This window comes from Thermoplasmata archaeon (assembly GCA_035632695.1).
Taxonomy (GTDB): Archaea; Thermoplasmatota; Thermoplasmata; order RBG-16-68-12; family RBG-16-68-12; genus RBG-16-68-12.
The window spans coordinates 1-57010 of sequence record DASQGG010000167.1; the positions used below are offsets into that span (position 1 = coordinate 1).

Here is a 57010-nt window from a genome sequence, read left to right on the forward strand (position 1 = left end):
TGGCCCTCGGGCTGACCATGTGGAACCCCGTCGGCCTGTGGTACAACGCGCCGTGGTTCTTGTCGTTCATCACCGCGCCGTTCATCCTCTACCACTACTGCGGCCCCATGACGCGGCCCTTCCCGCCGCAGGGGGGCGAGAGGAAGGACCTGCTCGCGGATCCCCGGATCCGGACGAGTCGCGACTGGCTCGTGGCAGCGTCGTAAGCCGGGATCCCACCGCCCCCTAGCGGTACAGGCGCTTCCTCTGTCCGTTTCCGTGCATGCGTGCGCCTCCCCGAAGCCGCGGTCATCTTTGATATTCGGTGCGTTAGCCTTATCCGCCCGTACTCACGGTGAGGTTACGAATGCAGCGGATGCTACGCAAGGAGGACGAGGGTGTAGCCGCGGCCGTGGCTACGATGTTTGTCCTGCTCATCGTCCTCATCCTTCTCCAGGTCACCGTGATCGGCGCGGTGCCCGCCCAGCAGTACGATGCGGAGTACAGCACGACCAAGCACGACATCCAGCAGATGGACTTCCTCCGGTCCATGATCGTCGGTCCCGCGGTGGCGGGCGCGCAGGTCTCCGTGCCGTTCGCCCTCGGGACCCAGGCTGTCTCCCCGTTCGCGACCGCGAGCGCGGGGACGCTGAGCTACGCCGCGAGTGACACGGCGGGCGTGTCCGTCTCCTTCGCCTTCGTCCCCCAGTTCCGGCAGGCGTCGGTCAAGAAGATCGACCAGGATGTGATCCTGCTCATGGACGACTCGGGTTCCATGGCGCAGAACGACCCGCAGAACCTCCGGATCGTCGGCGCCCAGAACTACGTCGGGCGGCTCTCCGTCCCCGACTGCGTGGCGATCGTGGCCTTCAACGGCAACTCGTGGCTCACCCAGGCGAACATCGGCGGGGTCGCACACCACCTGTACTATCCGGGCATGTGCGGCAACCCGGACTACACGCAGCCCAAGGTGGACCTCGGCACGATCAGCGACATCGACAGCACGAACATCGGCCGCGCGATCATGACCGGGAACAACGAGCTCATCGCGAACGGCCACAAGGGCAAGGCGTGGGTCGAGATCCTCCTGACGGACGGACAGAACGAGTGCGGTGGCAGCGTGTCGCCGTGCGGCGACGCGTACACGGTCCAGCAGGCCCAGATCGCCAAGGCGAACAACATCACGATCTTCACGATCGGCCTGTGCAGCTCCGGGGACGGGCCGCTCCTGACCCAGATCGCCTCGATCACGGGCGGGACGTACTACGCCGCGCCCACGGCCGCCTCGATCAAGTGGATTTACTTCGAGATCAGCATGCACTATCAGAGCTCCGTGCAGTGCGGGAACGTGTACTCCGCGGAGGCGTACGGCGGTTCCCTCTCCTTGGACCTCAACAACATCTACTACCCCTCCCAGGCCCTCCGGTTCGAATCGGGGGGGCTGGCTGCCATTCAGCCGGACGGGGCCGTGATGCGGGCGGGATTCCCCCTGGAATACACGTCGTACGGTGACGGCTCCGGGAGTCTTCAAGTCGCTCTGGTCACGTTGACCGGGAGTTCGTTCCAGAGTTCGGGCGGTGGCACGCACGTTCTTGAAGCGAACGTCCTCGCAAGGCAGGTGGTCGACCAGAATCTCACCAAGGTGAACCTGGCCTCCGAGGCTCAGAACGTCGCCAACATCTCGTCGAACTTGGCATTCTGGGTGACCCAGGGCGCGGCGACTCCGGCAGGCGCCGCCGCCGTGAACCAGCCCCTCAACGCGTCCCAGGCGAACCTCCTGGCCGCCAACACGAACATGGTCGCGGGAGACCCGGTCAGCGCGCACTTCAACGTGGACCAGGCGACGACCAACCTCGCGATCGCGCTGAACGTGACGGAGACCCAGAAGAACAACAACAACATCCAGGGCTGGCTCGCGCAGACCACGGAGGACTCGATCCTCCTCGAGGAGTGCCGGGTGGGCCAGTGGGCCAACTGGTACACCGGGCTCACAATCACGATCATCACCTCCGCGCCGAGCGCCTGGGCGAGCTGGTTCAACACGACGATGCCCGAGTGGAAGATCCCCTTCGATCTCGGAATCTCCGGGAACACCGTGGTCGTCTCCCTGCACGCCCTGAACAGGATCATCACGGACCGCCGTGTCGTCTCCCTGTCCGCGATGTAGGCGTGCCCGTCCCGACCTGACCCTGGATGCGCGGATAATTCGCGACTGTGATAGTGGAGTCCATTTCCTTTTGAACTCGCGGTCGCAATGGTGGACGTGAGCGTGATGGATTCTCTCCGCGCGGTCCCTGCCGACTTCTTCGCGGACCTCGTCCCGAACGGTAGAATCGAGGCGGCCATGCTCCTCAAGCGGAACGGACGCATGCTCGCCGCCTGGGCGCGGGCCCCCGTGTCGTGGGAGATCGCCTCGATCATGGCGGCGACCGCGCTGGGATCGCTCGAGACCCTGCTGGAGACCCTTCGCTCCCCCTCGCCGCAAGTCCTCACGATTGCGGCCGCGGGCAGCCGCATCCACATCGAGAAGGTGGAGCCCCAAGGCCTCCTCGTGCTCGTGGCCAAGGAGGCCGTCCCGGAGGCCTACCTGCGTGAGATCGCAAGGCGGGTCGTCGCCAAGCTGCCTCCCCCGTCGAACGGCGAGCCCCCGCGCCAGGTGACCCTGGGCCCCAACTCCCACTGAGGATCGTCCACGCGGCGCCCTGGTTCGCCCGATTCTGAGCCTAGTCCAACGACGTGCCGTCCCGCGCCCTCGTTCCCCCGGGCGATAGCAACACAAGAATGCTTAAGCGGGGCACGGATTCATGCCTCCGTCCCCCATCCGCATCCCTGAGGCCTAGGACAATGGAGCGCGAGACCCTCAAGACCAAGGTCTGTCTTGTCGGAGACAACGGCGTCGGGAAGACGTCGCTGATCCGCCGCTACGTCCTCGACATGTACGAGGACCGGTACATCAGCACGCTAGGCACGAAGGTCTCCAAGAAGGAGATCCAGGTCTCGTTCCCCAAGGAGAACGTCACCGCGAGCATGGACATGCTCATCTGGGACATCATGGGTCAGCACGGGTTCCAGGAGCTCCTCAAGGAGGCCTACTTCTACGGGGCCCGGGGCATCCTGGCCGTCGTCGACCTGACGCGCCGCTCCACCCTGGACGGGCTCGACGACTGGATCGCGTGCGTCGAGGAGGTCGCGGGGCACCTGCCCGCCCTAATCGCCGTGAACAAGACGGACCTCGCGGACAAGGCCGAGTTCGGACTGCCCGAGATCACGGAGCGCTGCAACGCGCTCGGCTGCGGCTACTTCTGGACGAGCGCGAAGACGGGGGAGAACGTGGAAGCTTCCTTCCAGCGCCTCGCGACGATCGTCGCGGAACAGCAGATCTGGGGCGCCCAGTTCTGAGCGGCCGTCAATCCTAAGTGGCGGGACGCCGTGGCGGGGCCGGTGCGGACGACCGCCGCGGAACTCCGGAAGGTCCTGCTCCCTGCGGAGCTCGCGGAGACGGAGCTCTCGTCGAAGCCCGCGTCCGCGGTCCTCGTTCTCCTGCGGCCCAAGGGCGACGGCCTCGAGGTGCTCCTGGGCCGACGGGCGCGCCGCCAGGGAGACCCGTGGTCGGGGCAGATCTCGTTCCCCGGGGGGCACCGCCATCAGGAGGACGTCTCCCTCCTGGTCACCGCCCTGCGGGAGACCAACGAGGAGGTGAACCTGGACCTCACGGGACGAGCCGAGGTCCTGGGCCACCTTCCGCCGCGCTCGCCGGGGAACGTCCCCGAGATGCTCGTCGTGCCCTTCGTCGCCTATACGAACGCTCGGGTGGACCCGAAGCCGGGCCCCGAGATCGTGGAGACGTTCTGGGCGCCCCTCGCAGAGCTGCCGTCCTCCCGGTCCATGACCACGGTGGCCACGCGCTTCGGCGACCTCCGCGTCCCGGCCTACCTGTGGAAGGGCCTCGTGATCTGGGGCCTCACGTTCCGGATCCTCGAGGAGCTCCTCCTCCTCGTCGGCATGGGCCGGTGAGATGGGTTCCCTAGCTGGGGCCCTTGGGGCGCCGCTCGTCCGGGTCGCGGGGGCTGCGCGGGGAGTCCAGCTGCCTGAGAATCCGTTCGAACTCCTCCGGGGGGACCGGTGCATTCTCCACGTCTCCCAGGAGCCGGACTTCATCGGATCGGGGACCCGCGAGGTCCTTCCGGGACAGGCGGCGCGCGTCGTCGATGGCCTTGCGGAGCATGACCGCCGCCAGGACCTCCTTCTCCGTGGGCCGACGCGACGGGCGGATCCGGTAGTGCCGTGCCGTGTCCTTCAAGGTCTCCTCGAAGAGCGCGCGGCCGCAGGTCTCGCACACCGTCTTCACGGGCTCGGCCTGCGGGTAGTACAGGGTGGCCACGACGAAGATCAGCCGCAGGAACAGGTAGAGGATCGCGGTGACGAGGAGGAAGCCCTCCAGGGTGAGGGGCCGCGCCGCACTCCCGGGCTGCAGGTACAGGGACCCGTGGATGAAGAACAGGTACGCTCCTACGCCCGCCACGGCGAGGACCGCGAACTCCCTCGCGGTGGTCCGTGCAAACCGGCTTTCGCTCAAGTCCATGGTCGCGCACGTGGGACACGACGCCACGCCTTGCGGCGGGGTCCCCTCCTCCGTCACCTCGAACGCCCGCGGGACAAATAAAGTCTCGGTCCGCGCCCTCCGCCGGGCGGTACCAGTATCAAAAACGAGAAGGAGGGGAGATAGTATATCCGGCCCGACACAGGGTCGGTTTTCCAATGGTCTCCGAACGAGTCGCACGGCCGCGCACGCTGTCGGCCGTCTTTGGCGCGTACTTCCTCGTCATGGCGATCATCGCGTGGTATGGCGGGCAGACACTCGGTTACCACTACACCTCGGACATCACGCGGTTCAGCTTCATGATCTTCCTTCTCGCGGGAGCCATCTTCCTCGTCGGCGTGCTCGCCGCGGCCCTCCTGAGCGCACGATCCCTCGACGCCCGCATCGCGCGGCTCGAGGGCGCTTCGGCTTCTGACACCCTGGTCATGGAGGAAGTCGTCATCGAGGAGGAGCCCACGGACGACGTGCCTCCGCCCCTGGAGGAGACCCCTGCGCCCACGGGAGACCACGTGGACCGCGACATCGACGAGCTGCTTGTGAGCCTCCAGGAGATGGAGCAGGACGCGGGCACCACCGAGGAGGTCGAGACCGTCGAGGCTCCCGCGGAGAGTCGACAGTCGACACGCCCGCTCGAACCCCGGTCCATGCCGAACGCCGCGGACTCGAAGCGCCTTGCCGCCCTGCGGAAGAAGCGCGACGGGATCGTCGGGTACTTTGCGGGTCCCGCGCTCGCGGCCATCGGCGCCATCGGGATCAGCGCGGCCATGCTCCCGGGATCCGACGCGTTCCTCCAGACGTACTTCCAGCTCAACACGTCCTTGCTCCTCGGGCTCGCCTACACGTTCGGAGGGATCGCGGCCTACGTGGCCGCCTCAATCCTGCTCCTGGTCCGCAGCAAGTGAGCCGTTTCGAGGTGCCATTCTATGGAGGGACCGCCGAAATTGGTGTCCCGTTATCGAGGTCAAGGGCTTCACACGGTACCTTTATATCCTTGGAAGGTCCAATCCCCTTAGACAGGGGACCTGCGATGATCACCACCGTCGTCACGACCACATCGACTTTCTTGGCGGGCTCGTTCGGAGCCGCCGCGGTGGTCTCCCTGATCCTCCTGTTGATCATGCGGGAGCTGTCGAGCGCGCACGCGGAGGAGTCGGGTAGCCTGAGGTCCAAGATTCTCTCTCACACGCTCCTCATCCCGATTACGCCGCTTCTCGTGGTCTTCGCCTTCATCGTCGCGGTGAAGGTCCTCGAAGTCCTCTGAGCGCGCCTGAGTACCTGTTGCGTCCACGTACGAGCGGAGCGGCTCACGGGCGGAGTGGTGGAAGCCAGGACGCGAGTAGGAACGGCGCGATCAGGTATAGCACGACGTTGCCGAGGGTGTGGCTCATGATCGCGCCCCAGAGGCTCTTTGTCTTCACAACCACCAGGGCGAAGAACAGCCCGACGAAGAAGACGAACGTGAGGTCGTATCCGTTGAGGAAGAAGATGTGCATGGCGCTGAACACGAGGGTCACGAAGAGGATCCCCGTCCGATTGCCCAGCATCTCCATGGCCCGACGGAGCAGGATCCCACGGAAGATGACTTCCTCGGCGAGGCCTGTCGAGAAGAAGATCACGACGCCGCCCGCGAGGACGGGAACGATTGTATCACCCGAGATCCAAGGGTACTGCCTCAGAATCGTGTATTCGATGAGGCCGAGGGGGATCCCCGTGAGACCTATGGTGAACTGCAAGGCCATCTCCCGCCAGGACCGGAATCCCAACCCGAGGAGCCACGGGGGCAGCTGCTGCACGTAGGCGACCGCGCCCGCCGCGGTCAGGAGCGGGATGCCCACCACGGCGAGCCACGGAAGGGTATGGATCGGCTCCGCGCCCCAGAACCGCGGCATGGAGAGGGAGAAGATGCGGATCAGAGGAGCGAGGCTCAGGGCCATCAGGAACAAGGAGAGCTCCGTGTCCTTCTCTTGGATCGTCACGGAGTGGAAGAGGAGGGCGAAGACCAGGAGGATGTGGATCGTGAGCCCGTACTGCTGGTACGGGTACACGCCTGACTTGGACGGGTCGGGTACGGCGATTAGGATTTCCGCTAGGACGATCAGGCCGAGATAGATCGCGCCGATGGCCCATCGCGGCGGGGGGAGCGGCGGGGCGGCGTGGACGGTCTCCGTGGCCATGGGTCCTACCTCAGGGTTGGATCGGCGTCGTGTCAAGGGGCTCCTTGGGCTCTTGCTGGAACGACATGCGCGCGACGTACCAGTAGTACGGGAGCGGGGCGATGGAGCCCAGGACGGTCGCACTGGCTAGCCCGTTGATGCCCGAGCTCTGGAGCCACGCGTACCCGAGTCCGAGGTTGACCACCGTGGCGATTGACGAGCCCACGATCAGGGGCAGGCTGCGGCGGCGGATGCGCACGCGCGTGACGAGCACGTTGCCGAGCAGGCCCGGGATGGCGGCGAACACGAGGATCTGCAGCACGGCCGTGGCGTGGACCGAGTAGTCCGAGCTCCCTCCGAACAGGAACAGGAGGAACGGCGCAAAGACGAGCATGGCGACGATCGCGGGCGCGAGGAGCACGATGGCGAGGAGGAGCGCCCGCCGCTCGTCCCGATGGCGGTCCACTTTGTTGGACGCCTTTTGGCTCGCCTCCGCGAAGAACGAGGAAAAGGCGGCACCCGGGATCACGCTCAGGAGACCCGCTACCGCGCTCGCCGCGTAGAAGTAGGACACCGCCCCAGCTCCCTTGATGACGAGGATCATGGGCGTGAGGAGGGTCGCGCCCGCGGCGCCGACGACCGCCGCGGCGTAGTTCCCCGCGCTGAAATGGAACATCCTCCGGAGCGGGGAGAAGTGGAAGCGAGGCCGGACGCGGTACGCCGGGAGAACCCGCGGCAGGAGCCAGAGCCCCTCGATGAGTACACTCGCCCCCGTCGCGAGGACGAGCGCCAGGAAGACCCCGAGCCGCCCCACGCCGAAGGGTTGGCTGAGCGTGTACGCGATCCCGAGGGCGATCGGAATCTTCAGGAGGGCCATCGAGACGCCCCGCCACAGGCCCAGGTCCGCACGGCGCAGGGCCAGGACGACCGCGTCGTACACGGTCCCCATACCCACCCCAACGGCTCCGAGGACGATTCCCGCGATGTAGACGGGGTTCGCGAGCACGAAGGCGAGCCCGAGGTTGAACACCGCGATCACGAGGATGTACGCGAACCCCAGGAGGATGGCGAAGCTGCCCACCAACGTGAGCGACGCGTTGATTAGCCCCACCTGGTCCTCCGCCTCCGGCAGGTAGCGGACCAGGGACACGTTGTAGCCCAGCAGCGCGAGGGACGAGACGAAGGAGACCGTGGAGAACAGCGCGACGGCGAAGCCGATGTCGTTGAGGTCGTACACGCGGTACATGATGACCCAGAAGACGAACCCCAGCGCGCTGCCCGCCGCGCTGTTGATCATCAGGAACAGCGCGTTCCGGTAGAGCGGCGACTTCACCTCGCCCCAGATTCGCCCGATGGGTCGCTGGATGCCTCCGCGGTTGTTTCCCACATGCATGCGTCCTGGGGACGGTTGGGACGATGCAAGTTTCTCGGGATAGATTAAGGCTTCGACCCGAATCGCGACCTGAGGTCCGACGCTTCATTCCCTCCCGCGGAGGAGACCGTCCTCGAGCCGGAGCTGGGTCGTCGCGAGGGCCTCGACCGCGGAATCGTGGGTCGCGATCACCACCGCCGCGCCGAAGCTCGTCCGGGCCAGGCGAAGGGCGTCGAGGACCGCCGCGGTCCCCTTGGGATCCAGGGACGCCGTGGGCTCGTCCGCGAGCAAGAGCTTGGGCCCGTTCGCGAGGGCGCGGGCGACGGCGACGCGCTGCGACTCTCCCACGGAGATTTCGCCAGGGCGCCGCGAGCCCAGTTTTGTCAAACCGAATGCCTCAAGCAGCTCGTTCGTGCGGTCTCCTGCAGGCCGCCGCGCCAGTCGGCAAGGAAGCGCCAGGTTCTCCTCCACCGTGAGGTCCTCGACGAGCCGGTGCGTTTGGAACACGAAGCCGACCTCCAAGAGCCGGACGCGAGCGAGCTCGGCCTCCTTGAGATGGGTGATGTCCCGGTCGGACAGGAGCACGCTCCCGCGGTTGGGCATGTCGAGTCCTCCCAGTATGGAGAGGAGGGTGGTCTTGCCGCTGCCGTTCTCCCCCCAGACCATGACGGCCTCGCCGCGTCCCACCTGGAGATGGGCCCCCCGGAGCACGTCGGTCCGGCCGTCGTATGACTTCCAGAGATCGCGGGCGACCAGGAGCTCCGTCATTCGGCCGCGCAACGCTCCCAGCCCCGAAAAGGTTTCGCGCGACGCGCGCGCGTGTCGCGACGTGTCGCGCCTTGTCGAAAGGTTTAGAACCCCCGTGCGAGATGCGGCCCCCAGAAGAGGATGGGCCATGCACTCGAATCGTTCTCGGGTAGCGTTCGTGCTGACGCTGGTGCTCGCCATGGCGGCGTTATCGTTCGCCGTGGTCGTCGCACCGGCTCGCGCGAACCACGACACCGTGCACTGGAACTACAGCAACCCTGTGACGACGGACGCGAACGCACAAACAAGCTGGCCATGGGTATTGGACGACCAGGTGGGCCACTTCTACGTGTCGTACAACTACTACAACACGGGGACGCTCACGACCAACGTGAACCTGACCAAGTACATGGATTCCCAGCTCGGCCAGGCCCCAGTCAAGGTGTTCCAGTCGCGTGTGAACACGGTCGCCAATGTGGCGAGCAGCTGGGGCACCGCGATGGCCCTGGATCCGCTCGGGAACCTGTACGTGGCGTGGACCCGGACCGATCCCACGTACGGACTGAAGATCTTCATTAGCAAGTCCACGACCGGCGGCGCGAGCTTCGCGGCCGAGGTCCCGGCCACCGCTCCGAACACGTACGGCTCGGACTACTGGCCCAAGATCGCGTCGACGGCCGATGGGACCATCTACGTGGGTTGGATTCAGAGCTGGTCCGGCTCCAGCATCACCGTGTCCAAGAGCACGGACCACGGCGCCACGTTCGGATCCTGGACGAACGTGTCGACGCAATCCGCGAGCTTCACGCCATCCCGGTTCGCAATGACGGCCGACGCGCATGGCCGGGTCTACCTCGTCGTCGAAGGCTACTCGACCACGCTGGGGAGGCAAGCCGTGTACCTGTACCACTCGGACGACGGCGTGACCTGGACCGCCCCTACGTTGCTGAGCTCAGCCTCGGTCACGAGCCTGGGTCCGTCCGCGGCGATCGATAGCGCTGGGCGCGTCTACGTGACGTTCTTGGGCCTCTTCGGGTCGAGCTTCCGGGTCTACGTGACGACGTCGGACGACCGCGGGTTGACCTGGAGCACACCATTCCCGCTCACCCAGGGAACCTCCTCGGTCACTTACATCCCGACGATCGCGGTGAAGCACGACACGGCGATGGTTGTCTGGGGCGGATCCGAGGGATCCACGGCAGGCGTGGGGTTCGTCGTGAGCCCCGACCGCGGTGCGACGTGGTACCCCGAGGAGTTCTACGCGCCCGTGGGCGTTTCGCCGGGCTACTCGGTGGTCAACGCGGATGCGAACGGGACGTTCTACGCGGCCTACGAGACGGGCGCGAGCATGGTCCGCGTGTCCGCGTGGCACAGCCCGCCCTCGACGCCCGTGATCACGGAGGTCAGTTCCAGCCTTGCCAACGCGAACGTATCCTGGTCCGCGAACCCGGAGCCCGACGTCGTTGCCTACGAGCTCTTCCGGAGCGCGGACGGATCCAGCTACTCCTTCGTGGCGAACGTCGCGGCCGGCCAAACGTCCTACACGGACGTCGGCCTCGCGAACGGAACGTACTGGTACAGACTCATCGCCGTGGACAACCTGGGCGTCTTCAGCCATCCTTCGGCTCCCGCATCGGGAACGGTAGGGCCCACGACCCAGGCGCTCATTAACCAGCTGAGCGCCGAGATCGCGGCGCTCAAGGCGCAGCTGAACACCGCGAACACGAACCTGGCGGCTGCCCAGAGCCAGCTCACCGCGATCCAGAACCAGCTCGCCGCGATCAAGGGCAACACGACCGCGCTCCAGAACCAGATCAACAACCTGCAGAACCAGCTGAACAACCTGCAGGCCCAGCAGGCGACCCAGACGATCTCCTACGCGAACCTCGCGTTCGAGGTCATCGTGGTGGTCCTCCTGGTCGTGCTGCTCCTGAACCAGATGCGGAGGCCCAAGGCCCCGCAGATGATGATGGCGCAGCCGGGTCAGGCGGAACCGAAGAAGCCGGAAGACGAGCTCTAAGGAATGCAATCACGGAGGGCCGCGAAGGCCCTCCCCTTTCTCCGTTTTCGAACCCTCAGGCCACGCTCGCGAGCGCCCGATGGTACGCGAGCGTCCGCTCGAGCCCCTCGCGTAGCGACGTCTTCGGCGTGAAGCCGAGTCGGTCCATGGCCTTCGAGATGTCGGCCCGCGAGTGGCGCACATCCCCTGGGCGGATTTCCTTCCGGGCGGCCTTGATCGGGTTCCCGATGATCTCGGACAGGAGCCGAGCGACCTCCGTGACCGTGGTCGCGGAGCCCGAGCCGACGTTGAACACCTGCCCCGCCACGGGACGCTCCCCGGCGAGTTCCATGGCCTCCGCCGCGTCCGCGGCGTAGAGGAAGTCCCGGGTCTGGTCCCCGTCCCCGTAGATCTCGATTCCCTTGCCGCGGGCGACCGCGGAGGAGAACTTGGCGATCACGCCCGCGTAGGGCGCGTTCGGGTCCTGCCGCGGGCCATACGCGTTGAACAGGCGGAGCACCACGGTCTCGATGGGCTTGAGCTGGGGGATCTCCTCGCACGCGAACTCCCCGACCATCTTCGTGGTCGCGTACGGGGAGGCGGGCTCGGGCCGCATGGTCTCCACCTTCGGGACGACCTCGGACGAGCCGTAGACCGCGGCGCTCGAGATGAACACGACGCGCTTCGCGCCCGCGTCCACGGACGCCTTGAGGGCGTTCAGCGTGCCCTCCACGTTCGTGCGCCAGTACTCGTCCGGCTTGGCCACGCTCTCGGGCACCGAGGTCTTTGCGGCCAGGTGGTAGACCAGGTCGTGCCCCTCGAGGGCCTTCGCGAGCTGCTTGGGCTGGAGGATCGAGGCGCGATGGAGGCGGACCTCCTCCTTGGCCCCCTGGAGGTTCCGCAGGGAGCCCGTGGACAGGTCGTCGAACACGGTGACCTCGTTTCGAGCGCTCAAGCGCTCGACCAGGTGCGAGCCGATGAACCCGGCTCCCCCCGTGACGAGGATCTTCCTGTCCTGCATCGGCCCGCGGTCGACACGCTCGTAGGTCCATAAGTGTTGTGGTGCAACTTGAACGGCTGCGGCGTCGGGAGGCTCAGGCACCCGCTCGTCCCTAGGACATGTTTGCGTCGGGGAGATTGTTCCCGACGGCTTTATAGGCGGGAGGACCGAACCCGCACGCATGTCTGCGCCCGCGGCTCCCCTTCCGTCGAACCGCCGGCTCATTCTGTACTTCGTACTCCTGGCGGCCCTCTTGCCCGAGGCGATCACCGGTTCGACGCCGCCCCAGGCGTGGCTCAACCCGATTCAGGCCCTCCTCAACTTCTGGCTTTACGGGAGCGGCGTCCTCGTGGTCCGCGAGGTCGCCCGCCGATGGAAATCGGGGTGGCCGGGGATCCTGCTCCTCGGCGCCGCGTACGGGATCGTCGAGGAAGGCCTCGCGGTGACCACGTTCTTCAACCCCACGTTGCCCCAGCTGGGCACCCTGGGCTGGTACGGGCGTGACTTCGGCGTGAACTGGCTATGGGCGGTCTGGCTCAGTGAGTTCCATGCCCTCGTGTCCATCGCGATCCCCATCTTGCTCCTGGAGTGGCATTGGCCCGCGCTCAAGGAGAAGCGACTCTTGTCGGATCGCGGTCTCTACGTCGCGCTCGCCCTCCTCGCCCTCGCGGCCGTCACGATCAACGTGATGGTCCACCTCGCCAGCCCGTACCGGGAGGCGGGGCCCGAGTACCTCGCCGCCCTTGCGGCGATCGCCCTCCTCGCGTACGCCGCACGTCGATGGTCCACCACGTGGTGGCGTCATCTGCCGGCGACCGGGAGGCCGCTGACCGCGCGCGGGCACTTCCTTCTGGGGTTCACGTTCATCGGTGGGTCTTTCCTTCTGTACGCGGGCGGACCGTTCTTCGGCCGCCAGCCGCTGATCTCGCTGGCCGAAGGCCTCGCGCTGCTGGGCGTCACGCTCCTGCTCGTCCGTCGGTCGGCAGGCCGTGCGGACGGGGAGGTCCTCGGGTTCGCGTTCGCGGCGGGTGTCACCGGTTTCTTCTGCGTGTTCGACCTCGCTCTGGTCCCGGGCAATCCCCTGATGGTCCTTCCGGCGACCGGCTTCGGGTACCTGGTCCTCAGGTTGTGGCGAGAACGTCCTATCTCGCCTACGGCTCTCCCGGTGGCCCGCGCTTAGGCACCAACCGGGGCCACGCGCGAACCTCCACGCCGCGCCGAACCGTGTCCTCGATTGACCCTAGCGGTCCGAGGAGAAGCCTTAATCCGGCCCCGCGATACAGCGGAGGAGGGACGCATGGGACGGCCGGTTCTCCGCCTCGCCACGCGCATCAGCCGCCGCACGCGCTGGACGGCGTGGGCCATCGCGTTTGCGTGCATGGTCCTCGTGGGCTCCCTGAGTCTCGCGGACGGCCTCGGCGCGGGCGTCGACGCCGTGACCGCGCGTTTCTCCAGCGGCGCCACGGTGTACCTCCGCGGCAGCGATCTCCTGGGAAGCGCGATCGACGCGAGCGCGCTCGCCGCGATTCCCACGGACTACGCGGTCCTTCGAGCGCACCTTGGCGCCCTGAGCATCAACGGACTGTCGCGGACTGCCGTGGTCGCATCCTGGACCGTGTATCATGGCGGCAACGCCACGGTCCCGTTCCCCGCGGCGTCGCTGGATGTCGCCATCGATTCCGGGCTGCGTTCGCAGATCGAGAACGCGAGCGGACACCCGCTCGGGACGACCGCGAACGTGAGCCTCTTCGGTCTCGCCTCGAAGCCGCTCGCCGTGACCGCTGCGCCCGCGTCCAGGCCCAGCATGCTCCCGGACACCTGGGCGTGGGTCCGCCCAGACCTCTTCCTCTCCCTGAGTGCGTCCGAAGGAGGGCCTGCGCAAGCCGTGATCACGCCCGTGCCCCTGGACGCCGGCATGGCGACGTGGCTGGGCCTCACCCCGCTTCAGACCGTCGGTGCGATCGGGTTCACCGAGGCGAGCATCGCCGAGGCGCAGTCCGTGCTCCTCGGCCTCGCGGGCGTGCTCGCCGTGGTCATCGGGCTCCTTGCGTACAACGCGATCGGGCTCGAGGTCCACCTCCGGCAGGACGAGATCCGCACCCTCTGCAGCCTCGGCGCCTCGCCTCGGACGATCGCCGCCGTCTACGAGGCGAAGGCCCTCGTGATCGCGCTCCTGGGGGCCACCGTGGGTTCCGCGCTGGGGATCGTCGTGGCCCACGGGATCGTGTCCTTCGCTCCCTTGCTCGGGTTGCCGAACCTCCTCCTGCTTCCCTTGCCCGTGGTGCCGGTGGCCCTGGCGTACGGTCTGGCCGTAGGTGCCGCAGCGCTGGGCGGGCTCCTCCCCGCTGCCCATGCGGTCCGCCTCCTGCGTCGCCCGACGGGGGCGAGACCATCCTGACGAGCCGTCGCGCGTTCGCGGGCCTGCTCCTCTGCGCCCTGCTCCTGGGCTTCACGTGGCCGCTCCTGTCCGCGGTCCCGGGGCTGCCGTCCCAGATCCTCGCGGGCGACGTATACGTGCTCACGCCGGGCACGGGTCCTTACTCGATTAACGAGAGCCTCGTGCAGAACCTCACCGCGCAGCCGTGGGCCCAGGCCGTGAGCCCCGAGATCTTCTCCCTAGGCACGCTAGGCGGCGCCCCCGCCGTCATCCGCGGCGTCGATCCCGCCACGTTCCTGCGGATCGAGGGCGCCTCCTCCGGGCCGCCCTCCAACCTGACGCCGCCGTGGGCCCTCGCGGGGTCGGGCCTCGCGTCGCGCCTCGCGCTCGTCCCCGGGCAGGAACTCACCCTGGTCGGCTCGTCCATCCCGCGCCTGGATGTCGTGCCCCTGGCCGGCACGTTCCGGACGTCCACGGCGGCGGACGACGAGCTCCTCGTCGACTACGCCACGGCGCGCTTCCTCACGGGTGTGGGACTCGGCGTGTACCACTCGATCCGCGTTGAGACCTCCGAGCCCACCCGACTCGTCGCCTTCCTCGCAGCGCGGACCGCGAGCGTCCATGTCGCAGGCCCCGGCGGGAACGTCGGCGGCGTGAACAGCGCCCCGCTGCCCGCGGACCCGCGCGTGATCAACCTCTTCCTGCGCTACGGCCTCGGCCCCCTCCCCCTCGACTACGTGGCCGAGGGCGTCACCGAGGCCGCGAACTCCGTGCAGGTCGTGGCCTGGGGCCTCGAGACGTTCATGCTCCTCCTGGTCGCGTGCGGGATCCACGCCGTGCAGGCGCGCGCCTTCGCGGACCGGCGGCCCACCGTGGGCGTACTCCGTGCCCTTGGCGCCCCGGGCACCTGGCTCCGGCTGCAGGCGCTGCGGGAGCTGCTGCCCCTCGCCGCTGCGGCCGGGGCTCTCGGCGCGGTCCTGGGTGCCGTGGGAGCCACGCTCCTCACGCCCAGCGCCGCGATCGTCGCGTTCGGCCACGAAGTCCGCGTGACGCTCGGCCCGATCGACATCCTCCTCGTCGCAGTGAGCGTGGTGCTCGTCTCCGCGGTCTCGGAACTCGGGCTCCTCCAGGGCGCGATGCGGGAGCGGCCCTCGGAGTCCATCCGCGGCAGCCCGGTCCGGCAGCCTCCTCGGTCTCTAGAGGTGGTCCTGCGCGAGTGAAGAGCCACCTCGCCCTGGTCGCCTCCCTGTACGCGTTCGCCCTGGCGCTCCGGCTGGTGCCGCTGACCTTCTCCCCGCTCCCCTACAACATCGACGGCTTCCCCCTCGCGAGGATCGCCGCGCAGATTACGGGGACCGGGACCTGGCGCATCAACCCGGTCGACCCGAACTGGTACAACGAGATGATGCCCGTCTACTCCCTGGTGTGGTCCTCGGCTTCCCAGCTCGGAGGGCTCGATCCGCTCCTGTACCTTCAAGCAGTCCTCCCCTTCGTCCTCGCGACCGCGGTCCTGCCCGCGTACCTCCTCGGCGTGAAGGCTGCGGGGCACCCCGCCGCGGGCTTCGCGTCGGGCCTGTTTGTCGCGGCGTTCGGGAGCTTCCTCTCCCTGACGAGCATGGGGATGAAGGAGTCTCTGGCCCTCGTCCTCCTTCCGACCGTAATCCTCGTGTTCGCGGAGCGTCGCGACCCGCGCAAGCGCGCGTTGGCCCTCCTGCTGCTCCTGATTCTCCCGTTCCTCCATCAGCTCTCCGACTTCCTCGTCCTGGGCATGGTTGCGGCGCTCGTCGTGCTCACCCACGCCCGCGCGATCCAGCGCGGTCGGTTCGCCGCGCGCGCCCTGCTCCTGGACATCGCCACAGGCCCGGGCCCCGCGGTGCTGGCCTACGCGTACTACGTTGTCGTGAGCATGCCCGATCTCGATGCGGTCACCTCCCCGGACGCCCTCGCCCTGTTCCTCGGCGTCACGACACTCCTGTCCGCCCTCCTTGTCCGGATGGCCCGGCCTTCGAGCCTCCGCCCCGGAGCGCGGCTCGTCCGCCCGGTCGGCCCCATCCTCCTGGTCCCCGCGATCGCCTTCGTCGCGCTCCTCGTGGACGCCCGCACGGACCTGTTCGCAGGCGTGTTGGGGACGCAGCCCGCGCTCGTGCCGATCTTCCTGGCAGCCGCGGCCCTGGTCGTGTTCGCGTTCCTCGGATACCAGCTCCTCCGCCGCACGGCGAACCCGTTGACGGACCTCGCGCTCGCGATGGGCATCGCCCCCGTGGCCCTCGTCCTCTTCGCCTTCCTGCGCGGCCTGGACGGCCTGAGCCAGGTGCTCGTGTACCGGAGCTTCGACTTCCTGGACTATGGGCTCGCCCTCGCCGTCGGGGTGGGCTTCGCGTATTCCTGGCATCGTCTGGGCCGGACGCCGGCGCGGCTCGCCCTCGCCGTGGGCCTATTGGGGCTTCTCCTCGCCACGACGCCGATCGCCTGGAACACCCAGGCCGTGTTCGGCGTAGACAATGTGACGACCTCCTCGGAATTCCAAGCCCTGGCCGTCCTCGCGTCCTTGCATCCTTCGAACGTGACCACGGACCAACGTCTCGCGGACGTCGGCCGGTTGTGGTTCGGACTCCCCACGGACCCGACGCTGCCGTACCGGCTCCGGGACAACGGGTCCATCTCGGGCCACGACTACGCGTTGGTCTTGGACCGCTGGACGTCGATCGGGGCCCAGGTGCATCCCCAGCCCAACATCATCCTGTCGCCGACGATCCTGAGCGCGCTCCTTCGGGCGAACCGTGTCGTCTTCGCCGCGGGGCCACCGGGCGATCGCATGTACGTCGTCCAGTTGGCGGGGACGTGAGCCCCTGCGAGGGGCAAGCCCTAATATGGGCGGCCTTCCCTACTTGAGTCCTGTCCAGGGGGTCGAGACTCGCGCGGACGCTCCTGATCGCACTGGCACTCGTGCTCGCCTCCCTCGCGATCCCGGGGGGCGCGGCCGACGCGGCGCGCTCCGGCGCCTCGACGCGCGGGCTCACGGGCCACGCGCCGATCGACATCGAGGGCAACGCGGGGTTCAACGCCACGAACGGCGTCATGTCAGGGACCGGGAGCGCGACCGACCCCTACGTGATCTCGGGATGGTCGATTGCGACCGCGGGATCCATGGGCGTCCAGATTCGGAACACGGTCGCCCATGCGGTCCTGCGCGATCTCCAGGTGACGGGCGCCACCGTGGCGGCACTCTACTTCTACAACGTGGCGAACGTGACCCTGGCGAACGTGACCGCGAGCCTGAACCCGGGCGACGGGTTTCGTTTCGAATCGAGCCGCGACGTCGCGGTCGGGGGGAGCGACGCAACGGAGAACGCGAACGGCCTCGTCCTCCTGAACACGGTTCGGGCCGTGGTTCGAGGCACGAACTTCACCGCGAACACGGGCGATGGGGTCCTCCTCACCGGGTCGCCGAACGCCACCTTGCAGGGCAACCGGGTCGCCTACAACGGGTTCGGCGGCGGTCACGGCATTGAGCTCTCCTTCACCACGGGTGATGCGATTCGGGGGAACGCGTTCACGGGGAATGGTGTCTTCCTCGACGGCGATGCGCTCGGCTACTTCGACTCCCATGCGATCACGTCGGACAACCTGGTCGGCGGGCTCCCGATCCTCTACGAGAAGGGCCAGAACGGACTCGGACTTTCGGGGATGCAGGTGGGGCAGGTCCTGCTGGCCGGGTGCCTCCACACGCACCTGTCCAACCTGACCGCGACGGGAGCCGACGTGGGCATCCAGGTCGCGTTCGGCAACAACGTGACGGTAGGGCCCGGCGTGACCGTATCCGATACCGCGGTCGGCGTCCAGGTGCTGCAATCTCCGGGGTTCCGGCTCCTGGGGAGCGCCCTTCTCGATACCGCTACGGGGGTCCTGGTGCTGTCCTCAGGTAACGCCGCGATCCTCAACACGAAGATTTCCGCGCCGTTCGCGACCTCGGGACCCTACGACGGCGTCGTGATCCGGAACTCGGGCCTCGCAAACGTCTCGGGCAACCTGATCCGTCACCACCGGAACGCGATTGCAGTCTCGAATTCGGGCAACGCCACCCTGATGGACAACGTGGCCCAGTTCAGCGTGGTCGGGTTGAACGTGTCGTCGTCCGCCCACCTTCGCGCGGCCGGGAACCTGATCGTCCAAGACTCCGCGGGGATCCGGCTCCAGAACGTGACCAACTCGACCTTCTCCGGGAACGCGGTCCTCGGGATCCTGGGCACGGGCGCGAACGTCTCCGGCTCCTCGAGCCTCAGGTTCGTCCACAACACCTTCGGCGGCGCCCGCACCAACGCGTACGACGCCTGGGGTCCGAGCGACCGTTGGAACGCGAGCTATCCCACGGGCGGCAACTTCTGGGCCGACTACCACGGCGTCGACCAGTGCCACGGCTCCCTGCAGAACGATTGCACGGGCGGCGACGGGATCGGCGACACGCCCTACCCGTTCGCCGTGAACGCGGAGGACCGGTATCCTCTCATGGTGCCTCCCGTGAACGCGAGCCTGCCCCCGGAGGCGATCCTCGTGGTCGCGCCGCTCGAGGGTACCGTGCTTACACCGTTCGAGGCCACGGCGAACCTGTCTTCCGACTTCAAGGATTCCCTCGCGTCCCTTCAGGTGCGGTGGTCCTGGGACGACGGGCTGTCGTGGACCCCGTGGTCGACCGCAAAGTTCGTCTCCCACCGATTCGCCACCGTGGGCGCCCACACGGTCGACCTCGAGGTGCGGAACCGCGCCGGCCTCACGGACAACGCGACGGAGCGAGTGATCCTGGTCCCGAAGCCGGACACGGTGCCGCCGGCGATCCTGTTTTCGCCTCCCGCGAGCGCGAACGTGTACATGCCCATCCCGCTCGTCGCGAATCTCTCGGATCTCAGCGGCATTGCGAACGCCACGGTGCTCTTCCAGGGTGTGGACGGCGGACCGTTCCTTCCCCTGTCGATGCGGATCGAGAGCGGCGGCGAGAACTTCACGGCGACGGTCCCCGCGCAGTCCCACGCGGGCACGGTTGCCGTCGTCCTCTTTGCGAACGACACGTGGGCCAACGAAGCCCGCGCACCGCTCGTGGGTGCGTCGACAATCCGGATCGTGGACACGCAGACCCCGATTCTCATCGGGTTCGCCCTAGCCGCCTCCCTGATCGCCGCGGTCGCGGTCGTGTTCTTCCTTCTCCGGAGGAAGCGCAAGCGGCCGGCGGTCCCGCCCGCGGCTCCCGCCGAACCCGCGCGCCCACCCGAGAAGCCTTAAATATCCCCCGCCCATTCGAGCGGCTTACCCATGCCGGAGAAGAAGTCCCGCGCCGCGGCACGCAAGATCAAGGACAAGTGGAAGGCGAAGGTCTGGTACAACCTGCTCGCCCCCGACATGTTCAACAAGCAGCTCCTCGGCGAGACGCCCACGGACACGCCGGACAAGCTCGTCGGCCGCATCACGGAGGTCACGGTCCAGGACCTCACGGGGGACTTCAGCAAGATGCACATCAAACTCCTGTTCCGCGTGAACCAGGTCCAGGGGCAGGACGCACTCACCCAGTTCGTCGGGCATGACATGACGTCGGACTACATCCGCCGCCTCACGCGCCGGAAGCGCACGCGGACGGACCTCACGGTCGACGTGGCCACGAAGGACAACTGGCACATCCGCGTGAAGCCCATGGCGATCACGGACCGCCGCATCCAGTCGTCCAAGCAGCGCGTGATCCGCGCCATCATGGCCAGGACGATTTCGGACACGGCCGCGAAGCAGAGCGTGGGCGAGTTCGTCAAGGGAATCATCTCCGGGGATCTCGCCAAGGCAATCGCCCTGGGCTGCAAGCCCATCCACCCTGTGTCGCGCGTCGAGGTGCGCAAGTCCGAGGTCACGACCATGGGCGCGGTCCCCACGGAGCCCATCACGCCTCCCGCCGCGGAGGAGAAGCCAACGGAGGCGCCCGTGGAGCCGCCCGCCCCGGAAGCGCCGGCTCCCGCGCCCGCGGAGCCGAAGCCCCAGGAACCCACTCCGGAGGAACTCCCACCCGAGGAGATTCCGCCCGACCGACCCGGCGGGCTCTGAGTCTGCGTCCGTGCAAAATGGGGAAGGACCGGCTCCCGTCGGGCCGGTCGTCCTCGGTCACGAGACGGTCGTCGGCACCCACGCCTCCAACGGCTGGGTTCCGGCGTCCGTGGTTCCTGGCGAGTTGGGATCGGGGCCCGAGTACTCGTAGACGATCCATTCGTGGCTCACGATGCTCCCGTCCGGCGCGTACACGGTCTTCTCGGCACGGAAGGAAATCGTGACGTTCCGGAACTGGCCGGTGGAGTTCGCGTCCACGTACCGCGCCTCGTAGCTGAGGGACTCGGTCATCTCGAGCGTGCCGTTCTGCGCCTTCTGGACCACGGACCCGCTCGCGGTGACGTTCACGTACTCCGGCTGGCCGTCGTCGTTCGCGTCCGTGTACTGCACGTAGAGGTCGAAGGAGGCCTGATACTCCGCGACGCCGTCGTGGTTCAGGTCCACCACGTCGGTCGCGTGGACCGTGAGGTTCGCGGATTCCGCGTGGCCGTCCGAGTTCGCGTCCACCGCGACGAAGTCCAGGGTGACGCCTCGAGTCTCGTCCGTGATGCCGTCCCCGTTCAGATCGATGGTCTCCGTCGCCACGTAGTGTAGCTCGACGCGGTCCGGGTGCTCCGCGCCCAAGTCGTTCAGCACGAGGGCGTCCAGCGTGGCGTAGGCGTGCGCCACCGTGCCGTTCGCAACGACGAGGGCCTCGGCCTGGAGATGCAACGTGGCCTTCTCCACGACGCCGCTGGAGTCGTTGTCGTAGGCGGTGTACACGCCGTCCAGCGTGGCGTTCACGTGGGGCCGCCCGTCGCTCACGTTCCGCAGGGCGGCCGCGTGGAGCGTGAGTTGCAGGAACTCGGGATGGCCGTCGCCGTTCGCGTCCATCGCCACGCCGGCGATCTCGAGCGCCGTGCGGTACTCGAGACTGCCGTTTCCCTGCGGATCCGCCCAGCCGTACACGTAGATGTGCAAGTCCGTGCGCGTCGGGTTCGGGAGGTCCCCGGGGTTCGAGGCGTTCAGGGCGAACTCGAGACCGCGCGCGAGTTCCGGCCGCCCATCCCGGTCTCGGTCCAGGGCCTCATAGCCCGTCGCCGTGACGTTGGCCGTCTCGTTGCGGCCGTCGTGGTTCGCATCGACCGTGTGCGCCGCGATCTCCAGGACGCCCTCGTATTCCTTTCCGCCGTCGTCGTGGAGGTCGTACGTCTGGTACACGCGGAGGGAGACGTTCGCGGTGTTGGGCACGCCCGCGCTCAGGTTGGTCACGGTCTCGAGGTGGGCGGTCACCGTGCGCACGAACTCCGCGTTCCCGTTCCCATTCCGATCGAACGACTGCATGCCTGCAAACGTGACGCGGGCGAACTCGGGCTTGCCGTCCTCATCCGCGTCGCGTACGCTCAGGGTCCACGAGGCGAGGGCGTGGTACTGCCAGGTGCCGTGAAGCGGACCCGCGTAGGCCTCGAGTCCCTGTCGGGCTTCCAAGGCGTTGAAGACCCCGCTGGAGTCGTTGTCCCAGAGCTGGACGTCGCGGGCCACCGTGGCCTTCGCGATCACGACGTCGTTGCGGGTGACCGTGCAGGTCCCGAGCATCTTGATGTCGACGTATTCCGGATGGCCGTCGTGGTCCTTGTCCGAGGAGGTAACCTCCTTGGTCCACGTGCACGCGCTCTCGTTCACCGTGGGATCCAGGAAGTGGGCCACGTCGGGCGCGCCGGTCACGTTGCCCGCGTCCCGCGGCAGGACGCCCAGGCCGAAGGAGTCCAGGGGGTTCGCGGTCAGGTTGTCCCTCGTTTCGTTCAGCTCCAGAATCGCCGGACTGGAGGTGCCCACGGGATCCGCGCCAGCGGACGAGCCGCTCCCGACCGTGGTCGTCGCGTTCGCGGGGGGCGCGGTTGGCGGCGCGGTCCGGGCGGTCGCCTGGGGCGGCGAGGGGGTCGCACCCGGAACCGCCGCGGCGGCGAGCATGACCTGGCCCGCGTTCGCGTCGCCGGCGCTCTGGGCGGTCAGGGAGGTCCCGGTCGACGCGGGCTGGAAGCCCAGGAGCCGCAGGAACGTGGGATTTCGGCCGAGGCCTCCCTGGAGGAGGGAAGGGCCGAACGCGGCGGTCACGGCCACGGCTCCCAGCACGATCGCGATCACGAGGTACAGGACACGGGGCGGACGTCGAGAGACGCAGAGGGCTTGCATCGGTCGCACCTTGCCCATGCGATTCCACGCGCAGGGGATATCCGGACGGGCAAGAGTCTTCCCGATGGCTTTATGAGGTCCTCCGTTCGACCCGTCCTGCGGAACGCATTAAGTAGCCCCGTTCCGGTGCCGCGGCTGTCCTCATGCCCTCCCGGCCGTACAAGGACCTCGTGATCTACGGATGCTTCGTCCTGAACCGGCTCGTCGCGGACCTCGGGATTGACTTGTACCAGGACGACCTGGAGGCCAAGCTCGATCCGCTCCTGCCGCGGCAGGCGGGAATTTCCAAGGAGCAGGTGAAGCGCGAGATCAAGTCGAACCACTTCATGACGGAGCGCGTCCTCGAGGCGCTGGTCAAGGAGGGCCACGTGACGGTCGAGGAGGCGGAGGGCCACTACCGCGTGAAGATCACCAAGGCGGGCGTAGTCCACATCCGCAAGTACAATGAATTCTACCGCAAGATTTACGAGGAGCAAATCCGGGACCACTATCGGTTTACCAAAGCGCCGTTCTGGCTCCAGGAGTAACGCGCCTCACGCCTTCGCGGGCGGAGGAGGAGTGGGGGACAACCCGAGGGCGGGCTCGACGACGACGGGGATGAAGTCGTACGTGCCATCTTCCCCTTCGCGCGCGAGCTCGAGGGAGCAGACGAACGTGGAGCCGCGGATCGTGACTCGGATCGCATCCTTTGTGACGAGGTCGTAGACGTCGGGAGCGATCGTCTCCGTTCCCTTGCCCTTCCAAATCGCGAGGACGCGCGCAGGAGGGATCCGCGTGGCCAGGCAGACGTCCGCGACCGCGGTTTTCAACGCCTGCACATCGGCGATGGTGGGCGTGTGGTCGAACGTCTTCGCGAAGATCGCGAAGCCCGGGTCGCCGAACCCGGTGTACCGCCGCACGGCGGACGGTGTGGCGCGGAGGTAGCCGTCGAAGGAGTACGTCAGGCCGCTCTTTCCCGTGAGCAGGGCCGGCGTCGCGAGGGCTCCCGGGATTGCCGCGACCGCGCGCACGTCGGGGCTCGAGGCCGCCAGGTGGCTGAAGATTCGGCTGACGGAATCCTTCCCTTCCGGGATGTAGACCACGGGGTCCGAGCTGCGGAGGCGTTGAATGACCCGGTGCCGCAGGGCGAAGTAGTCGAAGAATCCGCGGAGGTCACGAAGCAGCTCTAGGATGAGGAAGCCGAGGAAGAACAAGACTTCGAGGACCGTCCCGATGATCAGGGTGCCGCGGAACGAGAGGACTTGGAGCACGCCGAAGACGAGCGCGGCGGCGAACACGACGGACCGGCTCGTGGGGGTGCTCGTGTAGCGCAGGGCGAAGAGAAGGCCAACGACGGGGGCGAACAGGACGAGCGTCAAGCCCTTGTCCTCGGACATCAGAATCATGATGAAGAAATCGAGGACCAACCAGACCAGCACGAACCACCACACGTACCGCAGCATGCGTCGAATCTTCGGCGTCTGGCGATTCACGGACTCCGCCAGATCGAACGTTGCGGCGATGGGGTCCTCGACAGCGCGTGCGTCCCGTGACGCGTATTCCGGGTCCACGTGGAACTCACGATTTCGCAGGTATTTAATGGGGTCGGGAAGATCGACGCCTTGACTGGACCGCCTGTGCTCAACGGAGCGAGCGTAGCGGTCCGGACCAATTCCCTCCAGGCTCACGGGAACTTCCGTTTCGCCCATGCGATGAGAGGACGCCAGGAACCCTCGGGGAACACCGCATGCCTTGCCCCCGGAATGACCAAGAATTCCTTGTCGTCACACTCGATGCCGTCCAAGAGTGCACGTGTCGATTCCACGGGAAAGAGCTCGTCCTGGTCCCCGACTCCCACGAGGCTTGGGACTTGGAGCTTCCGGCGGAATCGCAGGTTCGGGGAGTCCAGCTGCCCTTCTCGGAACATCCGTGCCACCGCGAGCGCGGGCGCTCCGAACAGGATCGACATGAAGCGGGCGGAATACTCGAAGTTGAAGAGGGGATCCCCTTCGCCCGTCATCCCGGCACGGCGGTACTCGATGAGGGGTCGGCCCCGGAGCAAGGAGACGCCGATCAGGGTCTTGACGAGCGCGCGGCCTTTCGGCTTCGCATACACGCCGCGTCGGAGTTGGCGTCCCGCGCTGATCAGGACGAGCCCGTCGATTCGGTCGGGGAACGCGTTCGCGGCGACGACGGCATTCAGGGCTCCGAGACTGTGGCCCAGTAGTACGGTCTTCGGAACCTGGGTCCTCATGAAGGCGAGGGCCTCACCGAGGTCCGCCAGCAACCGGTCGCGGCTGGGATAGTCTCCGCGGCGGCCGTCCGAGAGACCGTGGCCCCGCAGATCGAGGCCGTACACGGGAAAGCCGGCGGCGGCGAGCTCCTTGGACAGCAGCCCCCCATACGGCCCGCTGTGCGCGGTGATGCCGTGGAGCACGAGGAACGCGGTGCTGGAGCGCGCGGCGGTGTCCCATCGTCGAAGGAACAAGACCTTCCCATCCGACGCGTGGACGAGCTCGTGGGGTTCCGTGAACCCCTCACGCAACTGCGCCACGTCGACGCGAACCACACCTCACCAACCCGGGGACCGCACGGGGTTCCCGAGTCCATCGGGACAGCGGCGAACCGCATGAGCTTTCTGGCCGGCCACGTGCGGATGTTGCCGCGCGAATTTCCGTGGTTCGTGGATTCGCGGGTCGGGCTGCGCGGGGGCGCGGTTCGGAGGAAATGCGGAAACACGAATCGCGAAGCGAGTCGCTGCCGCGGTCGCCCCGCATGCTTTATTACACGCCGGTCCATGGGCCGGGCCGTCGGGGTGGCTCAGCCTGGTGGAGCGTCGGACTCATAGGGTGATGCCGCCGTCCAGACCACGGCGCTCCTGAGGCATCCGGAGGTCGCGGGTTCAACTCCCGCCCCCGACATTCACCGTCAACCGGGATCGGGCATGCGCTTCGGAATCACCCAGGGGACCTCGGCGGCGAACTCGAGCTGAACGACGGGCTTGTCGCGGAAGGGCTTCGGGGTGCGCGTGAGACGCGTCGTGAAGCCCATCCGGAACGTGGGCGTCAGGAATTCCGTGGCCTCGCGATCGTTCATCAGCCCCCCGCCCGGTTTCGGTTTCCAGAAATCCGAGCCGGACACGAGCTTCCCGATGAGCGCGAAGGATCCGGTGTAGAAGTACGTGTCGCGACCGAGCGGCTCGACGGGGATCACCTCCTGCTCCAGGGCCGGCGTAATACCGAGGCGCTGCATGAGGTCCGTCGCCTCGACCGGGTACGTGGTCGGGCGCGCCTGCGCGAAGTTCCGACAATGCACGCACCCGCAGAACTCGGGCCAACCGATGCCGATGCTCGCGTACGCGTCGTGCGTGCCGAGCGCGTCTGCGGCAAGCTCCCACCGGCGGAATCGGACGGTCTGCAGCCGCACGGTCCCGTGAACCACAGGAGCGCCTAAGAGCTTGGCGGGTCGCTCAACTGTCCCGCTGTGCCTACATGAGGTGCTCGGCGACGTACTCCGCGACGTCGCGGACCGCCAGGGGCGACGATGCGACCGTCTTCGAGCTGTCCTCGAGGTTCAGGACGCAGTAGGGGCACGCGGAGCAGAGCACCTGGGCGCCTGTCCGTTCTGCCTGGGTGACCCGGAGATCCGAGAACCGCTCCCCCCGGGGCGTCTCCAGGAAGATCCGCCCCCCGCCGCCTCCACAGCACAGGCTGTCGGTCCGGTTGCGCTCCATCTCCTCCAGGCGCACCCCGGGAATCGACTCCAGCACCTTCCGGGGCTCCTCGTACACCCCGTTGTACCGCCCGAGGTAGCAGGGGTCGTGGTACGTCACGCGGGCACCTCCGTACGTCTTGAGCTTGAGGCGGTCCTCGTCCGCGAGGCGGGCCAGGAGCTGCGTGTAGTGCTCCACCTCGAACGACGCCCCGAGCTTCGGGTACTCGTGCTTCAACGCCTCGAAGGAGTGCGGGCTGATCGTGACGATGCGTTCCACGCCACGCTCGCGGAACCGGGCCGCGTTCCGATCTGCAAGAGATCGGAAGAGGGCCGGGTCGCCGATCCGGAGTGCGGGGTCTCCGCAGCACGCCTCGTCGTTCCCGAGGGTCCCATACCTCACCCCGGCGGCGTCGAGGATCTTGACGAGCGCGCGGGCCACGGTCCGGATGCGGGGGTCGTACGCCGCCGTGCAGCCCACGTAGAGGAGGAGGTCCATGCCGGGCTCGAACGGGCGCACGGTCAGACCCTCCGCCCATCGGCTCCGTTCCTCAGGGTTCCCGCCCCACGGGTTCTGGACCGTGGACAGGCGGCCGAGGACCGTCTTCAGCGCGTCAGGTTCTGCGCCCACGGCGGTGACGAACTCCCGGGCCGTGCGGATCACGCTCGGGATGTCCACGCCGCGCGGGCATCGGGCGGTGCACGCACGGCACGTCGTGCAGAGCCACAGGAAGTCACCTTCGAGACCGCCGAGGCCGAGCTGGGTCAGGCGGAGCATCTTCCGCAGGCTCACGTCCCGGACCTCGCTCCACGGGCACGTGGCCGTGCACGTTCCGCACTGATAGCAGAGGTACAGGGACGACCCGCCCGCTTTCCCGAGTTCGTCCATCATCTCGTCGAACGGGCGCACGGCCGTGGCGGTCATGGGAGCACACTCCCGTCGGTGTCTCCCTTGCGGTGGGCCTCGGTTGCACGGTCCATGCGGCCGGTGGCATCAGATGCGGAAGGAACTCCCAACGAATCGCCCCTCGATATCCGAGTGGAGGAGATGAGGACTGAACACGTTCGCGGGGTCGTACGTCGCCTTGAGGCGGCGCAGCTCCTCGTGGCGCGACGCGGTTCCGTCCCGGAAGAGCGCGAGGCCAAGCCCGTGTTCCTTGCGGTCCTCCACGGTGAGGTCGGTGCGCAGCACGGCCTCCCGAACCTTCTGGATGAGCGCCCACGCGGCCTCGATGTCCGCCTTCGTCACGGCCGCCTGCGGCCGGTAGTGGACCTCGATCCCGTCCGGGTAGTGGTGGCCTACGGGCCGCCCTGCGGCGCCCTCCATGGCTGCGAACATCCGCGAGAGGACGTCCCCGAACCGCTCCGGGTCGTACACGATGAAGTCCTCGCATCCGGGGACGTTCACGCGGTGGAGCGCCTTCCCCGTCGCCGCGGTCCGCACGGCCATCATCTTCCGGAATTCTGGGAACGTGATCTCCCGGTAGCCGACGTCCGGGAATTCCGCCGCGATGCGGGGCAGCGGCTCCATGCCTTCCGTGCGTCCCCGGTACAGCAGGACCATGCGGCGCCGGCCGGGCGTGACGGCGAAATAGGCGCCGAGGACCGGGTCCGTTCGGATCGGGTCGTCCGGCCGCACGATCCCTTCGTCGATGAAGAGGAACTCGCCCGCGAAGTACCGGCAGGAGGCCGCGACCCGCTTCATCAGACGGCCCATGGTCGCACCGAGACGCCCGGCTTCCTCGGACTCGATGGAAAGGATCGCGCACACCATGTCCTCCGGCTTCGGGATCGGGGCGATCCGAACGTCGAGTTCCGTGACGAGGCCACAGAGCCCGTGGTGGCCGGCGAGGCGTCGGATTTCCTTCCGGTCCGTGATCTCGAGGACGCGCGCGCCTTCCTTCGACGTTGCGACCATCCGGAGGCGGTTGACCGCGTCGCCGAAAGCGCCGAAGGCGGGAGTCCCGCTGCCTCGCGCGTTCGTCGCGAAGTTCCCGCCGAATGTGCTGTAGCCACTGCTCGGCACGACGGCCACGGTCCACGCGTACCTGGCGAGTGCTCGATTTGTCTCGTCGCTCGTCCGTCCCGCGCCGACGCGGACGTACAGCTCGTCCTCGGGTCCCGCGTTCGCCAGGTCGACGGCGCCCCCGTTCGCGTCCACGATCAGGGGCGTGAAGAGCCCGCGCCGGTGGCCGCGCGCATCGGTCGCACCGACCCGCTCCATGTCCACGAGGAGCGACCCGGGGGGCGCGATGGCTGCCCCTGCGGTGCCCGACCCCGTTCCCCGAGGCACGAGCGCGACGCCATGCCGCACCGCATGTTCCGTGAGGGCCACGCACTCCGCCTCGTCCTTGGGGAAGGCGATCCGGGTGGGGACCCCGAGCGTGAGGAACGACGCGTCCGTGGCGTACCCCAGGAGCTCGCCCGCCTGATATGGGATCCTCGCCTCTCGGAGGAACGCCAACGTCGCGTCCTCCCGGCCTTGCTCGAGGGCGAGGGCAACCAACCTCTCACCCCAGGGCTTGCGCGGCGAGGTCGGTCAGGTCGATGATCTTCAGCGCGGGGAGGGGATCCACGGGCCGGCCGTCGAGGTAGCAGGAGAAGTGGATGCGACAGTGCGGGCACGCGGTGACCAGGTTCCCCGCCTTCGACGCGGCTTCCTCGAGGCGCTCCTGCTGCAGGAACTTCGTCTGCGCGTCGCAATTCGAGTACGCCCCGACGCCGCAGCACATCGCGTTCTCCCGCACGCGGTCCATCTCGACCAGTGTGACGCCCGGGATCGCCTGCAGGACGGCCCGCGGTGCGTCGTACTCCCGGGAGTGGCGGCCGAGGCGGCAGGGATCCTGGTACGTGACCGTGAGGTCCACGGGCTTCGTGAACGCGAGCCGTCCCTCCTGGACGAGTTCCTGGATGAGCTGGGTCATGTGGAGGACCTCAATGGGCCACTCGCCGACGACCTTCGGGTACTCGTACTTCAGCATGGAGTAGCACTCGGCGCATGTGGTCACGAGGCGCTTCGCGCCGCTCGCCCGGATCCACTCCGCGTTCCGGCGGGCCAGGGTCTCGAACGTCTCGCGGTCGCCGTTCCAGAGGGCGTCGTGGCCGCAGCACCGTTCCGCGTTCGCGACGACGGGCACGATCCCGGCCGCATTCATGATCTTGATCGCCGCCTTCCCGATCCGGGCGCTGTCGCAGTAGGAGAAGACGCCGTCGAGGTAGGGCATGCAGCCCGTGAAATAGATCACGTCGCCGGTGTCCGCGACCTTGAGCCCGTCCCCGATCCAGGCGCGGCGGTCCTGCTTCAGGTTCGGCTTCGCCATGATCTTGGCCAGGAGGTCCTTGTACCCACCGTGCTTGCACGGTGCGGTCCGCTCCCGGATGGGGCGCAACGCCTCCCGCTTCGCGCGGATGAACGCCGGGTACGGCACCTGGGTCGGGCAGACCGCCTGGCACTCCCCGCACGTGAGGCAGGCCCAGAGGTCTCGCTCGCTCATGCCGTCCGCCCCGCCCAGGTACGCCCGGAGGACCACCTTGCGGGGGCTGAAGAGGACGTCTGCCCGGTGGACGGGGCAGCTCAGGGTGCACTTGTTGCACTGGATGCAGCCCTCCTGGGCCAGGATTCGCAGGGCGTCGTCCGGGCCAACCGTCGGGGATGCGAGGGCCGCCATCAGGCCACCTCCCGCAGGGGGCTCGGGCCAAGCTTCCGAAGGGTGTCCGTGAACTCGTTCGCGATTTCCGCGAACCGCGGTCCCTCCGAGCTCGAGGCCGCTTCCATCCGGAGCCGCTCGGGGCCGATGCCCAGCGTCCGGAGGACGCCCGAGAGACGGTCCGTCTGCTCGCGCGCCTGGACGTTCCCGCTCTTGTAGTGGCACGAACCCGGGTGGCAGCCCATCACGAGGACACCGTCGAACCCGCGCTCGAACGCCCGGAGGACGTAGTACGGGTCCACCATGCCCGTGCACATGAGGCGGACGATCTTCACCGCGGACGGATACGGGATCTTCGCGGCGCCCGCCTGGTCTGCGGCGTTGTACCCGCACCAGTTGCAGCAGAGCGCGAGGATCTCGGGGTCGGCCGTCATGGGGCCACCGCCTTCGGAGCGAGCGCGTCGATGGACGCGACGATCTGCGGCTTCGTGAACTGGCGCACGGTGATCGCGCCCGTGGGACAGACGACCGTGCACTTCCCGCATCCCTCGCACGAGGTCTCGTCCACGACCGCGACGAGCCCCTGCGGGTCGATGTGGACGGCGTCGAACTCGCACGCGTCCGTGCATCGGTCGCACGCGCGGCACAGATCCGGGTTCACCTCCGCGACGAGCGGGTTCAGGGTCATCTCGCCGCTCCCGAGGAACGTCGCCGCGGACATCGCCGCGGCGCCGGCCTGCGCGATCGTGTCCGTGATGTCCTTGGGGCCCTGGGCGCAGCCCGCGACGAAGACGCCCTTCACCGCGGTGTCCGTGGGGTTGATCTTCGGGTGATATTCCTTCACGAACCCGTCCGCGGTCTTGTCGAGGTGGAGGGAGGCCAGGAGCCCGTCGACGTCTCCCGGCTCCATCGCGGTGCTCAGTACGACCATGTCCACCGGCACGCGGAGGGTGACACCCGCGAGCGTGTCCTCGACGACGATCATGAGCTTGCCCTGCTCCTCCGGCGACGTCGCGACGTCCGTCACCCGCGCGGGCTTCCCGCGGACGAACCCGACCTGCTCGGAGGCCACGCGCTGGTAGAACTCCTCGTATCCCTTCCCGTTCGCGCGCATGTCCATGTAGAAGTTGTACACGCGCGCCCCGGTCCGCTCGCGGATCAGATGGGCGTACTTCAGGGAGTACATGCAGCACACGCGCGAGCAGTACGGGCGGTACTTCTCGTCGCGTGAGCCGACGCAGTGGATGATCCCCACGGACGTCGGCGGCGTCCCGTCCTTCTTCACGAGCTTCCCACCGGTGGGTCCCGTGGAGGACAGGAGTCTCTCGATCTGCAGGCCATGGTACACGTCCGGATACGTCCCGAACCCGTAGTGCGCGACCTGCGTAGCGTCGAACGGACGGTACCCCGTGGCGACGACGACCGCGCCCACCTCGACCTTGACTTCCTCCGGTTGCATGGAGAAGTCGATGGCGTCCGCGGGGCACACGTTCGCGCACATCCGGCACGCGCGGTTCCTCTGGAAGTAGAAGCAGTGGTCCGCGTCAATCGTCCAGAGTTGCGGGAGGGCCTGGGAGAACGGGAGGTAGATCGCCTTGCGGAGGTCGAGCCCCATGTTCCATTCGGATTCCACCTTGACCGGGCTCTTGGGCGTGCTCACGGGGCAGCGCTCCGTGCACCGATTGCACCCGATGCAGTCGTCCGTCACGTAGCGGGGCTTCTTGCGAACGGTCAGCGTGAACTTCCCCGGCGTGCGGACGGCATTCGTGACCTCGGCGTACGTGAGCAGCTCGACGTTCTTGTGGTTGAAGACCTGGTTCATCTTCGGGGAGAGGGTGCACATCGCGCAGTCCATCGTGGGGAACGTCTTGTCGAAGCGCGCCATGTTGCCGCCGATCGTGGGGCTCTTCTCGATGAGCGTGACCTTGTGCCCGGCATTGCCGAGCAGGATGGCCGCGTGGATCCCCGCGATCCCCGCACCGATCACTGCGACGCCCTCGTGGATGGGGGCGATCTTCACCTCGAGAGCCCGGAGACGGAGGACCTTGGCGACCTGGGCTCCCACGAGGGCCTTCGCCTTCTCCGTCGCCTTCTCGGGCTGGGACCGGTGGGCGTAGGCGCACTGCTCGCGCACGTTGGCGATCTCCAGGAGGTACGGGTTCATCCCCGCGTCCTTGGCGGTCTCGCGGAACATGTCCTCGTACATCTTGGGGGTGCAGCATGCGACGACGACCCCGTCGAGTCCCTTCTCCTTGATCGTCTCCTGGAGCTGCGCCTGCCCCTGGTTCGAGCACATGAACCGGAAGTCCGTGGCGGCCACGACCCCGGCTTGCTTCGCGGCGAACTCCCGTAAGGCGTTGACATCGACGACGTCGGAGATGTTCCCGCCGCAATGGCAGATGAAGACGCCGACCTTGCGTTCCCCGTCCGTCACGCCTTCACGACCTCCTGTGCCTCGAGCATCCCGATGACAGGGGCCACGCTGACCGTGTGGCGCCCCACGCCGAGGCGGCCCGGATCGATGCCGAACGCGAGCCCGGCGAGCTGGGGGAGATGGAGGATGGGCATGCCGATCCGCCGGCCTGCGGCCTTCGAGGCCTCCTTCTGATGCGCGTCGAGCACGAGGTGACAGAGTGGGCAAGGGGTCGCAAGCATCGTCGCACCCGCGTCCTTTGCCTCTGCGAGGGCCGCGCCGGACAACCGCGAGGTGAGGTCCTCGCTCACCGTCGGGGCATCGAACCCGCAGCAGGCGGTCCGGCCTCGGTACGGCAGCGGATTCCCGCCGAGGATCCGGACAAGGCGCTCAATCGATTTCGGGTCCGCAGGCGTGTCGAACGCCTCCGCACCAGGAGCCCGCAAGAGGCGGCACCCGTAGAACGCGCCCACCGCGACGTCGCCGAGCGGTCGCCGCACGTGGGCCGCGAGCTTCTTCTCGCCGACGTCCTGCAGCAGGACCTGGAGGAGATGTTTGACCCGAACGCCACCGCCGTAGGCGCTCGGTCCCGCCCGTCCCAGGGCGTGGTTGATCCTCGCGCGTGTATCCGGGTCCTCGAGGGCCTGCGCGGCTTCGGACAGGTAGAGCTGGCACGCGCCGCACACGGTGAGGATGTCGAGCCCCTTGGCCTGTGCCAGGGACAGGGTGCCGGCGTTCGCCGCCAGGGCGCGTTCGGGCTCCGTCCGTTGGAGGTCCCCCGCGCCGCAACACGCGGCGCCCTCTAGGTCGACGAGTTCGATCCGGAGTTCCTTCGCCACCGCGCGCGTGGACTCGTCGAGCTCCTCGCACTCATCCTGCGCCGCGCACCCCGGGAAATACGCAAATCTCATGGGAATTCCTCCAAGGCGGCGAGCGTTGATCCCCTGCCGGCTCGGCGTGCAACGCCGCGTGACCTCGAGGCGACTCCGGGCCAGAACTCGGGAGCCACCGAACGAGGGGATGTCAGCTCCATCGCTCCCGCCATCCTGTGGGCGTCGACCCTCCGGACGCCGGATATAGCTAAGGTACGTACTGCACGTGTAATCCCTGGACGCGTCCACTGGAGGATCGACAGGAAGACGCACGGGCTCGGAAGGCGCCGGATGCGGGGCCATCCGCACGGTGGGTGCGCGTCCGTTAAATATCGCGTCCCGCGTTGTGGCGACCCATGGTGGCGAAGAGCATCGCGGCGCAAGTGCCCCGCCTCGCGTACGGGGATCGCTTCCTATCCGACTTCCTCCCGGATCGCGTCCTGTCCGAGGGCCGACTCGTTCCGCTGCGGACGCCCGAAGGTGCGCCCGCGGTGCCGGACGTGGCGGTCGCCCGGCGGCAAGCGCTCGAGGTGTCCTCGACGCCGGACCTGGTCCCTGCCCTGAACGAATGGCTCGTCTCCCGGTACCGCGGCGGGGATGTCGCGGTCATAATCGACGACTACGCGCGGCCGTGCGCCCACCAACGTCTCCTCCTGCCCGGCCTCCTCGAGTGGCTCCAGGCCCACGGCGTCAAGCGGGAGCGGATCGCCTTGATCATCGCCGCGGCGACCCACCGGGACCCGAAACCGGAGGAGTGGCCGTACATGCTCGGGGACAAGCTGTGGCCCGCCTGGAAGGACCGCGTGTTCTTCCATCACGACCGCGAGGACCTCGAGAAGCTCGGCGCGATGCCCGACGGCACGCCCATCGAGCTGAACGGACGGGCCGCCCGCTCGGAGCTCATCCTCTCCCTGTGCGACCTCGACTACCACTACTTCGCCGGCGTGAGCGGAGGGCCGAAGCACCTGGTGCCCGGGATTGCGGGGCGGGCGCTCACGACCGCGGACCACCTCCGGATGTTCGGCGAGCTTGGGTTCGCGCCCCACGTGGACATGGGCATCCTAGACGGCAACCCGGTGTACGAGTACAAGCGCGCGGCCGTGCGGATCGTCCTGGACGCGCTCCGGGCCCGCGGGAGCTTCGTCTACGCCGTGGTCTGCGTCCTGAACCCTGCGTACCAGGTGGTTGCGCTCCAGGGCGGCGATATCGTCGCCGTCCACCGGAGGCTGCGGCACGACCTCGACAAGGTGTACGCCGCGTCGATCCCGCGGCTCGCGGACATCGCGATCGTGACGGCACGCCACCTGGGGATCAACGTCTATCAGGCCGGGAAGGCGATCAACGCCGCGGCGCGTGCCGTGAAGCCGGGCGGGACCGTGGTCTGCGTGGCCCCATGCCCGGACGGGTTCGGGAACGAGGAGTTCCGAAACCTGATGAAGATCGCGGCCCCCGTGCTCCAGGAGGCGGACGACCTGATCGCCCTAGGTGGGGATCCTGCCAAGCTAGGTCCCGAGGCGATCGACCGCGCCCTGCGGGCGGTCCAGAAGGTCGTCATGGCGGACTTCAAGATCGGGAAGCAGAAACCCGTGGACATGCTCGTCCAGTACCGCCGCACAGGCTGGGGACACCTGTGGCTCCTGTGCGACGGGCTCACGGACGAGGAGCGCAAGTTGCTCCCCTTCCGCTACGTCGGCAAGCGCGGCGAGGACCCGCAGACGCGCCTACAAGCCTGGGTCCGGGACCAGGAGAGGAACGGCAAGCCCACGTATCTGATCGTCGACGACCCTACGTACTGGATTCAGCTCAAAGGCGCGTAAGCCCGGATTCGGAGGCCGCGCGTCTACCCCGCCAGTTCCATGTACTTCGCGATTTCGTCCCAGTTCCACGAGCCCCCCGATTTCGGGCTCGGCTTGAGATGATCCAGGTCCCCGCGGTTGGCGAGGCGGTCCACGAGGTACGCGGCGAACGCGGGAGAGCCCGTGGCCCCCGGGGAATTGTAGTTCAAGATGTGGTACGAGTGGGGTCCGGGCACCTCGATGGCTTCTTTCACGATCCCCCCGCGGCGGTTGACCACCGGAGTGCGGATGCCCGCGGTCCCCGGCGAGACGAGGTGCGCGAGCCTCAACCCGGGCAGGAACCGCTGCACGCGCTGCAGCATGGCCTCCTTGGAGACTGAGCTCCACATCTCTTGGGTGGCCAGGCTCAGGAAGTCCTTGTCGAGCATGAGGCGGACCTTGTTGAAGATCGGCGGCTCGAAGAACTTCGCGAACCACGGGCCCATGGGTCGGAACAGCCCATCGTAGGACGCCGGCCCGGAGACAGGCACGGCGTTCGGCCCGATCTCCCGCCGGCCGTTCGCGCGGATCACCCAGTGTGGATCAAGGAACGGAAGGTCCGTGTGCCGCGGAACCGAGTAGACATTGTGCCGGACGAGGTCCGCGGCGTGCGCGTCGATCGTCCAGTACTCGCCTCGGAAGTGCATGTCCGTGTACTCCAGCGCGACCCCCATCGCGTGGGCGAGGTCGATCGCGCTCCCGCCCGCGCAGCCGATCAGGAATCCGGCGCGAACGGGCTCGTTCGCCCCATCCACGCGGACTTCGATGCCCGAGTCCGACGCGAGGACGGAGGTCGCGTCCGCGCCGGTGAGGAACCGGACCCCGAGCGCCTCCGCATCCGCCTTGACCGATTCCGTGAACGCCTGGTAGTCCACGGCCGTGTCCGTCCTCGAGAACAGGGCGCCCTCGCACCGAACGTTCGGTTCCCGACGCGCCATCTCGCGTCTGTCGAGGAGCTCGACCTCGGAGGGCGCCATCCCGTTTTCCGCGGCGTAGCCCACGTACGCCCCCAGGTGGGACATCTGCCCGTCCTCGAGCGCCACCTCGTAGGTTCCGATCTCGTACCACGGGAGCCCCTTCGTCGCGGCGTACTTCTTCCAGAGATGATACGAAATGCCGGCCGCACGGGCGAAGATTCTCGCCTTCGCAGGATTCAGGTAGAACGGCCGGTGGACGACGCCCGTGTTCCGCCGGCTCGCATGCAGGGCCACGTCGCGCTCCTTCTCCAGGACGACGAACCGGCCGTCGTAGCGGGCCGCGAGCCAGTAGGCGACGGAGGTGCCGAGGATTCCGCCTCCCACGATGGCGACGTCCCAGGGTTCCATGAGGGTCCTGCGGTCTCCGCAACCAAGCGCGGCTTATTAGGACTGCGACAACGACTACGGACCGGTCCAAGGTACGCGCAGATCGGAACCGATTTGCTTCAGGTTCTCGGCGACCTTCGGAGAGAGCGGGATGCCTTCCTTCCGGTATTTCTCCATGCGCGCGAAGCTCTTCTCGCCCGCGACGTAGATGCGCGTCTGGCCCTCCGCCTTCGGGCTGTCCTTGAGCTCGCGGGCGAGGCGGTCCATGTCCCGCTTGAACTCCTCCAGCGGCCGAAACGCTCCCGGATCGATCGCCAGGAAGAAGTGACCCACGTCCGGACGCTTTTCGTCCGCGTAGACCTGGAGCCCCGTGGCCGCGCCGGGGAGGACTCCCGAGAGGACGTCGACCAAGAGGGCGAGCCCGTAGCCCTTGTGGCCTCCGAGTTCCTCGCCCTCGCCTCCGAGGGGCAGGAGGCCGCCGCCGAGACGCTTGGACAAGGCGTTCAGGACGCGGGCCGCGTCCGAGGTGCTCTTCCCGGTTTCGTCCACCGCCCAGCCGTGCGGCATAGGCTTGCCCGCCCGGTTGTAGACCTCGACCTTGCCCCGCGGGACCGTCGCCGTGGCCATGTCGAAGACGAAGGGCGTCTCGTGCGACGTCGGCGCGGTGATGCTGATCGGGTTCGTCCCGAGGACGGCCGATCGGCCGAACGTGGGCACGACGAGCGGCGCGGCGTTCGTCATGCTCATTCCGATCAGATCGTGCTCGAGCGCCATCAAGGAATAGTACCCGGCGATGCCGTAGTGATTCGAGTTCCTCACGGTCACGACGCCGACCGCGGTCTCTTTGGCCTTCCGGATCGCGAGCTCCATGCCCTTCTTGCCGACGACCTGCCCGAGGCTCTGCGCCCCGTCGAGCAGCGCGGTGGCCTTCGTCTCCCGGACGATCGTGCTGTGGTCCGTGGGCTTCATGTAGCCTTCCTGGAGCCCGCTCACGTACCGCTGGAGCCGCGCGACGCCGTGGCTCTCGATGCCGCGAAGGTCCGCAAGGACGAGGACGTCCGTCGTCACGCCCGCGTCGTCCGCCGGCACCCCGAGCTTCATGAGGACTTGTTCGCAGAAGCTCCTGAGAGGCTTCTCCTGGATGAGAATCTTGTCCGCCATGCACACGCCTCGGTTCGGGGCCCACAATTGCCGTTCGCGTATAAGGCTGCGGTGCGTACGATGGGAACCACGGGAACGCCGGTCATCGCCGCAGACTCAAGTAGGGGTGCGTCTCTCCGTCCACCGTGAGTGCGGAGCGCGATGCGTTCTTGCTCCTCCGTCGGCTGGCGCCGGAGGACCACGGGCTCACCGTGTTCGATGCGGACACCCAGGAGACTTCGTACGGTACGTTCGTCGTCGACGGGCTCCCCCTGATCTTCGACACGCATCGCAAGGAGACGTGGTTCGTGTCCACGGCGGAGCTCCTCACGGAGATCGGGGCTCCCGCCCGCGTGACGCCTGAGGAGGTCGAGCGCTTCGCGAAGGTCGCGGAGCACGCGGGCGCGCAGGCGATTCCCTACAGCGCCTGCTTCTTCAAGGGAAACCTCCACGTGTACGCGTACTACGGGCCCGTCCGCGGCCTGGACATTTCCACGGTGGGTGAGTCCGTTGCCGCTGCGGAACGGAAACTCGACGCGATCGTTCGCGGGCTCTGGTCCGACATCCCCGGGGGCGTCCGGGAGGCGCAGGCCGAACTCCTCTCGGGCCGGCGAAAGGCCCGCTATCCCGAGGACCTGGAGGTCTTGTTGAAGAGAAAGGCCGCGGCCCCCGGTTGAGCTCGACACCTACCTGGGCCTCGACCGACTCTTCCGCCGCAGTTCCTCGCGGAACGCCTTGGACGCGCGTTCCGTCGCCACGGTGATGGTCACGGGTGGGAGGCCTCGCGCGTGCTTCCGCAAGAACGCCTCGGTCCTCCGGCGGTCCCGCTTCCAGCATTCCCGGAGCCAGGTCCCCACGGCCCGCTGCACCCAGAACTCCTCGTCGTACAGGAGGCGTTCCAGGAGGCGGAAGGGCTTGTCCAGCTCGCCCCCGCGGACGAATTCGTTCAGTGCGTAGGTGGACGCGCGGCGGCGCCAGAAGTTCTTCGCCTTGGTCCACCGCAGGAGTTCGGCGAACCGCTTGGGCGTCGATCGGGCCATGGAGCTGATGGGTCCGGAGGCGAGGCCGTCGCTCAGCGCCCACCCCGTGGCCTCGTCGACCCAGGAATCCGCCAAGAGCCACGAGCGCTCGTCGAGCACGTCGCGGTGGCGGTCCAGGAGCCCGATCGCAAGCGCCTTCTCCTCGAACGTGTGGCCGGACCACAGGGCCCCCGCGAGGAGGTTCACCTCCCGCACCGTCAGGGTCGGGTGGTCCTTCCGGAACTGAGCCTGGAGGGCCCGGAGCTGTGGGGTGGATAGGCCCAGTACGGGGACCGGCGAGCCGAGGTACGCCTGGAGCTTCTCCCAGGTCCCCGGACGAGCCACCCCGCGCATGGCGCCGAGAAGTCGCTCCCGCTCCGCCCACACATCGAGGGGCATCGCTCGGGGAACGTGCGGGAGCCCCATGAGGCTTCCGCCGCACCCGGAGGCTCGCGTTTCCCACACGCCGTCCCTCGAAAGTTACTTTACCCCCTTCCGCTGTGGTCGCCCCAATGCCGAGCTTCAAGTGCGCGGACATCGGCATGGACTGCAAGTTCGCGGCGAAGGCCATCACGAAGAACGGTCTCATGAAGAAGATCCAGGACCATGCCTCCGAGGTCCACAAGATCACCTCGATCCCCGAGGACCTCAAGACGAAGATCGAGAGCGCGATCAAGTAGCGGTCCGCGGACCGTGTCCGCCGCGCGACGGAACGCCGCGCCGTGGTCGCGGGGAAAGGCTAAATAGCCCGCTTCGAATGGGACGGTTCGTCTCCCGAAGGGAGGGAACCGTATGAGTTGGGGACTCCACAACCGACTGTCCCGGATCATCCGCCCCACGGACCATCGGACGGTCATGCTCGCCGTCGACCATGGGTACTTCCTCGGACCCACGCACAAGCTCGAGGTGCCGCGGAAGACGATCGAACCCCTGCTGCCCTTCGCGGACGGCCTCATGATCACCCGCGGTGTCATCCGCACGTCGATCGACCCCGCGTTCAACACGCCCATCGTCCTGCGCGTGTCGGGCGGGGCGAGTGTCCTCAAGGAGGATCTGAGCCACGAGGAGGTGACCACCTCCATGGACGAGGCGATCCGGCTCAACGCATCCGCGGTCGCCCTCTCCATCTTCGTGGGCGCGCCCCACGAGCACGACAGCCTCGTGAACCTGGGTGCGCTCGTGGACCTGGGCGAGGAAGTCGGGATGCCCGTGCTCGCCGTGACCGCGGTCGGCAAGGAGCTCGAGAAGCGCGACGTGCGCTACCTGAGCCTGGCGTGCCGCATCGCCGCGGAGTTCGGCGCGCACTTCGTGAAGACGTACTACTGCGACGAGTTCGAGAAGGTGGTCGAAAGCTGCCCCGTTCCCCTCGTCGTCGCGGGCGGCCCGAAGCTCGACACGGAGCTGGACGCCCTCGAACTCACGCAGCGCGCGATCGAGGCGGGCGCCGCCGGCGTGGACATGGGGCGGAACATCTGGCAGGCCCCGAATGCGGTCGGCATGATCCGCGCCGTGCGCGCGGTCGTGCACGAGCACGCCTCCGCGAAGGAGGCCCTCGAGTACGTGAAGGGCTCCAAGGCCAAGCGCTGAGCGCGGCGGACGGCACCCCATGCGCGCCGCGATGTACTACTCGAACAGCGACGTGCGCCTGGTGGACCTGCCGAAGCCGACGATCGGCGCGGGCGAGGCCCTCGTGAAGGTCCGCGCGAGCGGCATCTGCGGCTCCGACGTCATGGAATGGTACCGCAAGCCGAAGGCGCCCCTGGTCCTCGGGCACGAGATCGCCGCGGAGGTCGTCGAGGTCGGTGCGGGCGTCCGCCGGGTCAAGGTGGGCGACCGCGTGTTCGTCTCCCACCACGTCCCGTGCGGGGAGTGCCGCTACTGCAAGGCCGGGCACGAGACCGTCTGCGACACCCTGCGAACCACGAACTTCGATCCCGGTGGCTTCACGGAATTCGTGCGCGTCCCGAAGATCAACATGGACCGCGGGATGTACAAGCTCCCCTCGGAGGTCTCGGACGACCGGGCGGTCTTCATCGAGCCGCTCGCCTGCGTGGCCCGCGGCCAGCGCCTCGTCGGCGTGCCGAACGGGGGGACCGTCCTGGTCCTAGGCAGCGGGATCGCGGGGCTCCTGCACATCCGGCTTGCCCGGGAGCTCGGCGCGGGCAAGATCCTCGCGACCGATGTCGTGGAATACCGGAAGCAGGCCGCTCGCCGCTCCGGAGCGGACGCCGTTATCGACGGCAGGGAGGATGTGCCCGCACGCGTGAAGGCGGAGAACCGCGGTCACCTCGCGGACCTCGTGATCACGTGTACGGGCGCTCCCGCGGCGATTGCCCAGGGTCTCGCGTCCGTGGACCGCGGCGGCCGGGTGCTCTTCTTCGCTCCGACGGATCCCGCGGCCACGATTGCCGTGCCCTTCAACGCGCTCTGGCGGGAGGAAGTGACCCTGACCTCATCGTATGGCGGCGCGCCTCAGGACATACGGGCCGCGATCGAGCTCCTGCGGCTCGAGAAGGTCCAGGTGGACGATCTCGTCACGCACCGCCTCCCGCTGGAGAAGGCGGGCGAAGGGTTTCGCCTCGTGGCCTCCGCCCAGGATTCCATCAAGGTCATCCTCCGGCCCTAAGGCCTCCGACTCGTGGGGCCGATCCGTCTCCCGCCGGTTCACGGGTGGCTTTGCGCTCCAACGTAGGGAGCCCGAACGGCCTTCGCGCGGCGGCGCAGGCCCGGTCCGAGGGGAATCGTTCCTGCCCCCAGGTTCGAGTTGGTGACGATGGCGAAGCTCGTGTACGCAGCGGCGGTGGCCGAGAAGATGCCGAAGTAGCCTCCCGCCGTCGTCGCCATCGTGCTGGGAAGCACGTCGCCCAGGCCCAGGAACACGAAGGCCAGCCACAGGAAGAGGAACGTCAGGTTCAGGGAGAGGTTCGCGAACATCGCGGGGATCCACATGTAGAAGGTGAAGATCCCGTAGAGCAGCAGGGCCGTCCCCACGGCGACCGCGGGCGGCGCGATCAGGCCCATCTTCTCTAGGAGGACGAGGCTTCCGAAGAAGAGCCAGAAGGCCCCGTAGCTACTGAAGGCCGTGAATCCGAAGGTGTTCCCCTTGCGCATCTCGAACACACCCGCCAGGAGTTGGCCCAGCCCCCCGTAGAACAGCGCCAGGGGGACAACGACGCCCACCGCGCTCGCGCCGAGCCATCCGGTGTTCACGAAGCTGAGAAGGAACGTCGTGAACGCGAAGCCGGCCAAGCCGAGGGGCGCGGGGTCTGCCAGGAGGGCTTTCTCGTTCAGACTCGTCGGCGAAGGCGCAGTCATTTGACTCATCCTGATCCACCTCGTTTCATCAGGTCCGCCGCATCCGTTGGCGGGCTCCGTCGGCCCGTTCAGCCCTTGCCGGGTAAGGAGCTATGGAAAATACCCTACGGGACGAGTGCGCGAGGCGCCCGGCCGCGAGCTGCGCGGGAATCCGCTCACGCTATATACTTTCTATGGATTGTGCTTGACCAGCCCTTATAAAAGAGGGCATCGCCTGGAACGATTCCGAACCGGGGTCGCGACCATGGTTGTGTCCAGTGCCACCATCGACAGCCTGCTCAAGGAAAAGGAACAGTATCCTCCGTCGGACGACTTCCGCCGCCGCGCCCTGGTCAAGGACGACGCCGTCTATGCGCAGGCGGCCAAGGACCCGGAGGGGTTCTGGGCCAGGCAGGCGGAACAGTACCACTGGATCCGGAAGTGGGACAAGGTCCTCGAATGGGACGCGCCGTTCGCGAAGTGGTTCGTCGGCGGGAAGATCAACGTCTCCGAGAACTGCCTGGACCGCCAGGTGCACTCGGAGCGGCGGAACAAGGCCGCGATCGTGTGGGAAGGCGAACCCGGCGACAAGAAGGTCTTCACGTACTACCAGCTGTGGCGCGAGGTGAACAAGTTCGCGAACGTCCTGAAGTCTCTAGGCGTGAAGCGCGGGGATCGGGTCACGATCTACATGCCCATGATCCCCGAGCTGCCCATCGCAATGCTCGCGTGCGCCCGGATCGGGGCGCCCCACAGCGTGATCTTCGGCGGCTTCAGCTCCAAGGCGATCCACGACCGTGCGTCGGACGCGGAGTCCGCGATCATCGTCACCGCGGACGCGGGGTACCGCCGCGGCAGCCTCGTCCCGCTCAAGAAGACCGTGGACGAGGGGATTGCGGACCTGCCCAGCGTGAAGCACGTGGTCGTATTCAAGCGCGCGACCGGCGATTGCGCGATGAAGGAGGGCCGCGACGTCTGGTGGCACGACCTCATGGCCCACGCAGACCCCTGGTGCGAGCCCGAGCCCATGGACGCCACGGACCCGCTCTTCGTCCTGTACACGTCGGGCACCACGGGCAAGCCCAAGGGGATCGTCCACTCCACGGGCGGCTACCTCGTCGGCGTCGCGGCGACCCAGCGGATGATCTTCGCCCTGCGCGAGGATGACTTCTACTGGTGCACGGCGGACATCGGCTGGGTCACGGGGCACTCGTACATCGTGTACGGCCCCCTGGCGAACGGCGCGACGTCCTTCATCTACGAGGGCGCCCCCGACTTCCCGAAGCAGGACCGCTGGTGGTCCCTCGTGGAGGACTACGGCGTCACGATCATGTACACGGCCCCGACCGCGATCCGCGCGTGCATGCGCTGGGGCGACGACTGGCCCAAGGCGCACGACCTGTCCACTCTGCGGCTCCTGGGGACCGTGGGCGAGCCCATCAACCCGGAGGCGTGGCGGTGGTACTACAGGAAGATCGGCGGCTCCCGCTGCCCCGTCGTGGACACGTGGTGGCAGACGGAGACGGGCATGATCCTGATCACGCCCCTCCCCGCGGTCGGGCCCCAGAAGCCTGGGTCGGCCACGTTCCCGTTCCCGGGCGTGAGCGCGGAGGTCGTCGACGAAACCGGACAGCGCGCGGGCGTGAACCGCGGCGGCTACCTCGTGATCACGAAGCCATGGCCCGCGATGCTCACGACGATCTACAAGGACCCGGAGCGGTACAAGGCCACGTACTGGTCCCAGATCAAGGGCAAGTACTTCACCGGGGACGGGGCGCGCGTGGACGAGGACGGCTACTTCTGGCTCATGGGTCGCATCGACGACGTGATCAACCTCGCGGGCCACCGGATCGGCACCATGGAGGTCGAGTCCGCCCTCGTGAGCCATCCCAAGGTCGCGGAGGCCGCGGTCGTTGGGAAGCCGGACCAGCTCAAGGGCCAGGTCCTCGTGGCCTACGTGGTCCTGAAGACGGGCCAGGAACGGTCCGAGGCGCTCAAGGACGAGCTCAAGAAGCACGTGCGTAAGGAGATCGGCCCCATCGCCGCCCCGGAGGCGATCTACATCACGGACAAGCTCCCGAAGACTCGCAGCGGGAAGATCATGCGGCGCGTGATCCGCGCCCTCGTGAGCGGCCAGGAGATCGGCGACACGACCACCCTGGAGGATCCCGGCGCCGTCGAGGAAGTCCGGAAGTGGCTCGCCGCCGTGGAGGGGAAGGCTCCTTAGGTCCGACGTGGCATTCGTCCGCGTGAGCCCGGAAGGTGATCCCGTGCAGAGCCCCGATTCGAGCGCGGCGCAGGACTGGCAGACGCGCTACGAGGAGAAGGTCCGCACCCCGGACGAGGCCGTGTCCGCGATCCAGAGTGGGGACCACATCTTCATCGGGTCGGGGGCCGCGGAACCCCAGCGGCTCGTCGAGGCCCTCGTGAAGCGCGCGAACGCGGTCTTCGGCACGGAGATCGTTCACATCATGACCCTGGGCATCGCGCCGTACGCGGAGCCCAAGTGGGGCGACAACTTCCGCCACAACGCCCTCTTCATCGGCCCCAACGTGCGGGAGGCGGTGGCCCAAGGGCGGGCGGACTACACGCCCATCTTCCTGGGCGAGATCCCGCGGCTCTTCGAGACGGGGCGCGTGCCCATCGACGTCGCTCTGATCCAGGTGAGCCCGCCCGACCGGCACGGATACTGCTCCTACGGCGTGAGCACGGACGTCGTGAAGCCGGCCACGGAGGCGGCGAACCTCGTGATCGCCGAGGTCAACCGGGAGATGCCCCGGACCCTCGGCGACTCGTTCCTCCACGTGGACGACATTGACTTCCTGATCCCGGTGGCCTACCCGATCCTGGAGACCCAGGTGGGCGTGGCCGACGAGATCGCACGGAACATCGGGAAGTACATCGCGAACCTCGTCGAGGACGGCTCCACGCTCCAGATGGGGATCGGCACGATCCCGGACAGCGTCCTGTACTACCTGCGGGACAAGAAGGACCTCGGGATTCACACGGAGATGTTCTCGGACGGGATGATGCACCTCGTCGAGCTCGGCGTGATCACGAACATGAAGAAAACGCTGCACAAGGGCAAGGTGGTCGCGGCCTTCTGCATGGGCTCCAGGGCGCTCTACGAGTTCGTGGACAACAACCCCTTCATCGAGTTCCATCCCGTGTCCTACACGAACGACCCGTTCGTCATTGCGCAAAACGACCGCATGGTCTCCATCAACTCCGCCCTCGAGGTGGACCTCACGGGCCAAGTGTGCGCGGACAGCCTCGGCGCCTACTTCTACTCGGGGATCGGCGGCCAGGTGGACTTCGTCCGCGGCGCGGCCCGCGCCAAGGGCGGCAAGCCGATCATCGCGCTCCCCTCCACCGCGGCGGACGGCACGATCTCCCGGATTACCGCGCAGCTCAAGCCCGGGGCCGGCGTGGTCACGAGCCGCGGGGACGTACACTACATCGTCACGGAGTGGGGCGTCGCGTACCTGCACGGCCGCACGATCCAGGAGCGTGCGCTTGCCCTGATCTCGATCGCCCACCCCAAGTTCCGCCCCGACCTCATCCGTCAGGCCAAGACATTCAAGTACATCGCGGACGACGTGCCCGAGATCTCCGAGATCGGCATGGTCTACCCGGAACGGTGGGAGATGACCCACACCTTCGAGGACGGCACGCGGGTCTTCTTCCGCCCCATCAAGATGACGGACGAGGAGATGATGAAGGACCTGTTCTACCGGCTCTCCGAGCAGACGATCTACCACCGGTTCTTTCGCTCCCTGAAGTCCATGCCCCACCGCGACCTCGTGCACTTCGTCCACATCGACTACACGAACGAGATGGGGATCGTGGGCATCGTCCAGGATCCCGACAAGACGGAGCGCGAGGAGATTATCTGCATCGGGCGGTACTACCTGAACCGTTCCACGAACGTGGCCGAGGTCTCGTACCTGGTCCGGGACGACTACCAGAAGCGCGGCATCGGATCGTACCTGGTGAAGTACCTCGCCCGGATCGCGAGGGAGAATGGGATTGCGGGCTTCGAGGCGGAGATCCTGCCGGACAACCCCCCCGCGATGAAGGTCCTCCACAAGCTCGGTTTCCCGGTCGAGACGATCGCGTCCTCGGGGAACTATCAGCTTCGCGTGCGCTTCGAGCGGCCCGCGCCCACGGCGAAGAGCTGAGGCTCACCGTCACCCGCGGCGTCGCCGGGTCTTCCGTGGCCTAGCGATTCGTCGCTTCTTCGTGGGCTTCGTGGCTCGGTGGAAGACGTCGAGCCAGAGCCCATCCACCACGGGAACGAAGGCGTAGTGCCACCGCCCACCATGGAACGGTCCGTGTTTCACGAGGTAGCCCTCCTCCTTCAGGCTCGCGAGGGCCGCGTCCAAGTCATCGACCTCGAAACCCAGGTGGTCCAACGTGTCGCCCTCGCGGAACGGACCCTCCACGGGACCCTGCTCGGGGTACCAGTTCAGCTCAAGCCAGTGCTTCCCATCGCGGCTCAGGAGGTTCGCGAACTCCCCTTGCGTCCACTTCGGCTTCACGCGCCCCCGGAGCTTCATGCCCATGACCCGGGTGAAGAAGTCGATGGCTCGGTCGAGGTCCCGCACGCGGATGCCCGTATAGGCGAACGCGGACTTCATGGCCCGCGGGACGTGGCGCAAGCGGCTTAGACTTTCCGTCGTCCCCTCACGGGTCCGTCCAGTGGGCCAGGCGCGAGGCGAGGAGGGCGAGGGCCACCGCGAACCCGATCAGGTAGGCCCAGCCGAACACGAGTTCCGTGCCTGTGAGCGGCACGGCCAGGAGGCCCGCGTAGTTCTTGGACAGCTGGGCCGCTTGCGTCGTGGGGATGAGGAGGGCGAGAGGCTGCAGAAAGACCGGGAGCCGGTCCAACGGGTAGTAGACCGGCGGTAGGAACCCGAGGAGGAGCCCGAGCAGCTGCGGCAGAGAGTTCGCCCGCCGCGTGTTCTTCGTGCTCGCGCCCAGGACGAAGCCCAGCAGGAGCATGGCGATCCAGGTCACGAGGGCCACGAGCGCTACCGCCAGGATGCCCAGGATGCCCGCCGACGTCTCCAGGAGCAGGAGCGTCATCGCGATGACGAGCGCGGGCAGGGAGACGAGCAGGGTGCTCACGCTCAACCCGATCGCGTACGAGACGGGCGAGACCCGCGAGGCGACGAAGATGTCCTGGAAGCGGAACCAGTGTTTGTTGAAGTAGACGGACTGAGCGGAGCCGATGCCCGCGAACGCAAGGCTCAGGACGATGGCCCCGACCACGGACTGGAGGAACGCCTGTTGGCCCGCGTTGAATACGAAGATGAAGAGGACGGGGAGGAACGAGATCAGGCTCAGGAGGATCATGAGCATGGGGTCGCGGAGGAGCGGCAGGGAATCGAACAGGCCGATGTAGACGGCCTCACGCGCTCTCATCATCGATGTTCCCTCCCACCATGGCGATGAACGCGTCCTCGAGGGTCGGCGGCTTGAATGTGACCCGCTTCCCGTCCTGAATCCCTCGCTGCACGATCTGCACGATCTCCTGATCCGAGTTCGGGCTGAGGACCTGCCGCTCGCCGCCGTTGTTGAGCGCCTCGATGATCACCTGCATGCCGTGTCCGGCGTGGGCCTTGGCCGCCTCGACGCTGCCGAGGAAGACCGTCCGGCCCTTGTCCACGATCGCGAGACGGTCCGAGAGCCGCTCCGCCTCGTCCATGTAGTGCGTCGTCAGGAGGACGGTCACGCCCTGTCTCGTCATGCGGCGGACCATGGCCCATACCTGCCGCCGCCCGAGCGGATCGAGACCAATCGTGGGCTCGTCGAGGAACAGGAGCTCGGGGTCCGTCGTCAGAGCGATCGCGACCATCACGCGCTGCCGCAGGCCGCCGCTCAGGTCCGCGGTGAGCTTGTCCTTGTGCTCCCAGAGGTCGAACTCCTCCATGATCGCTCGCGTCCGGCGCCGGGCCTCGGCGCGCGGAATCCCGCGGATCATCGACATGAGGTAGATGTGGTCGTAGGCGGAGAGCATCATCTGGGGGCGCGCCTCCTGGGGGACCACGGAGATCTTCTCGCGGATCGCGCGGGCCTCCTTCGTCACATCATGTCCTAGCACCGTGGCGTGCCCGGTCGTGGGACGCAGCTGGGTCGCCAGGATGCGAAGCAGCGTGGTCTTGCCGGCCCCGTTGCGGCCGAGAAGGCAGAAGACTTCGCCCTTCGGAACCTCGAAGGAGACGCCCTCGAGGGCCTGCGTGCCTCCCGGGTACGTCTTGCCGAGGGCCTGCACCTCGATGACTGCCATCCCCCGTTCGATGTGGCACCCGGTACTTGAGCGTTCTGAGCCTTTGTGGCCGATACGTTCCACTCGCAGGGAGGACGTCGCTCGGCGTCCGGGCGCGATCGTCCACAATGTACTTACCGTGCAGGGTTCGTCGGGGGCCGTGGACGGTACCGCGAAACCGGCCGGACCGGCCGAGGAGACCGCCCGGGCGAAGTGGTCCCGCGGTCGCAAGATCTTCGCGGTGATCGGGGCGCTCATCTTGGTCTTCGTCGGCGTCTACGTGGCGTACGGGTACCTGAACGGCCTCCCTCCCCAGGTGCTGTCCGTCCTAGGTCGAGGGCAGGCCTACCTGGACGTGGCCTTCATGACGGTCTACACGCCGTCCATCCCGGGCGCCACCGACTTCAATGTCACCGCGATGGTCACCTTCGCCAACGGATGGCAGTTCCCGTTCGCGTGGGGGAATGTGAGCGGTACCTCGCTGCCCGTCCGGTTCGTCCTGAGTCCCAGCGACGTCTTCCGGACCGGTCCGTCGGACGGGTTCGTGTACGGGGAGGCCGTCAGCGGGACGACCCGCATCGGGGTCGTAGGCCCTCACCCGCCCGGCGCGTTCGTGTCGTTGTGGTTCATGACCTACTCCGTCCGGCAGCTGACGGCCTGGCAGGGGTTCACCCAGGCCACGTGGCTCGAGGTGGACTACGCCCTGGCGCCCGTTTCGCTCGACTTTGGCGAACCCCTTCCCGTGGCCAACGTGAGCGCACCTGTCGCGTCCGATCTCATCCCGGCGGGCATCACGGACGACCTGAACCTAAGCGTGCAACCGGGCTACGTCTTGCCGCTGGACCACGACATCTACAACGCGTCGTCTCCGTGGCCCACCTTTCACCACGCGCTGCCCGCGGTCACCTTCCGCGCAGGCAGCGTGGGCAACTTCACCGCGTCGCTGACGTCCTCGTTCCAATGGGCGAAGGGGGACAACTACCGCGTCGAGATGACGTTCTCTGGAGCCTTGCACGGGTATCTGACCTGGTATTGGGACGCACGGTTCGGCTCGTTGTACGCCGTGTTCTCTCCCTAGGACCGCAGTTTGATTTCGGTTCGTCGCCTTTCGTTTTGGGACGACCCAAAATCGCCGGAATACGTGCCAAAGGCTTATGGTCCCGTCGTGAATCCAGTCGGCTCGTGGACCGCCTCGCATACGACGTGGTCGTGGTCGGCGGCGGCGGCGCGGGGCTGCGCGCGGCGATCGCCGCGGCGGAAGCCGAGCCGAAGCTGACTATTGGGTTGCTCTCCAAGGTGTATCCGATGCGGAGCCACACGGTTTCCGCGGAAGGCGGCACCGCCGCGGTCATGCGGGACTACGACAGCTTCGAGCTGCACGCACTCGACACGATCAAGGGCTCCGACTACCTGGCGGACCAGGACGCGGTCGAGTACTTCGTCGCCCACTGTCCGGAGGAAATCGTCCAGCTCGACCACTGGGGATGCCCCTGGTCCCGCGACGACGACGGCAAGATCCAGCAGCGGGCCTTCGGCGGCATGTCCGTGAAGCGGACCTGCTTCGCCGCGGACAAGGTCGGCTTCCACATGCTCCACACCCTTTTCCAGACGTCCATGAAGTATCCCCAGATCGTCCGGCACGACGAGTGGTTCGCGACGGACATCATCGTGGAGAACGGCGTCGCCGCGGGCGTGGTCGCGATCGACATCCGTCGCGGCGAGCTCAGCTACGTGAACGCGAAGGCCGTCGTCCTCGCGACCGGCGGCTCCGGGCGTGTGTACGAGTTCACGACGAACGGGTTCATCAAGACGGGCGACGGGATGGCGCTCGCGTACCGTGCCGGCGTTCCGCTCAAGGACATGGAGATGGTCCAGTTCCATCCCACCTGCCTGCCGGGCACCGGGATCCTGATCACGGAGGCGGCCCGTGGCGAGGGCGGGTACCTGATCAACAAGGACGGGGAGCGGTTCATGAAGAACTACCTCCCGAGCAAGATGGAGCTCGGCCCGCGGGACATCCTCTCCCGGTCGGAGATTCAGGAGATCCGCGCGGGCCGCGGCTTCGAGGGGCCCCACGGCGCGTACGTGGGCCTCGACCTGCGCCACCTCGGCGAGAAGGCGATCGACGAGCGGTTGCCCATGGTCCGGGAGCTCGCGGAGAAGTACCTCGGCCTCGACCCGATCCACGAGCCGATCCCGGTCCGGCCGGGGCAGCACTACATCATGGGCGGCGTCGCGACGAACCTCCGCGGCGAGACGAACGTCCCCGGGCTTTACGCGGTGGGCGAGACCGCGTGCGTCTCGATCAACGGCGCGAACCGCCTCGGGTCGAACAGCCTGAGCGAGTGCCTCGTCTTCGGTAAGTCGACCGGGCTGGCGGCCGCGGCCTACGCGAAGAAGCGGGACTGGCCGCGGGGGACCGCCGCGAAGGAGCACCTCGCGAAGGAGGAGACCCGGATCTTCGGCGGCCTGATGACGCGCGAGGTCGGCAAGGAGAGCGTCGCCGCGATCCGCACGGAGATGCAGCAGATCATGGAGCGGGACGTGGGCATCTTCCGAGACGAGAAGGGCCTCACGGACGCATGCGCGAAGCTCGCGACGTTGCGGCAGCGCTTCGCGAACGTGGGCGTCACGGACAAGGACCGCGTCTTCAACACGGAGCTCCAGCAGGCGTTGGAGCTCGACTTCATGCTCGACGTGGCCCAGGCGATCGCGTGGAGCGCGCTGAACCGGCGGGAGTCCCGCGGGGCGCACAGCCGGACGGACTACGCAAGCCGGGACGACGCGAACTACCTGAAGCACTCCCTCGCGTACCGCACGGACCGCGCGCCCCGGATCGACTACCTGCCCGTGACGATCACCAAGTGGCAGCCCCAGGAGAGGAAGTACTGACATGGCGGAACCGAAGCGCGTCGTGTTCCGCGTCCGGCGCTACCAGCCCCAAGGGACGAAGGGCCCGTACTATCAGGAGTACACGGTCCCGTACCGCGACGACGAGGTCGTGCTGGACGGGCTGAACTACATCAAGGACCACCTGGACCCCACGCTCACGTTCCGCTGGTCGTGCCGGATGGGCATCTGCGGCTCCTGCGGCATGGACGTGAACGGGAAGCCCAAGCTCACGTGCGGCACGTTCATCCGCGACGCGAGCGCGGGCGGCGTCGTCCAGGTGGACCCGCTCACGAGCTTCAACTCGATCAAGGACCTGGTCACGGACTTCGACCCGTTCATGGAGCACTTCCTCCACGTGAAGCCCTGGCTCATCCGGGAGAAGGAGAAACCGCTCTCCGAGGGCGAGTACCTCCAGTACCCCGAGGACCTGGCGGCCTTCCGGCAGCAGAGCCTGTGCATCAACTGCACCCTCTGCATGGCCGCGTGTCCCGTGTTCCAGGGCGACGACGGGTTTATCGGCCCCGCGTCCCTCGCGATGGCCCTGCGGTACATCCGGGATACCCGCGACCAGGGCGCTGAGGAACGGTTCCAGCGCATCTCGACGTCCCACGGGATCTGGGAGTGCACGTTCGTGGGCGAGTGTTCCGTCGTCTGCCCGAAGGAGGTCGATCCCGCGGGCGCGATCCAGACCCTGAAGCTCATGGCGACGACGCGGCGGATGAAGAAGCTCCTCATGCCCAAGTCCGCCCCGAGGTGAACGCATGGTGGAAGTGCGAGAGGCTCGATGGCGACGCCCCGCGGGCTGGTGGGCCCACAACCGGCGGTACCTGCTCTTCATGCTCCGCGAGGCGGGCGGCTCCCTGTCCGCGGTCTACGGGATCATCCTGCTCGGCCTCCTGATCATGGACCACCAGGGTCCCGGCGCGTACGCGAACTACCTCGCGTTCCTCCAGACGCCCGCGATGCTCGTCGTGCAGGGCGTCATCCTTGCGTTCGTCCTCATCCACGCGGTCACGTGGTTCTACCTGATCGGCAAGAGCCAAGCCGCCATGTCCGCGTACCGTGCCCCGTCGTGGACCCGGATCTTGACCCTGATGATCGTGGTCTTCCTGGCCGCGTCGGTCGGCGTGCTGTACGTCGTGTTCGGAGGCGTGTGAATGGGCGACGAGACGGCGGACCGTTTCGACGCGCGCTACAACCCCGGCCACGAAATCATCCGCGCCGAGGCGACGCAGAAGGAAGGCGAGCTCGCCCTCGAGCCGTTCCTTTGGGGCTTGTTCTCCCTGGGCGGCTTCCTCACCGCCTTCCTTCTCCCGATCACGATCCTCGCGCTGTCGTTCTTCGTGCCGCTGGGGATCTGGCCGTCGAGCCGAACCGGGTACGCGTGGCTTCAATCCGCGATGAACCCTGCCGCGGCGTACTACCAAGGACTCCTCGTCCGTTTGTTCTTCCTGCTTGTAATCGCGGGCTCCCTGTTCCATGGGGCGCACCGCTTCACGTACATGGTCTCGGAGGCCGCCGGGCACCGCGGGGAGAAGGGGATCAGCGCCCTGTTCCATGGCCTGGCGGCCCTCGGGAGTCTGATCGCCCTCTACTACGTCCTCGTGGGCTGGCTCCTGTGACGCCGGTTCACGGCGGCAGGACCTTGTAGACGAGGTCCCTCTCCCGCGCGCGGTCCTTCAGCTTCACGCCGACCTCCTGTCCCTTCGCGGCCTCTCGCACGGCGCCATGCTCGATCTGCATGGTCTCCACGACCTGCGTGAGGTTCGTCGAGGGCCCTTGGACCTGGATCGTGTCCCCCACGGCGAGCGCGCCGTCCGTCAGGCGGATGGCCGCCACGCCGATGTGCCCGAAGTAGTGAAAGACCTCGCCGACCTTCGTGCGCTCCATTCTATCCGCGGGAGAACCGGTGGCTCGCGATAAATACGTTGGTCCCGCCTCGGCTGTTCCATGGTCCTGCGGGAGGCGCGGCCTCCAGAAGAAAAGGTTTAAGACGGCTCACTCGCTTCCGCCGCCACAGAAGGGGGAACGGCCTTTCATGGTGATGCCTCTCAACGTTCTAGAAAAATCCATCAACAAGCGCGTCCAGCTTCTCCTCAAGGATAACCGCCTGCTCGAGGGCAAGCTCGTCGGGTACGACGACTACATGAACATGGTCCTCGAGGACACCGAGGAGACCAAGGAGGATAACGTGCGCCGCGTGGGCACGGTCGTCCTCCGCGGGAACAACGTCGTCACGATTGTCCCCAAGTAGCCCCCGCCGGGGGAGAAAATAGATATTCGGACCGCAGCATGCGCGCGCCCGTGCAGTTCGTGATCATCGCGGGAGGATTGGGCACGCGCCTCCGGCCCTTGACGCTCCGCCGCCCCAAGGCGCTCCTCCCTCTCCTGAACCGTCCCCAGATCCTCCATGTCCTGGACCGTCTCCCCATGGGTTGCGACCGTGTCGTCGTCGCAGTGAACTACCTGTACGAGCAGGTCCGCGACTACTTCGAGGTCCTCGACTCCGACGTCGAGGTCGTCGTGGTCAACGAGCCCCAACCGCTCGGGACCGGCGGTGCGATCAAGAACGTCGAGGACCACGTCTCGGGCACCTTCGCGGTCGCGAACGGCGACGTGATCGACCGGATCGACTTCGAAGGGTTCCTGAAGTTCCACCGCCGCCACCGCGGGATCGGGTCCCTCGGCGTCGGCTCCGTCGAAGATCCCACCGCGTACGGGGTCGTCGCCCTGGACGGCGAGCGCATCACGCGCTTCGTCGAGAAGCCCCAGGAGACGGAGGCTCCGAGCAACTTGGCGAACGCGGGCCGCTATCTCCTGGAGCCCGAGGTGTTCGATGCGATTGAGGCGGGGCGGGTCGTCTCCATGGAGCGCGAGGTGTTCCCCAAGCTGATCCCTCGGGGCCTGTACGCCTTCCGCGAGGAGGGCTACTGGTCCGATGCGGGGACGCTCCCCGCGTACCTGGAGGCCCAGCGCTTCCTCCTGGAGGACGGAGGCAGCGGCCTCGCCAAGGGCGCCGAGGTCTCCCGCGCCGACCTCCTGTCGCACGTCCTCGTGGCACCGGGCTGCTTCGTCGAAGGCCACCTGGGGCCCAACGCGGTCCTGGGGAAGGGGTGCAAGGTCGGCCGCTCCGTGGTCCGGAACGCGGCGCTGTTTGACGGCGTGAGCGTGGACGACAAGGTGGAGATCGACACCTCCATCGTCGGGGAAGGCGCGGCGATTGGCGAGGGCGCGCTGGTGCGCAACTCCATCGTGGGGGACGGAGTCCAGGTGCTGCCCCATGCGCGGCTCCTCGGGGCGCGGGTGGACGGATGACGCGGCTCTTCGGGACGAACGGGATTCGGGGCGTCGTGGGCCAGGACATGACCGCCGACCTCGCGGTCCGGGTCGGGCGTGCCATCGGTTCCCAGTTCGGAGCCGGCTCCGTGGTCCTCGCCCGCGACCCGCGCCTATCGGGACCCATGCTCGCCCGAGCGGTCGCGGCGGGCCTCATGTCCGCGGGCCTCGAGGTGATCGACCTCGGGATGGTCCCGACGCCTTGCGCCCAGTACTACATCCACAAGCACGGCCACCTGAAGGGCGGCGTGGTGATCACCGCCTCCCACAACCCCCGGGAGTTCAACGGGATCAAGGCGATCGACGCCCGCGGGATGGAGATGGCTCGGGAGGAAGAGGAGGCCATCGAGACCATCTACTTCGAGGAATCCTACCGCGCCGCGGACTGGTCCGCGGTGGGCGACCTCCGGTCCGACGGGAGCGCGATCGACCTGTACCTTCGCGACATCCTCTCCCGGGTGGATGTCGACGCGATCCGGAAGCGGAAGCTGACCGTGGTCGCGGATCCCGCGAGCGGCGCCGGCTGCGTCACGACGCCGTACCTGCTGCGAATGCTCGGCTGCCGCGTGCTCACCCTGAACGGGCAACCCGACGGTGCATTCCCCGGGCGCCTCCCCGAACCCACGCTGGAGCACCTCGGCGACCTCATGCGGGCCGTGCCCGACTCCAAGGCGGCCCTGGGCGTCGCCCACGACGGCGACGCGGATCGCGCCATCTTCGTGGACGAGACGGGAGCCTTCCTCTACGGCGACCGGAGTCTCGCCCTCCTCGCGAAGTCGGAGCTCGCGGATCACGGCGGTCTCGTGGTGACTCCCGTGAGCACGTCGAGCGTCCTCGACGACGTGGTTCGCGAGGCCGGCGGCAAGGTCCTACGCACGAAGGTGGGCTCCCCGATCGTCGCGCGGACCATGCTCGAGCAGGGCGCCGCGTTCGGCGGCGAGGAGAACGGGGGCATCATCTTCCCCGAGCACCAGTTCTGCCGCGATGGCGGGATGACCCTCGCCAAGATGCTCGAGGTCGTGGCCCGGGAGGGCAAGCCGCTCTCGGTCCTGGTCGCTCAGCTCCCGCAGTACAGCCTGTCCAAGGCGGCCGTGGACGTCCCCATCGACCGACGCGAAGCCACCTTGGAGCGCCTGCTCGGGTTGGTCCGGGACCGGCGCGTCGAGACGATCGACGGCGTCAAGATCCACGAGGAGGACGGCTGGGTCCTCGTCCGCCCCTCGGGGACCGAGCCCCTGTTCCGCGTCTACGCGGAGGCGCGGACCCCGGAGCGGGCGAAGGCGCTCGCCCAGGAAGGATCGGACCTCGTGCGGAAGGCTCTCAGGTCATGAGCGCGGGGAACCAGACGGCCAGGATCGCGTAGGCGAGGATCGCCCCCGCGGATGTGGCGAGCAGGTTCGTGGTCTTCTTGTTCACGATTCCCCTGCGCTCGAGCGTCGCCCCGATCACGCTGTCGATCTGGCAGCCCACGAACCCCAGGACCGCGGGCACGAGGAGGACCTCGGGAAGGCCCGGCATGGTCATGCTCATGCCGTACATCCTCGCCACGTCCCCGAGGATAAACCATCCGACCACGGCCGTGTACAAGGCGGCGGCGACCGCGCACATCTGGCCCAGAACGGAGACGCCGCCGTCCGTGCCCGGTGTCACGCGTTTGAACGACGTGATCAGGTAGGCCTTCGGGGAGAGAACCCCGATCTCGCTGGCCAGGGTGTCGGAGCCCGCCACGGCGAGCCCGGAGAGGAACACCACGCCGCTCACGGTCCGAGGGAGCCAGGGCGGGTTCACGAAGGACAGGATGGCGGCGGCCATCGGGGCGATTCCGTTCGCGAGGACGTTCGACGCCCGGCGCTCCCCCTTGACGCCCTCCTGGACCCCCATGGCCTCCTTAAGGGCGAACTTGTACCGCGTGGCCAGGAAGGAGGAAAGGAGGAAAAAGAGGAGGAGGAAGAGCCAGGTCACGTCGCCGAAGATCCCGATGACCATGCCCACTGCGAAGGCCGCCACGGAGCCGTCCAGCGTGAGGACGTCCTTCGCGTAGGCGAGGTAGCAGAGCACCCCGCACATCCCCAGGCTGACGAGGGCGGAGCCCCAGAGGTCCAGCGCCATTCCGGCATGGAAAGGGGGGTCCCCATAAAGGTTTTCCTTCGCGAATCTCGCCGTCGAAATCCGGCGGCGTCGTTCGAGGCGTCGAAACGTACAAGTACGCGACAATACGTTGTGGATACGCCATAAATACGTTTTGGCGGAGGTATGACGTATGACAGAAGTGCGCGTGGCTCTGTCCGAGGAGATCAACCGGTACCTGGATTCCCTGGTCCGCACGGGTCCGTTCGCGAGCAAGGCGGAACTGGTCCGGGCCGCCCTCGTGTCCTACGCAAGCGAGGCGGGTCCCATGGCCCAGGGCTTCGACCTGGAGACGCGGTTCGCCCCAAACGGGCGCGTGTACCAGTTGGAGTACGCTCGGGAGTGTGCCCGCCGCGGCAGCCCGGGCGTCGGTGCGGTGTACGACGGCGGCGTCCTGCTCGCGGCGACCGCGACCGCCGGGAAGTTGGTGCGTTCGATCCCCAAGATCCGCAGGATCGAGGAGCGCCTCGCGATTCTGGCCTCCGGGTTCGTCGCGGACGCGTACGTCGCGGCCCAACGGGCGCGACAGGCCAAGCCGCAGAGCACGGAGGATGCCCTCGACCTGCTCGTGAGCCTCTACTGGGAACACTCGGCAGACCGGACGAAGCGACCCATGGCCGCCGGGCTCCTGATCGCCAGCGCCCTGGACGGCGATGGACGGCTCTTCTACCTAGACCCCAGCGGCGCGCTCAT

The 57010-nt window shown here is 67.5% G+C and carries 54 protein-coding genes, 1 tRNA gene and 1 pseudogene (1 of these 56 cut by a window edge); 32 read left to right on the forward strand and 24 right to left on the reverse strand.

The genetic code is table 11. The features are described from left to right. From VEY12_10430 to VEY12_10450, 5 genes are all read left to right on the forward strand, one after another. The coding region (locus VEY12_10430) for a hypothetical protein (GenBank protein ID HYM40534.1) at window positions 1–206 on the forward strand (206 nt) is incomplete at its 5' end. 140 nt (window positions 207–346) lie between these two features. Further along, window positions 347–2146: a vWA domain-containing protein gene (locus VEY12_10435; protein HYM40535.1), complete on the forward strand. Its 1800-nt coding sequence runs from the start codon at window positions 347–349 to the stop codon at window positions 2144–2146. A gap of 105 nt (window positions 2147–2251) precedes the next feature. Beyond that, window positions 2252–2662 (forward strand): hypothetical protein, encoded by a 411-nt coding sequence (locus tag VEY12_10440; GenBank protein HYM40536.1) that lies wholly within the window; start codon window positions 2252–2254, stop codon window positions 2660–2662. A 161-nt stretch (window positions 2663–2823) separates the two neighbouring features. Then, the gene (locus VEY12_10445) at window positions 2824–3378 is read left to right on the forward strand and encodes a Rab family GTPase (GenBank protein ID HYM40537.1); all 555 of its coding nucleotides are present in this window, start codon (window positions 2824–2826) and stop codon (window positions 3376–3378) included. A gap of 42 nt (window positions 3379–3420) precedes the next feature. Then, the gene (locus VEY12_10450; GenBank protein ID HYM40538.1) at window positions 3421–3993 is read left to right on the forward strand and encodes a CoA pyrophosphatase; all 573 of its coding nucleotides are present in this window, start codon (window positions 3421–3423) and stop codon (window positions 3991–3993) included. A gap of 10 nt (window positions 3994–4003) precedes the next feature. On the opposite strand, the gene VEY12_10455 is transcribed toward VEY12_10450, so the two are convergent. Then, a complete protein-coding gene (locus VEY12_10455) occupies window positions 4004–4618 on the reverse strand; it encodes a hypothetical protein (protein ID HYM40539.1) in 615 nt (204 codons plus the stop codon). A gap of 119 nt (window positions 4619–4737) precedes the next feature. Here VEY12_10455 and VEY12_10460 point away from each other — a divergent pair, with 119 nt between their 5' ends. Next, on the forward strand, window positions 4738–5481 hold the full coding sequence (locus tag VEY12_10460) for a hypothetical protein (GenBank protein HYM40540.1): 744 nt from the start codon (window positions 4738–4740) through the stop codon (window positions 5479–5481). A gap of 125 nt (window positions 5482–5606) precedes the next feature. Next, window positions 5607–5840 carry a hypothetical protein gene (locus VEY12_10465; GenBank protein ID HYM40541.1) on the forward strand — a complete coding sequence of 78 codons (234 nt, stop codon included), beginning with the start codon at window positions 5607–5609 and terminating at the stop codon, window positions 5838–5840. Window positions 5841–5883: 43 nt separating this feature from the next. Here the strand turns inward: VEY12_10465 and VEY12_10470 are convergent, their stop codons facing one another. The 3 genes from VEY12_10470 to VEY12_10480 form a co-directional block, all read right to left on the reverse strand. Then, window positions 5884–6753: a type II CAAX endopeptidase family protein gene (locus tag VEY12_10470; GenBank protein HYM40542.1), complete on the reverse strand. Its 870-nt coding sequence runs from the start codon at window positions 6751–6753 to the stop codon at window positions 5884–5886. A gap of 10 nt (window positions 6754–6763) precedes the next feature. Beyond that, window positions 6764–8125: a lipopolysaccharide biosynthesis protein gene (locus tag VEY12_10475; protein HYM40543.1), complete on the reverse strand. Its 1362-nt coding sequence runs from the start codon at window positions 8123–8125 to the stop codon at window positions 6764–6766. An 84-nt stretch (window positions 8126–8209) separates the two neighbouring features. Then, complete coding sequence (locus VEY12_10480; GenBank protein ID HYM40544.1) at window positions 8210–8872, reverse strand: ABC transporter ATP-binding protein; 663 nt, start codon at window positions 8870–8872, stop codon at window positions 8210–8212. Between the two features lie 157 nt (window positions 8873–9029). Here VEY12_10480 and VEY12_10485 point away from each other — a divergent pair, with 157 nt between their 5' ends. Then, window positions 9030–10871 carry an exo-alpha-sialidase gene (locus VEY12_10485; protein ID HYM40545.1) on the forward strand — a complete coding sequence of 614 codons (1842 nt, stop codon included), beginning with the start codon at window positions 9030–9032 and terminating at the stop codon, window positions 10869–10871. 55 nt (window positions 10872–10926) lie between these two features. Here the strand turns inward: VEY12_10485 and VEY12_10490 are convergent, their stop codons facing one another. Further along, the gene (locus tag VEY12_10490) at window positions 10927–11871 is read right to left on the reverse strand and encodes an NAD-dependent epimerase/dehydratase family protein (protein HYM40546.1); all 945 of its coding nucleotides are present in this window, start codon (window positions 11869–11871) and stop codon (window positions 10927–10929) included. 160 nt (window positions 11872–12031) lie between these two features. Between VEY12_10490 and VEY12_10495 the strand changes: the two genes are divergently transcribed. The 6 genes from VEY12_10495 (at window position 12032) to VEY12_10520 (ending at window position 20305) form a co-directional block, all read left to right on the forward strand. Beyond that, window positions 12032–13030: a hypothetical protein gene (locus tag VEY12_10495; protein HYM40547.1), complete on the forward strand. Its 999-nt coding sequence runs from the start codon at window positions 12032–12034 to the stop codon at window positions 13028–13030. A 117-nt stretch (window positions 13031–13147) separates the two neighbouring features. Beyond that, window positions 13148–14248 carry an ABC transporter permease gene (locus tag VEY12_10500; GenBank protein HYM40548.1) on the forward strand — a complete coding sequence of 367 codons (1101 nt, stop codon included), beginning with the start codon at window positions 13148–13150 and terminating at the stop codon, window positions 14246–14248. 116 nt (window positions 14249–14364) lie between these two features. Further along, window positions 14365–15447, forward strand: coding sequence for an FtsX-like permease family protein (locus VEY12_10505; protein HYM40549.1), 1083 nt, complete (start codon window positions 14365–14367; stop codon window positions 15445–15447). Then, the gene (locus VEY12_10510; protein ID HYM40550.1) at window positions 15444–17072 is read left to right on the forward strand and encodes a hypothetical protein; all 1629 of its coding nucleotides are present in this window, start codon (window positions 15444–15446) and stop codon (window positions 17070–17072) included. The genes VEY12_10505 and VEY12_10510 overlap by 4 nt, the downstream gene beginning before the upstream one ends. Window positions 17073–17173: 101 nt before the next feature. Continuing rightward, window positions 17174–19501 (forward strand): NosD domain-containing protein, encoded by a 2328-nt coding sequence (locus tag VEY12_10515; GenBank protein HYM40551.1) that lies wholly within the window; start codon window positions 17174–17176, stop codon window positions 19499–19501. Window positions 19502–19531: 30 nt separating this feature from the next. Further along, window positions 19532–20305, forward strand: a complete 774-nt coding sequence (locus tag VEY12_10520; GenBank protein ID HYM40552.1) for a 30S ribosomal protein S3ae — start codon at window positions 19532–19534, stop codon at window positions 20303–20305. Window positions 20306–20362: 57 nt separating this feature from the next. On the opposite strand, the gene VEY12_10525 is transcribed toward VEY12_10520, so the two are convergent. After that, window positions 20363–22477 carry a hypothetical protein gene (locus VEY12_10525; GenBank protein ID HYM40553.1) on the reverse strand — a complete coding sequence of 705 codons (2115 nt, stop codon included), beginning with the start codon at window positions 22475–22477 and terminating at the stop codon, window positions 20363–20365. A 143-nt stretch (window positions 22478–22620) separates the two neighbouring features. Here VEY12_10525 and VEY12_10530 point away from each other — a divergent pair, with 143 nt between their 5' ends. After that, window positions 22621–23004 carry a hypothetical protein gene (locus VEY12_10530; GenBank protein ID HYM40554.1) on the forward strand — a complete coding sequence of 128 codons (384 nt, stop codon included), beginning with the start codon at window positions 22621–22623 and terminating at the stop codon, window positions 23002–23004. A gap of 6 nt (window positions 23005–23010) precedes the next feature. Here the strand turns inward: VEY12_10530 and VEY12_10535 are convergent, their stop codons facing one another. After that, entirely contained in the window at window positions 23011–24027 is a 1017-nt protein-coding gene (locus VEY12_10535; protein ID HYM40555.1) for a hypothetical protein, read from the reverse strand. A 113-nt stretch (window positions 24028–24140) separates the two neighbouring features. Further along, on the reverse strand, window positions 24141–25010 hold the full coding sequence (locus tag VEY12_10540; protein ID HYM40556.1) for an alpha/beta fold hydrolase: 870 nt from the start codon (window positions 25008–25010) through the stop codon (window positions 24141–24143). 255 nt (window positions 25011–25265) lie between these two features. On the opposite strand from VEY12_10540, the gene VEY12_10545 reads away from it, so the two are divergent. Further along, a tRNA-Met gene (locus VEY12_10545) sits at window positions 25266–25377 on the forward strand. Between the two features lie 7 nt (window positions 25378–25384). Here VEY12_10545 and VEY12_10550 read toward each other — a convergent pair. The 7 genes from VEY12_10550 to VEY12_10580 form a co-directional block, all read right to left on the reverse strand. Then, on the reverse strand, window positions 25385–25882 hold the full coding sequence (locus tag VEY12_10550) for a hypothetical protein (protein HYM40557.1): 498 nt from the start codon (window positions 25880–25882) through the stop codon (window positions 25385–25387). 61 nt (window positions 25883–25943) lie between these two features. Next, window positions 25944–27092, reverse strand: a complete 1149-nt coding sequence (locus VEY12_10555; GenBank protein HYM40558.1) for a (Fe-S)-binding protein — start codon at window positions 27090–27092, stop codon at window positions 25944–25946. A 69-nt stretch (window positions 27093–27161) separates the two neighbouring features. Next, window positions 27162–28673 carry an FAD-binding oxidoreductase gene (locus VEY12_10560; protein HYM40559.1) on the reverse strand — a complete coding sequence of 504 codons (1512 nt, stop codon included), beginning with the start codon at window positions 28671–28673 and terminating at the stop codon, window positions 27162–27164. 4 nt (window positions 28674–28677) lie between these two features. Beyond that, on the reverse strand, window positions 28678–29835 hold the full coding sequence (locus VEY12_10565; protein HYM40560.1) for a (Fe-S)-binding protein: 1158 nt from the start codon (window positions 29833–29835) through the stop codon (window positions 28678–28680). Next, complete coding sequence (locus VEY12_10570) at window positions 29835–30248, reverse strand: hydrogenase iron-sulfur subunit (protein ID HYM40561.1); 414 nt, start codon at window positions 30246–30248, stop codon at window positions 29835–29837. Before VEY12_10570 ends, VEY12_10565 begins: the two co-directional genes overlap by 1 nt. Then, complete coding sequence (locus tag VEY12_10575; protein ID HYM40562.1) at window positions 30245–32248, reverse strand: CoB--CoM heterodisulfide reductase iron-sulfur subunit A family protein; 2004 nt, start codon at window positions 32246–32248, stop codon at window positions 30245–30247. The genes VEY12_10570 and VEY12_10575 overlap by 4 nt, the downstream gene beginning before the upstream one ends. Further along, complete coding sequence (locus tag VEY12_10580) at window positions 32245–33138, reverse strand: CoB--CoM heterodisulfide reductase iron-sulfur subunit B family protein (protein ID HYM40563.1); 894 nt, start codon at window positions 33136–33138, stop codon at window positions 32245–32247. The genes VEY12_10575 and VEY12_10580 overlap by 4 nt, the downstream gene beginning before the upstream one ends. Window positions 33139–33455: 317 nt before the next feature. On the opposite strand from VEY12_10580, the gene VEY12_10585 reads away from it, so the two are divergent. Next, window positions 33456–34916: a lactate racemase domain-containing protein gene (locus tag VEY12_10585; GenBank protein HYM40564.1), complete on the forward strand. Its 1461-nt coding sequence runs from the start codon at window positions 33456–33458 to the stop codon at window positions 34914–34916. Window positions 34917–34939: 23 nt separating this feature from the next. Here the strand turns inward: VEY12_10585 and VEY12_10590 are convergent, their stop codons facing one another. Both VEY12_10590 and VEY12_10595 read right to left on the reverse strand, forming a co-directional pair. After that, window positions 34940–36259: an FAD-dependent oxidoreductase gene (locus VEY12_10590; GenBank protein ID HYM40565.1), complete on the reverse strand. Its 1320-nt coding sequence runs from the start codon at window positions 36257–36259 to the stop codon at window positions 34940–34942. Window positions 36260–36313: 54 nt separating this feature from the next. Next, on the reverse strand, window positions 36314–37399 hold the full coding sequence (locus VEY12_10595) for an Ldh family oxidoreductase (GenBank protein ID HYM40566.1): 1086 nt from the start codon (window positions 37397–37399) through the stop codon (window positions 36314–36316). Between the two features lie 125 nt (window positions 37400–37524). On the opposite strand from VEY12_10595, the gene VEY12_10600 reads away from it, so the two are divergent. Next, window positions 37525–38055, forward strand: a complete 531-nt coding sequence (locus VEY12_10600; GenBank protein ID HYM40567.1) for a hypothetical protein — start codon at window positions 37525–37527, stop codon at window positions 38053–38055. A 9-nt stretch (window positions 38056–38064) separates the two neighbouring features. Here the strand turns inward: VEY12_10600 and VEY12_10605 are convergent, their stop codons facing one another. Then, window positions 38065–38796, reverse strand: a complete 732-nt coding sequence (locus VEY12_10605) for a DNA alkylation repair protein (GenBank protein ID HYM40568.1) — start codon at window positions 38794–38796, stop codon at window positions 38065–38067. Window positions 38797–38909: 113 nt separating this feature from the next. Here VEY12_10605 and VEY12_10610 point away from each other — a divergent pair, with 113 nt between their 5' ends. From VEY12_10610 to VEY12_10620, 3 genes and pseudogenes are all read left to right on the forward strand, one after another. Beyond that, on the forward strand, window positions 38910–39077 hold the full coding sequence (locus VEY12_10610) for a DUF1059 domain-containing protein (GenBank protein HYM40569.1): 168 nt from the start codon (window positions 38910–38912) through the stop codon (window positions 39075–39077). Window positions 39078–39183: 106 nt separating this feature from the next. Next, a pseudogene (lsrF, locus tag VEY12_10615) lies at window positions 39184–39984 on the forward strand (3-hydroxy-5-phosphonooxypentane-2,4-dione thiolase). A 19-nt stretch (window positions 39985–40003) separates the two neighbouring features. After that, window positions 40004–41023 carry an alcohol dehydrogenase catalytic domain-containing protein gene (locus tag VEY12_10620; protein HYM40570.1) on the forward strand — a complete coding sequence of 340 codons (1020 nt, stop codon included), beginning with the start codon at window positions 40004–40006 and terminating at the stop codon, window positions 41021–41023. A gap of 38 nt (window positions 41024–41061) precedes the next feature. Here the strand turns inward: VEY12_10620 and VEY12_10625 are convergent, their stop codons facing one another. Beyond that, window positions 41062–41721: an acetate uptake transporter gene (locus VEY12_10625; GenBank protein ID HYM40571.1), complete on the reverse strand. Its 660-nt coding sequence runs from the start codon at window positions 41719–41721 to the stop codon at window positions 41062–41064. A gap of 235 nt (window positions 41722–41956) precedes the next feature. Between VEY12_10625 and acs the strand changes: the two genes are divergently transcribed. Beyond that, entirely contained in the window at window positions 41957–43918 is a 1962-nt protein-coding gene (gene acs / locus VEY12_10630) for an acetate--CoA ligase (protein ID HYM40572.1), read from the forward strand. 43 nt (window positions 43919–43961) lie between these two features. Continuing rightward, entirely contained in the window at window positions 43962–45872 is a 1911-nt protein-coding gene (locus tag VEY12_10635) for a GNAT family N-acetyltransferase (GenBank protein ID HYM40573.1), read from the forward strand. Window positions 45873–45881: 9 nt separating this feature from the next. Here VEY12_10635 and VEY12_10640 read toward each other — a convergent pair whose 3' ends face one another. From VEY12_10640 to VEY12_10650, 3 genes are read right to left on the reverse strand one after another with little or no spacing between them, the layout of a single operon-like run. Next, window positions 45882–46331, reverse strand: a complete 450-nt coding sequence (locus VEY12_10640) for a VOC family protein (protein ID HYM40574.1) — start codon at window positions 46329–46331, stop codon at window positions 45882–45884. A 46-nt stretch (window positions 46332–46377) separates the two neighbouring features. Beyond that, window positions 46378–47121, reverse strand: coding sequence for an ABC transporter permease (locus VEY12_10645; protein ID HYM40575.1), 744 nt, complete (start codon window positions 47119–47121; stop codon window positions 46378–46380). Further along, window positions 47105–47983: an ABC transporter ATP-binding protein gene (locus VEY12_10650; GenBank protein ID HYM40576.1), complete on the reverse strand. Its 879-nt coding sequence runs from the start codon at window positions 47981–47983 to the stop codon at window positions 47105–47107. Before VEY12_10650 ends, VEY12_10645 begins: the two co-directional genes overlap by 17 nt. Window positions 47984–48101: 118 nt before the next feature. On the opposite strand from VEY12_10650, the gene VEY12_10655 reads away from it, so the two are divergent. From VEY12_10655 to VEY12_10675, 5 genes are all read left to right on the forward strand, one after another. Beyond that, window positions 48102–49040, forward strand: coding sequence for a hypothetical protein (locus VEY12_10655; protein ID HYM40577.1), 939 nt, complete (start codon window positions 48102–48104; stop codon window positions 49038–49040). Between the two features lie 104 nt (window positions 49041–49144). Next, the gene (locus VEY12_10660) at window positions 49145–50854 is read left to right on the forward strand and encodes a succinate dehydrogenase/fumarate reductase flavoprotein subunit (protein ID HYM40578.1); all 1710 of its coding nucleotides are present in this window, start codon (window positions 49145–49147) and stop codon (window positions 50852–50854) included. Window position 50855: 1 nt separating this feature from the next. After that, on the forward strand, window positions 50856–51611 hold the full coding sequence (sdhB, locus tag VEY12_10665) for a succinate dehydrogenase iron-sulfur subunit (GenBank protein HYM40579.1): 756 nt from the start codon (window positions 50856–50858) through the stop codon (window positions 51609–51611). 4 nt (window positions 51612–51615) lie between these two features. Next, a complete protein-coding gene (locus VEY12_10670) occupies window positions 51616–52011 on the forward strand; it encodes a hypothetical protein (GenBank protein ID HYM40580.1) in 396 nt (131 codons plus the stop codon). Further along, entirely contained in the window at window positions 52012–52476 is a 465-nt protein-coding gene (locus VEY12_10675) for a hypothetical protein (GenBank protein HYM40581.1), read from the forward strand. A gap of 7 nt (window positions 52477–52483) precedes the next feature. Here the strand turns inward: VEY12_10675 and VEY12_10680 are convergent, their stop codons facing one another. After that, entirely contained in the window at window positions 52484–52744 is a 261-nt protein-coding gene (locus VEY12_10680) for an EF-Tu/IF-2/RF-3 family GTPase (GenBank protein HYM40582.1), read from the reverse strand. A gap of 148 nt (window positions 52745–52892) precedes the next feature. On the opposite strand from VEY12_10680, the gene VEY12_10685 reads away from it, so the two are divergent. From VEY12_10685 to glmM, 3 genes are read left to right on the forward strand one after another with little or no spacing between them, the layout of a single operon-like run. Then, window positions 52893–53108, forward strand: coding sequence for an LSM domain-containing protein (locus VEY12_10685; protein HYM40583.1), 216 nt, complete (start codon window positions 52893–52895; stop codon window positions 53106–53108). 38 nt (window positions 53109–53146) lie between these two features. Then, window positions 53147–54169 (forward strand): NDP-sugar synthase, encoded by a 1023-nt coding sequence (locus VEY12_10690; GenBank protein ID HYM40584.1) that lies wholly within the window; start codon window positions 53147–53149, stop codon window positions 54167–54169. Then, complete coding sequence (gene glmM / locus VEY12_10695; protein ID HYM40585.1) at window positions 54166–55521, forward strand: phosphoglucosamine mutase; 1356 nt, start codon at window positions 54166–54168, stop codon at window positions 55519–55521. The genes VEY12_10690 and glmM overlap by 4 nt, the downstream gene beginning before the upstream one ends. Here glmM and VEY12_10700 read toward each other — a convergent pair. Beyond that, window positions 55511–56299, reverse strand: a complete 789-nt coding sequence (locus tag VEY12_10700) for a DUF92 domain-containing protein (GenBank protein ID HYM40586.1) — start codon at window positions 56297–56299, stop codon at window positions 55511–55513. The genes glmM and VEY12_10700 overlap by 11 nt on opposite strands. A 151-nt stretch (window positions 56300–56450) precedes the next feature. Between VEY12_10700 and VEY12_10705 the strand changes: the two genes are divergently transcribed. Continuing rightward, window positions 56451–57010: the 5' portion of a hypothetical protein gene (locus tag VEY12_10705; GenBank protein ID HYM40587.1), read on the forward strand. 157 nt of this gene lie beyond the right edge of the window; only the first 560 of its 717 coding nucleotides appear in the window; the start codon lies at window positions 56451–56453; its stop codon lies off the right edge, out of view.

Coding starts and splice junctions, on each gene's coding strand:
- VEY12_10475 (HYM40543.1), bottom strand. CDS start 8,125: ATGCATGTGGGAAACAACCGCGGAGGCATCCAGCGACCCATCGGGCGA.
- VEY12_10440 (HYM40536.1), top strand. CDS start 2,252: ATGGATTCTCTCCGCGCGGTCCCTGCCGACTTCTTCGCGGACCTCGTC.
- VEY12_10580 (HYM40563.1), bottom strand. CDS start 33,138: ATGAGATTTGCGTATTTCCCGGGGTGCGCGGCGCAGGATGAGTGCGAG.
- VEY12_10650 (HYM40576.1), bottom strand. CDS start 47,983: ATGGCAGTCATCGAGGTGCAGGCCCTCGGCAAGACGTACCCGGGAGGC.
- VEY12_10645 (HYM40575.1), bottom strand. CDS start 47,121: ATGATGAGAGCGCGTGAGGCCGTCTACATCGGCCTGTTCGATTCCCTG.
- VEY12_10470 (HYM40542.1), bottom strand. CDS start 6,753: ATGGCCACGGAGACCGTCCACGCCGCCCCGCCGCTCCCCCCGCCGCGA.
- VEY12_10670 (HYM40580.1), top strand. CDS start 51,616: ATGGTGGAAGTGCGAGAGGCTCGATGGCGACGCCCCGCGGGCTGGTGG.
- VEY12_10520 (HYM40552.1), top strand. CDS start 19,532: ATGCCGGAGAAGAAGTCCCGCGCCGCGGCACGCAAGATCAAGGACAAG.
- VEY12_10680 (HYM40582.1), bottom strand. CDS start 52,744: ATGGAGCGCACGAAGGTCGGCGAGGTCTTTCACTACTTCGGGCACATC.
- acs (HYM40572.1), top strand. CDS start 41,957: ATGGTTGTGTCCAGTGCCACCATCGACAGCCTGCTCAAGGAAAAGGAA.
- VEY12_10435 (HYM40535.1), top strand. CDS start 347: ATGCAGCGGATGCTACGCAAGGAGGACGAGGGTGTAGCCGCGGCCGTG.
- VEY12_10620 (HYM40570.1), top strand. CDS start 40,004: ATGCGCGCCGCGATGTACTACTCGAACAGCGACGTGCGCCTGGTGGAC.
- VEY12_10445 (HYM40537.1), top strand. CDS start 2,824: ATGGAGCGCGAGACCCTCAAGACCAAGGTCTGTCTTGTCGGAGACAAC.
- sdhB (HYM40579.1), top strand. CDS start 50,856: ATGGCGGAACCGAAGCGCGTCGTGTTCCGCGTCCGGCGCTACCAGCCC.
- VEY12_10500 (HYM40548.1), top strand. CDS start 13,148: ATGGGACGGCCGGTTCTCCGCCTCGCCACGCGCATCAGCCGCCGCACG.
- VEY12_10495 (HYM40547.1), top strand. CDS start 12,032: ATGTCTGCGCCCGCGGCTCCCCTTCCGTCGAACCGCCGGCTCATTCTG.
- VEY12_10640 (HYM40574.1), bottom strand. CDS start 46,331: ATGAAGTCCGCGTTCGCCTATACGGGCATCCGCGTGCGGGACCTCGAC.
- VEY12_10570 (HYM40561.1), bottom strand. CDS start 30,248: ATGACGGCCGACCCCGAGATCCTCGCGCTCTGCTGCAACTGGTGCGGG.
- VEY12_10460 (HYM40540.1), top strand. CDS start 4,738: ATGGTCTCCGAACGAGTCGCACGGCCGCGCACGCTGTCGGCCGTCTTT.
- VEY12_10565 (HYM40560.1), bottom strand. CDS start 29,835: ATGGCGGCCCTCGCATCCCCGACGGTTGGCCCGGACGACGCCCTGCGA.
- VEY12_10675 (HYM40581.1), top strand. CDS start 52,012: ATGGGCGACGAGACGGCGGACCGTTTCGACGCGCGCTACAACCCCGGC.
- VEY12_10490 (HYM40546.1), bottom strand. CDS start 11,871: ATGCAGGACAGGAAGATCCTCGTCACGGGGGGAGCCGGGTTCATCGGC.
- VEY12_10590 (HYM40565.1), bottom strand. CDS start 36,259: ATGGAACCCTGGGACGTCGCCATCGTGGGAGGCGGAATCCTCGGCACC.
- VEY12_10610 (HYM40569.1), top strand. CDS start 38,910: ATGCCGAGCTTCAAGTGCGCGGACATCGGCATGGACTGCAAGTTCGCG.
- VEY12_10685 (HYM40583.1), top strand. CDS start 52,893: ATGGTGATGCCTCTCAACGTTCTAGAAAAATCCATCAACAAGCGCGTC.
- VEY12_10690 (HYM40584.1), top strand. CDS start 53,147: ATGCGCGCGCCCGTGCAGTTCGTGATCATCGCGGGAGGATTGGGCACG.
- VEY12_10700 (HYM40586.1), bottom strand. CDS start 56,299: ATGGCGCTGGACCTCTGGGGCTCCGCCCTCGTCAGCCTGGGGATGTGC.
- glmM (HYM40585.1), top strand. CDS start 54,166: ATGACGCGGCTCTTCGGGACGAACGGGATTCGGGGCGTCGTGGGCCAG.
- VEY12_10625 (HYM40571.1), bottom strand. CDS start 41,721: ATGAGTCAAATGACTGCGCCTTCGCCGACGAGTCTGAACGAGAAAGCC.
- VEY12_10465 (HYM40541.1), top strand. CDS start 5,607: ATGATCACCACCGTCGTCACGACCACATCGACTTTCTTGGCGGGCTCG.
- VEY12_10555 (HYM40558.1), bottom strand. CDS start 27,092: ATGACCGCCACGGCCGTGCGCCCGTTCGACGAGATGATGGACGAACTC.
- VEY12_10480 (HYM40544.1), bottom strand. CDS start 8,872: ATGACGGAGCTCCTGGTCGCCCGCGATCTCTGGAAGTCATACGACGGC.
- VEY12_10530 (HYM40554.1), top strand. CDS start 22,621: ATGCCCTCCCGGCCGTACAAGGACCTCGTGATCTACGGATGCTTCGTC.
- VEY12_10605 (HYM40568.1), bottom strand. CDS start 38,796: ATGCCCCTCGATGTGTGGGCGGAGCGGGAGCGACTTCTCGGCGCCATG.
- VEY12_10585 (HYM40564.1), top strand. CDS start 33,456: ATGGTGGCGAAGAGCATCGCGGCGCAAGTGCCCCGCCTCGCGTACGGG.
- VEY12_10595 (HYM40566.1), bottom strand. CDS start 37,399: ATGGCGGACAAGATTCTCATCCAGGAGAAGCCTCTCAGGAGCTTCTGC.
- VEY12_10525 (HYM40553.1), bottom strand. CDS start 22,477: ATGCAAGCCCTCTGCGTCTCTCGACGTCCGCCCCGTGTCCTGTACCTC.